The organism is Cyanobium sp. Cruz CV13-4-11, assembly GCF_024346055.1.
Taxonomy (GTDB): Bacteria; Cyanobacteriota; Cyanobacteriia; order PCC-6307; family Cyanobiaceae; genus Cyanobium.
In genome coordinates this window covers 328,476-382,567 of sequence record NZ_JAGQCH010000001.1, presented here as the reverse complement: position 1 = coordinate 382,567, position 54,092 = coordinate 328,476, and the positions used below count along the sequence as shown (strand labels likewise).

The window sequence follows — 54,092 nt, the reverse complement described above, 5'->3', positions numbered from 1 at the left end:
CAGCATGTCGAGGGGGCGCACGCTCTCCTGGAGCGAGCCGACGGCCGACACCGAAAGGATCCAGCGCACGCCGAGGGAGCGCAGGGCCCAGAGGTTGGCCCGGTAGGGAACCTCACTGGGGGTGAAGCTGTGATGGCGACCGTGCCGGGCCAGGAACACCACCTCAAGAGCGCCGATGCGTCCGATCCGCAGGCTGTCGGAAGGGGGCCCGTAGGGGGTTTCGATGGTCAGTTCCCGGACGTCCTCCAGCCCTTCCATCGCATAGAGGCCGCTGCCACCGAGCACGCCGAGACGGGCGCCGGCAAGGTCGAGGCTCGCCGGAGCGACGGCCTGGGGGGAGGAGGAAGTGGGCTCAAGGGTGGCCATGGAAGCAGGGTGCCCTGGACGGATACAGTCGAAGTTTGCCTCCTCGACCGTGACCAAGGCCCTGATGGACACCGACGCCGGGCCGATCATCATTGATCTGTTTGACACCGAGGCCCCCGGCACCGTCGCGAACTTCGTCAAGCTCTCCAAGGACGGCTTCTACGACGGCCTCGCCTTCCACCGGGTGATCGAAGGCTTCATGGCCCAGGGGGGCTGTCCCAACAGCCGCGAAGGCACCCGCGGTACGGCCGGCACCGGCGGCCCCGGCTACACGATCCCCTGCGAGATCAACGCCCAGAAGCACAAGGCCGGCAGCCTGTCGATGGCCCACGCAGGCCGCAACACCGGCGGCAGTCAGTTCTTTCTGTGCCATGGCCCCCAGCCGCACCTGGATGGCCAGCACACTGTTTTTGGCCACACCGACAACATCGATGTGGTGCTGGCGCTCAAGAACGGCAGCCGCATCAATAAGGTGACGATCGAGGACTAGAAGCCTGCTGTACTTGGAGCCTGAGGTCTGAGGTCGCCTGGGACCAAGGAGTGCTTCTCTGGAAGTGTTGCTCTTGGTTCTAGCCCTTCAGTCCGTTGCCACAGCTGCCCTGAACAGCTCGAGAGGGCGTAGATCTCCCGGCCCCCGTCACTGAGCGGAGCTTGCGATCCCTAAGGCCCCGGGCATCAAGGTCCGGGGCGCTCGCTTCCGGGATGGCCCTTGGTCTTTTGCCGTCCCGCTGCCGGTTGGTGGAGATGTACGCATCCAGGGCGCGTTCCTTGCACTCTTCCAGATTCAAGCTGCTGCCGTAGCCCGCATCACTGGCCTGGTTGCCGACGTCGATCGCCACGATCACGTGGTGGTCACCATCGACTGCCACCGGTCAGTTGTATCCCTGAACCCAGCCACCACCGCTGTTGAGGATGTGGCTCTCGGGGGCGGTGAGGTTCTCTGGGCGCTGGGCGTTGGGTTTCCGGCCACGTTGGTGGGGAGTGTGCGCTGCGGCATCGCCAGGGGATCCATCTCGGCTGCGGGCGTGGTGACAAAAAGGGGCCAATCCTGAAGCCATTGGTATCTCGATCGCCAGCTTCTGGGCGTCATCGATACGCTTACGGACACCTCGTGCACGATGCGCCGCTCGCTTTCCAGCTTTGGCATCCCCGCTGGCCTCCGCTTCTGCCGCGTCCTGTTCGGCCTTGCGCAGCACAGGGCCCGCTTCTCACCCTCAAACTGCCGCTAGGGCTTCAGCGTCCGCTCGTGTCTCACTGCGTTGCAGAAGCCCAGTTCTGCTCCTTGTGCTTGCTGGCGGTGGCTGGAGAATCAACAGCCAATTCAGGGATGAATTCCTGACTATTGAGCGCTTTGCCTGGTGCCGGAAGCCAGTTGCTGGCAGAGCAGTACCGGATGGAGTACAGCTACAGACCGCATTCGGCGCTCCCGGGCCGTACGCCCCTGGAGACCCTCCAGCAGTGGAGAGCGGCCTGACTACCCCGCCAGCTCTCTTAGGGGCTGGATCACGGATGGGAAGCACGTCAACCCTTCAGCTTCGTCATCCCAGGCTCCTTCCAGGTTCTCCACGATGTCCACAACTGCTCAGATCACCGCGGCCGCACCGATGACACCACACCCACCATCACAGGCACCTTCGGGGGGGCAACGGCTGGGGCATCCCTCGCTGCAGGGGAGACTCTGCGCGTCTACAACGGTGCCACCTTCCACGGTAACGCCACCGTCACCGTGGTCGCTGGCGGTCAGAGCACTTGGACCTACACCCCAACGCTTCCAGCGACAGCCGGCACCAGTTACTTCATCACCGCCCGCGTTGCGGATGCGGCCGGCAATTTCGGTACCGCGTCTGCTGCGTGCATCTTTGTTCTTGACACCACCGCACCGGCGGTAGCCGTCACCTCCTCTGCACGGAGCACGGACACGACGCCAGTGATCAGCGGCACAGCAGAAGCAGGTGCACAAATCACGCTGACGATCGGCGGTGCGACCTACCAGGCAACAGCAACGAACGGCATCTGGAGCGTTGATACAGACACGGCCATTCCAACCAGTGGCAGCCTGGCCATCGGCTCGGTCAATGCCGTGGTCGCCACGGCATGCGATACGGCTGGCAACAGCGCATCAGTAAACCAGACGCTGCTGATCTATTTCCCCATTGAACTCTCAGCCGTCGCCGCTGGCAGCGGCGGCTTCGTGATCAATGGTCAATCCGCTGGTGACTTCAGCGGCAGAAGCGTCTCGGCCGCCGGTGATGTCAACGGGGATGGCCTCGCCGATCTCCTCGTCGGCGCACCCCTTAGCGATCCCGCCGCGGGCCGCGAGGCCGGCCGCTCCTACGTGGTCTTCGGGTCCACCGCCTTCGCCTTCGCCCAGATTCCCCTCGACTGGCTCGGCACCATCGGCAACGACACCCGCATCGGCGGCCTCGGCAGCGACACCTTCCGCTTCACCACCACACCGGGCCCAACCAACCGCGATCTCATCACCGATTTCAGCAGCGCTGTCGACAAGCTCTCCTTCAGCAAGTCGGTGTTCACCGGCTTCGGGGCGCAGACCACGCTCACCGCCGATCAATTCGCGGCAGGCGCTGGCCTCACCGCCGCCACCAACATCAATCAGCGCTTCCTCTACGACACCACCAGCGGCATCCTCCGCTTCGACAGCGATGGCAGCGCTACCGGGGCCTCAGCGCTGGAGGTTGCCTTGCTGGGCAGCACCACCCATCCCACACTGGTCGCTGCGGATTGCCTGCTCAGCTGATCACGCCAGCCATGACCACCGCAGCCCCATCCAATCCCAACACCCAGCCCATCGCACAGTTATGGCGCCAGTTGCAGCAGGCTCCACTCCAGGCAGAGCACTGGCTCACCATCCATCACTGCTACGCAACTGCGGGGATGGCCCCGCAGCGCCTCTACGTTCTGCAGCAACTCCAGCGCCTCAACCCCACCCTGCAGGACGGCCTGCAGCAGCCCACCCGTGAGGCGAGCACATCGGCCGCAGCAGCCGAGCAGCACCTGCTCAACCCAGGCAGCAAAGAGGCCCAGCGCTGGGCACGCGAGCTCGACAACTGGCTGGCTACCAATCCAGGCGACTGGCTGAGCGCGCTGTACAAACTCCGGCTCGACGAAGCCAACATCGCCGGCGCCACCACACCTGACGGCACGCCTACGGAACGACTCAACAACACCCGCACGCTTGAACCCATACCCGGCGAGAGCCTCCACTGGCTCGGGCTCTGGCGCCTCAACGGTGGCGACCCCAGCGGCGCTGTGGCTGCACTCGCGCAACTGGTGGAGCTTCGCCCATGGCGCCATGGCTCCATGCTCTATCTCGGCGAAGCCCTCCTGCGTACTGGCAACCGCACCGCCGCCGAGGTGGCGTTCACGCGTGCCAGCCATTCCTCCAACCCGGCCTTCCTGCGCCTGCTAGCCCAGCGCGTCTATCAGCACAACTACTGGCAGGAAGCCGTTGCTGTGCTGCAGCGATCCCTGGAACTTGCTCCCGAGAGCATCGAAACTCTGCTCGCCTTGGCGCGTCTGCACTGGGAGGTCTACGACCTCACCGCTGCAGAGGGATTCTGCCGCCGTGTTCTGCAGAACGATCCCGGCAACAGCGAGGTGCGCTACCTGCTCAATGCCCTGCCCGGACGCCGCGGCGATGCCGCCTCCCATCTCGCGGCGGTGGAAGAGCACTACGCGGATCTGGCAGACCCCTCTTCACGCCTGGTGTCCTCCATCGCCATGGCCTCCCTCTATGTGGACACCCTCACCCCCGAGCAGACAGCCCAGCGCCATCGCGATCTCTGCATCCCCATCGAAGAGTCCGTCACGCCTCAACCCCTCGAGACCTTCGGCAACAACCTCAATCCCGACAGGGCGTTGCGTATCGGTCTGGTCTCCGGTGATTTCCATCGCCAGCACCCGGTCAATCTGTTCATGCTGCCGCTGCTGCAGCGGCTCGATCCCGCGCAGTTCCCCGTGACGGTGTTCCACACCGGCACCATGCACGACGAATACACCAACCGGGCCCGACAGGCCGCCAGCCGCTGGATCGAGGTGCATGGCCTCGATGATCAGGCGATCCATCAGCGCGTCCGCGACCAGAAGATTGACGTGCTGATCGACCTGGCCGGTCACACCAGCAGCCACCGCCTCGGCGTGTTTGCCCTGCGCTCCGCGCCCGTGCAGGCCACCTTCCTCGGCTATCCCCACTCCACTGGCCTCTCGCGCATGGACTGGTTGATCGGCGATCCGGTGGTGGCTCCCGCCGAGCACGCGCCTCTGTTTTCGGAAGGCATCGCCCAGCTGCCGGGCAGCGTCTTCTGCTGGAGCCCGGTGGATGACTACCCCTTACCGCCAGCTCGCCCCGCCGCCGCGCCGCTGGTGTTCGGCTCGTTCAACAACATCATGAAACTCACGCCGCGCACGATCGCCCTCTGGGCGGCGGTGCTGCGCGAGCTGCCCGGCGCCCGCCTGCTGCTCAAGGCGCCCTCACTCGCGGACGCCTCGGTGATCGCGCGCTTCCGGGGGCTGTTCGCCGCCGAGGGCATCGGGCCGGAGCGGCTGCTGCTGGAGGGTCCCGAGGGCCTCGAAGCGATGATGCAGCGCTACGGCGGCGTCGACATCGCTCTCGATCCCACCCCCTACAACGGCGGCACCACCACCCTGCAGGCCCTGTGGATGGGCGTGCCGGTGATCGCCCTGGCGGGCGGCAACTTCGTGAGCCGCATGGGCGCCAGCTTCCTCACCGCCCTGGGCCGCAGCGAGTGGATCGCCAGCGACGACGCCCACTACCGCGCCATCGCCCGCCAGCTCGCCGAACAGCTGCCGGCCCTGCGCAGCGGCCGCGCCGAACTGCGCCACCAGATGGCCGCCTCGGGCCTCTCCGATCTCGAGGGCTACGCCGCTCACTTCCAGGGGCTGTTGCGGCGGATGTGGCGGCACCACTGCAGCGGGGATCCCGGAAGATTGCTCGCTGCGGAGAACGAAACGTCACTTTCGGCCGAACCCTGAGCCGTTGCCTGCCCGTGCGGCCCTGCCCTGCTTGAGATGGCCATCGACACCCCCATCACCATCGTCTCGGCCAGCCGGCTGACCGCCGAGGCGTTTCCGGCTGAATCCCTGCTGGGCCGATCCCTGCGCCTGCCTGCCCATCAAGCCTGCGACACGCGGATCCACACCGCCAACCGCGAGCCCCTCGGCGCCATCTACAACGAGGCCCTGGAGCAGCTCCATCCCGAGAGCCTGGTGGTGTTCTGCCACGACGACGTCTGGCTGGGCGAGGCCTGCCTGCGCACGCCTCTGCTGGAAGCGCTGGAGCGCTTTGATCTGGTGGGGGTGGCCGGCAGCCGGCGGATCCTTCCCGGCCAGCCCACCTGGTGGCTCCAGCCCGATGGCCGCACCTGGGACCATCCCCATCTGCTGGGCGAGATCCGCCATGGCGATCCCGGCGCCAGCGAGCCGATCCGCTTCGGGGCCAGCCCGGCGCCGGCCATGCTTCTGGATGGGGTGTTCCTGGCCGCCCGTGCCGGCACCCTGCAGGCCGCCGGGGTGCGCTTTGATCCCGCCTTCCCCTTCCACTTCTACGATCTGGATCTCTGCCGCAGTGCCCTCGCCGCCGGCCTGCGCCTCGGGGTCTGGCCCCTGTCCCTGATCCACGCCAGCCCCGGCGCGGCCGGCAGCACCGACTGGCAGCTCGGCCTGGAGTGCTATCGGCGCAAGTGGGAGCCGTCCCTCACCGCCAGCCCATCGCCCTCCTCCCCATCCATGACCAGCGCCGCCCCGGCCTTCGAGATCACCACCTCCCGCCAGCTGCTCAGCTGGCTGGCCGAGCAGCAGCTCTCACTCGCCCTCACCACCTATCAGATCGGCAAACTCTTCTCCCTCGGCCTCAAGGCCAGCGGAGAGCTGGCGGTGTTCGAGCGCACCTTCAACCGCTGCATGGGCCTCAGCGCCAGCGGCGATGGCAACGGCTTCTACATGAGCAGCCTCCATCAGATCTGGCGCTTCGAGAACATGCTCGCCCCGGGCCAGCAGACCGATGGTTTCGATCGCCTCTACGTGCCCCAGCTGGGCTTCACCACCGGCGACTGCGACATCCACGACATGGCCGTGGATGCCGACGGCCAGCTGGTGTTCGCCAACACCCTCTTCTCCTGCCTGGCCACCACCAGCGCCACCCACAGCTTCCGGCCCCTCTGGCGGCCCCCCTTCATCTCCCGCCTCGCCGCGGAAGACCGCTGCCATCTCAACGGCCTGGCCCTGCGCGACGGCCAACTGGCCTATGTGACCGCCGTGAGCACCTCCGATGCCGCCGATGGCTGGCGCGAACGCCGCCGCGACGGCGGTGTGCTGATCGATGTGCTGGCCAATGAGATCGTGGCCAGCGGGCTGTCGATGCCCCATTCGCCCCGCTGGCATCAGGGCCGGCTGTGGCTCTGCAATTCAGGCACCGGTGAGTTCGGCCACATTGATCTGGCTAGCGGCGCCTTCGAGCCGCTCACCTTCTGCGCCGGCTATCTGCGCGGCGTCGCCTTCCACGGCGACTACGCCCTGCTCGGCACCTCCAAGCCCCGCCACAACAAAACCTTCTCCGGCCTTCCCCTCGATGACGCCCTTGCCCAGCGCAACGTGGAGGCCCGCTGCGGCATCCAGGTGGTGGATCTGCGCTCCGGCGACGCCGTGCACTGGATCCGCTTCGAGGGGCTGGTGGAGGAGATCTACGACGTGATCACCCTGCCAGGCGTGCGCAACCCCTCCCTGATCGGCTTTGTGAGCGATGAGATCCGCCGCTTGATTTCGATCGAGGAGGAGCCGTAAGCGCGATGGCATCCCAGACCCCCGCCCACGACCAGGCCAATCCCGATCTGCTGGCGATCCTGCCGGCTGTGGAGCGGCTGGTGGAGGTGGGCTGCAGCACCGGAGCCCTGGCGCGGGCGTACCGCGGCCGCCACCCTGCCGCCCACTGGCTCGGCATCGAAATCGAGCCCACCTACGCGGCAGCCGCCCGTCAGCACTGCCAGGAGGTGCTGGTGGGGGATGTGGAGCAGATGCTGGCCCAGGAGCCGCCGCCCCAGGCCCTTCATGCCGACTGCTGGATCTTCGGCGACAGCCTCGAGCACCTGCGCGATCCCTGGCAGGTGCTGCGCCGGGTGCACACCCTGTTGCCGCCGGGGGGAAGCGTCTGCGCCTGCATCCCCAACGCCCAGCACTGGAGCGTGCAGGCGCGGCTCTGCTTGGGGCAGTTCGTGTACGAGGAGAGCGGCGTGCTCGATCGCACCCACCTGCGCTGGTTCACGCCCACCACCATGCTCTCGCTTTTTGCAGACTGCGGTTTCCGCGTTCTCAACTGCCAGCCGCGGATCTTTCCCCATCCGGCGGAAGCTGCCGTGCTGGAGCAGATCCGCCAGTTCGCCACCGCCCTGGGCGCCGATCCGGAGCGGGCGATGCGGGATGCCCGCCCCCTGCAGCTGGTGATCCAGGCAACGAGGCGCTGAGGCAGTGGAGGCGGTGAGGCAGTGCAGCGCCACGGCCGCGAACGCAGGAACAGCCGGAATGACACCTGGCTCGATGGACCCTCGCCCCTGGTCGTGGTCGGATTTCAGGAGGGTAGTCGCTAGCCCCAGTCAATCTCCAAGAAGAAAGGACATCTAGCTCAACCAAGCCTGGATCCCCAACCAGAAGAAGGGAGATATTATCCACTAATTGTTGTCCATATCCCGATCTCTTGGCCGTCACGCTTGCCTTGGCCTCCGGTCCCAGCGACCCAGCTGGGCTATTCCAGGCCCTCGATCTGGCCCACCAGCGTCTGGAGCGGTGGTTCAGCAACAGCAGCGGCTTCCACGCCCTGCTGCTTGAGGTCTACGGGGCCGACGCCGCGCGCAGCGCCGCCCTGCGCCAGAGCCTCACCAGCAGCCCCCTGCGCCTGGAGCTGACCCTGCTCGATGGGCCCACCATGGCCGGCGCCCTCGGCGGCTACGCCCCAGCCGGCCCCAACGGGGCGGAAACGATCTTTCTCAACCGCTCCTGGCTCACCACCGCCAGCGCCCCCCAGATCGAGGCCGTGCTGCTCGAGGAACTCGGCCATGCCCTCGATCTCCGCTTCAACGGCAGCCAAGACTCCCCCGGCGATGAGGGCGAGCGCTTCTCCGCCCTGATCCGCGGCCTCACCCCGTCCGCTTCCACCGCCTCCGAAAACGACCAGCGCTGGATCCAGGTCGACAGCTCCGCCCTCTTGATCGAGGCCGCCGCCCCGGGATCGATCGATCTCTCCGACATCGCGGGCGGCACTGGCGGCTTCGTGATCACCGGCCAGGCCACCGAAAACAGCGGCAGCTCCGTGTCCCGCGCCGGCGATGTCAACGGCGATGGCCTCGAGGATCTGATCGTGAACGCCCTGTACGGCGATCCCCCCGCCGGCACCAATGCCGGCCGCTCCTACGTGGTCTTCGGGAAAACCGGTACCGCCCCCATCAACCTCTCCGCCGTTGCGGCCGGCAGTGGCGGCTTTGTGATCAACGGCCAATCTGCCTACGACCAGAGCGGCCGCAGCGTGGCCGCCGCTGGGGATGTGAACGGCGATGGCCTCGCCGATCTGCTGGTGGGTGCCTTCGCCAGCGATCCCCTCGCCGGCACCAGTGCCGGCCGCTCCTACGTGGTCTTCGGTAAAACCGGCACCGCCGCCATCAATCTTTCGGCTGTTGCGGCAGGAACCGGCGGCTTCGTGATCAACGGCCAGGCCGGCTACGACTTCAGCGGCTACAGCGTCGCCAATGCTGGCGATGTGAACGGCGATGGTCTTACCGATCTCATCATCGGCGCCTACAACAGTGACCCCACCACGTCAGGTCCAGAACCCAACAACAACGGCGGGCGCTCCTATGTGGTCTTCGGCAAGACTTCCACCACCGCCATCAACCTCTCGGCCATCTCAGCTGGTGTCGGCGGCTTCGTCATCAATGGCCAGGCCGCCTACGACAACAGTGGCTTCCGCGTCTCCAGCGCCGGCGATGTGAACGGTGATGGCCGCGCCGACCTGATCGTCGCCGCACCCGTTGGCGATCCCAACCTCACCACGGCCAACAATGCCGGCCGCAGCTACGTGGTGTTCGGCAAGACCAGCGGAACTGCCATCAACCTCTCCGCCGTCGCTTCCGGCAGCGGCGGCTTCGTGATCAACGGCACCACCGCCAACGAAGAAACCGGCCGCAGTGTGGCGGCGGCCGGGGATGTGAATGGCGATGGCCTCGCCGATCTGATCATCGGCGCTCCTGAAAGCGATCCCACCGCTGGCACGAACGCCGGCCGCTCCTATGTGGTCTTCGGCAAGACCAGCTCCGCACCCCTCGATCTGTCTGCCGTCGCCGCCGGCAGCGGCGGCTTCCTGATCAACGGTGCCGCTGCAAACGACCGCAGCGGCACCAGCGTCGCCGCTGCGGGCGATGTGAATGGCGATGGCCTTGGCGATCTGATCGTGGGTGCACCCCGCACAGGATTTGGTGGCAACGGCCGTGCCTTTGTGGTCTTCGGCAACACCTCCGGCAACGCCATCAACCTCTCCGCCATTGCCACCGGCAGCGGCGGCTTCGTGATCAACGCGGAATTCGGCAGCGACCTCAACGGCTTCAGTGTCGCTGCCGCCGGTGATCTCAACGGCGATGGCCTTGCCGATCTGATCGTCGGCGCCCGCGGCAGCATCGGCGGTCTGGGCCGCTCCTATGTGATCTTCGGGGCCACCTCCGGCGCCTTCCTCGGCAGCTTCTTTGATCAGCTCGGCACCGCCGCCAGCGACACCCTCGCCGGCACCAGCGCCGCCGAATCCTTCGCCGCCGGCGCCGGCAACGACACCCTGATCGGTGGCGGCGGTGCCGATGTGCTCCACGGCGGCGCCGGCAACGATCGCTTTGTGCTCAACGCCTCCAACCTCACCGCCCTCAGCAACCGCTTCGGCTTGGGCGGCAACACCGCCCAGCTGGCCCGCGTCGATGGCGGCACCGGCTTCGACACCATCGCCCTGGCCGGCAGCGGACTCGGCTTCAACCTTGGCCTCGTCGCCAATCAGTCCGCCTCCAACACCACCAACGCCTCTCGCCTCTCCTCCATCGAGGCCTTCGATCTCACCGGCTCCGGCAACAATTCCCTCTCCCTGGCCCTGCGCGATATCCAGGATCTCGCCGGCTTCAGCTGGCTCAACAACGCCACCGCCGCTGGCCTCGGCTTCGCCAGTGGCTCCTTCACCCTCCCTGCCACCGTGCGGCGCCATCAGCTGCTGATCAGCGGCAACGCCGGTGACGCCTTCACCGCCTCCAACGGCCTCTGGATCAACGCCGGCACCCTCAACGGCACCGGTGCCTTCGCCGGCTCCACCTTCAACGTCTTCAACAGCACAACCGGTCTCTCACAGCTGATTGTCAACAGCGCCATCACCGCCACCATCACCCCGCCGCCCACCATCACCCTGGCCGTTTCCCCAGATTCGGTGACAGAAGACGGCGCCGCCAATCTGCTGTTCACCTTCAGTCGCACCGGTGCCACCACCGGTGCCCTCACAGTGAGGTACAGCGTTGCTGGCACCGCCAGGCTGGCGGCAGCCGTCAGCGATCCGGCCGATTACACCGGCATCAGCACCTCAGGCACCACCAAGACCGTCACCTTCGTGGCTGGATCGGCCACCGCCACCGTCACCGTGGATCCCAGCGCCGATCGCAGGATCGAGGCCGATGAGACCGTCGCCCTCACCCTCGTCGCCAGCACCTCTTACACCATCGGCACCCCAGCACCGGTGATTGGCACCATCAGCAACGACGATGCCTTCATCGACCTCTCCGCCATCGCCGCCGGCTCCGGCGGCTTTGTGATCAATGGGCAATGCGCCGGCGACTACAGCGGCTTTAGCGTCGCCAGTGCAGGCGATGTGAACGGCGATGGCCTCGCCGACCTCCTTGTAGGTGCTCCTGGCAGTAACCCTGCATCTGGCGGTGATGCGGGCCGCAGTTATGTGATATTCGGCAAAACAAACACCACCGCCATCAATCTGTCTGCGATTGCGGCGGATAGCGGCGGCTTCGTGATCAATGGCCCGTCTGGTGACGACTACAGCGGCAGCAGCGTTGCCAATGCTGGAGATGTGAACGGTGATGGCCTTACGGATCTAATCGTGGGGGCACGCTTCGAAGATTCAGCAGCGGAAGCCATAGCTGGCCGCAGCTATGTGGTGTTTGGCAAAACCTCCTCAAACGCCGTTGAGCTCTCCGCCGTCGCTGCTGGCAGCGGCGGCTTCGTGATCAATGGCCAGTGTGCCAATGACTACAGCGGTTTCAGCGTCGCCAGTGCCGGCGACGTGAACGGCGATGGCCTCACTGATCTGATCGTTGGTGCTCCCGACAGCGATCCAGCGGCTGGCGGTCAAGCTGGTCGCAGCTATGTGGTGTTCGGCAAAACCAACACCACTGGCATCAACCTCTCCGCCATCGCTGCTGGCAGCGGTGGCTTCGTGATCAATGGCCAGGCTGCCAACCATCGCAGTGGCTACAGCGTCGCCAGTGCCGGCGATGTGAACGGTGATGGCCGCGCCGATCTGATCGTCGGCGCGCGCGATAGCAATCCCTCGGATAGCAACGATGCCGGCCGCAGCTATGTGGTTTTTGGCAAAGCCAGCAGTGGCGCCATTCAGCTCTCCGCCATCGCGGCCGGCAGCGGCGGCTTCGTGATCATTGGCCAGGCTGCCAACGATCGCAGTGGCTACAGCGTCGCCAGTGCCGGCGATGTGAATGGCGATGGCCTGGCTGACCTGATCGTGGGCGCTCCAACCAGCGATCCTTCGGCGGGCACCAATGCAGGACGTAGCTATGTGCTGTTCGGCAAAACCACAACAAGCTCCATCAACCTCTCCGCCATCGCCGCTGGCAGCGGCGGCTTCGTGATCAATGGCGAATGCGGGTTCGATTACAGCGGCAGCAGCGTTGCCACGGCCGGCGACATCAATGGCGATGGCCTTGCTGATCTGATCATCGGCGCCCATCTCAGCGAGGCCCAGTTCAGTGGCCCGAGCGACGGTGAATTTGCCGGTCGCTCCTACGTAGTGTTCGGCAAAACCAACACCACCACCATCGATCTCTCCGCCGTCGCCGCCGGCAGCGGCGGCTTCGTGATTAACGGCCAGTGCGTCGGCGACTTCAGCGGCAGGAGCGTCGCCGCTGCCGGCGATGTGAACGGCGATGGCCTCGCTGATCTGCTCGTCGGAGCTCGCTTCAGCGATCCCGCCGCAGGCAGCGCCGCCGGCCGTAGCTACGTGATTTTCGGCTCCACCACCGGCGCCTTCGCCCAGACCGCCGTGGACCAGCTCGGCAGCACCGGCAACGACACCTTCACGGGCACCGCCGCCGCTGAGACCTTTGTCGGCAATGGCGGCAACGACACCCTGATCGGTGGCGGCGGTGCCGATGTGCTCTACGGCGGCGCCGGCAACGATCGCTTTGTGCTCAATTCCTCCAACCTCACCCCCCTCGCCAGTCCCTTCGGCAGCGGCGGCAATACCACCCAGCTCGCCCGCGTCGATGGCGGCACCGGCTTTGACACCATCGCCTTCGATGGGGCTGGCCTCTCCTTCAACCTCGCCAGCGTCGCCAACCAATCGGCCGTCAACACCAACAACTCCTCACGCCTCAGCTCGATCGAGATCTTTGATCTCACCGGCAGCGGCAACAACAGCCTTTCGCTCGCCAAACGCGACGTCGACGACATCACCGGCTTCAACTGGCTCAACGCCAGCACCGCCGCCGGCTTCGGCCGCAGCGGCGGCACCTATGCCCTGCCGGCCACCGAGCGGCGCCGGCAACTGGTGATCAGCGGCGATGCCGGCGACAGTCTTACTGTCACCAATGGCACCTGGACCCTTGCCGGCACCATCAGCTTCGATGGAACCACTGCAGGGCTTTTGGGTACCTACAACGTCTGGAACCTCGGCTTCGATCAGCTGCTGGTGGGTAGCAATGTCAGCGTGAGCGGGCTTCCTTGACCCCAACGCCTGGCTGGCACTCTGCCAGCACTACGCCAGCGCTGGCCTTGTACACCAACACGGGTATGCCGCCCGGTAAGTGCGGCGCCTGAAACCTGAATGGGAGCCACGACTCCAAGCGGTCGCATCAGTGGGCCCTGGCGATGAGCCATTGCTGCTGCATCCCTTTGGAGCAGCTGGTCATGCCTGGGCGGAGCAGCTCAGCTCCTGGCTGGAGCTCTGCGCTGGCGACTGGCTCAGCTGGCTCTACTTGGCCCGCCTCCAGGATGCCGTCGCCCCCATCTGCTCTGCCGGGAGTCCCGCACTCCAGCAGGCCCCTGCGCCTTGGCCATGGAGGGAAAGTTTGGGGTGTGCACCGTTGGACCCGACAAGCGCCTGCTCAGGCCCAGACGATGAAGGCTCCGGGGGTCAGGTTGAGGAGCGGGCAGGTCAGGGTGGTTCCGGTGCTCGTGCTCGCGTCGGAATCAACGCCCTCGGCCCGTCCAGGCACGGTGGAGACGCCACTGCCCGGGGGAACAAGATCGGCCAGCGACCTCCGCTCCGGCTCTAGGTCGATGCTCGGATGGCCCTTGCGCCGGGCATCCGGCGCTAGCAGCAGCTTCACCCCGGAGGTGCCCTGCCAACGGGCCATCTCCATCAGCGGACCGGCCAGGTCGGCGGCGGTGAGCTGGCGGGACTGGTGGGCCGCCAGCAGCAAGGACAGCCCGGGGCCGTCGAGCAGGGCAAGCAGGCGGGGATCCTCCTCGCGCTCCAGCAGCAGCCCCTTGCGCCGGGCCCAGTCCCGCAGCACCTCCAGTCGGCTCGCCCCCAGCAGGGGATCGTGGGGGCCGTGCCAGCCCAGCACCGCCGTGAGGCCATGGGATTCCGCCTCCATCAGGTGGCCCAGCTTGGTGCGCTTCACCCGCAGGTAGGCGGCGTTGTGGATACCCGGATCCATCACCAGGGGCACCCGATCCACCACCTCGAGTCCGTAGCCACCCAGCCCGGCGATCTTGCGGGGGTTGTTGGTGATCAGGCGCAGCCGCCGCACGCCCAGGTCGCTGAGGATCTGGGCCCCGACGCCGTAGTTGCGCAGATCGGCGGCGAAGCCCAGCCGTTCGTTGGCTTCCACCGTGTCCAGACCGCCGTCCTGGAGGCTGTAGGCCTTGAGCTTGTTGACCAGGCCGATGCCGCGCCCTTCCTGGCGCAGGTAGACCACCACCCCCTCTCCGGCCGACTCGATCATGCGCAGGGCCGCCTCCAGCTGGGGGCGGCAGTCGCAGCGGAGGGAGCCGAAGGCGTCCCCCGTGAGGCACTCGGAGTGCACCCGCACCAGCGCCGGGCCGTTGCCGTGCTCCGGGTATCCCTTGACGATCGCCACATGCTCGCTGCCGTCGAGCTCGTTGCGGTAGCCAATGGCCCGGAACTGGCCGAAGCTGCTGGGCATGGTGGCCTCCGCCTGGCGGGCCACGAAGCGCTCGGTGTCGAGGCGGTAGCGGATCAGGTCGGCGATGCTGATCAGCCGCAGGCCGTGGTGGCGGGCGTAGTCGGCCAGCTGGGCCAGGCGGGCCATGGAGCCATCGGCGTTCTGGATCTCGCAGATCACGCCAGCGGGATAGAGCCCGGCCAGTCGGGCCAGGTCGACGGCCGCCTCGGTGTGGCCGGCCCGTTGCAGCACCCCGCCCTGGCGGGCCCGCAGGGGGAAGATGTGGCCGGGGCGGCGCAGGTCGGCGGGGCGCGAGTCCGGGTGGATCGCCACCTGGATCGTGCGGGCCCGGTCCTCCGCCGAGATGCCCGTGCTCACCCCCCGCTCCGGCCCCGCATCCACGCTCACCGTGAAGGCGGTCTGGTTGCTGTCGGTGTTGCGATCCACCATCAGGGGCAGATCCAGGGCATCGAGTCGCTCCCCTTCCATGGCCAGGCAGATCAGCCCCCTGGCATCGGTGGCCATGAAATTGATCTGTTGGGGTGTGGCGAACTGGGCCGCACAGATCAGATCACCTTCGTTCTCACGGTTCTCGTCATCGACCACCACGATCGATTCACCGTTGCGGATCGCCGCCAGGGCATCGGCGATGGCATCGAAGTGAAGGCCCGTGGACTGACGGGGGCCGGACAGGACGGTCAAGGGACGGAAAGGAAAAGGAAGACCTGCGCCCCCATGGGCGATGGACGAGGCGATGGACGTGGCCGAACCCTGAAGGGATCGAACCTTATTTATAGGCTGCCGGTACGATCCAGCGTTCTTCTGCGTTCCGCATGGCTGGACAGCGCGTTGCGGTGATCGGTGCCAGCGGCTACGGGGGACTGCAGACCCTCCGGCTGCTGCAGGGCCACCCCCATCTCACGGTGAGCTTTCTGGGCGGGGAGCGCAGCACGGGCAAGCGCTGGAGCGAACTGGTGCCCTTCCTGCCCCTGGAGGACGACCTGGTGGTGCGCTCGCCGGACCCGGACGCCATCGCCGCCGCCGCCGATCTGGCTGTGCTGAGCCTGCCGAATGGCCTGGCGGCCGGTCTGGTGCCGGATCTGCTGCAGCGGGGCGTGAAGGTGGTGGATCTCTCGGCTGATTACCGCTACCGCTCCCTGGACCAGTGGCAGGAGGTGTATGCCGCCGAAGCCCGCCAGGCGTCCCGCCAGGACGGCGACCTTTGCCAGGAGGCGGTCTACGGACTGGTGGAGGTGGCTGAAGCGCGCATCCGCAAGGCCCGCCTGGTGGCGGCCCCCGGCTGCTTCCCCACGGCCAGCCTGCTGGCCCTGCTGCCGTTCCTTGAGCAGGGTCTGATCGAGACGGGTGGCATCGTCATCGATGCCAAGACGGGCACCTCCGGCGGTGGCCGGGCCGCCAAGGAAAACCTGCTGCTGGCCGAGGCCGCCGAGGCGGTTGCTCCCTACGGGGTGGTTGGCCACCGGCACACCAGCGAGATCGAACAGTTGGCGGCCCAGGCGGCAGGCCAACCGATCCAGCTGCAGTTCACCCCCCACCTGATGCCGATGGTGCGCGGCCTGCTGGCCACGGTCTACGGGCGGCTGCGGGACCCCGGACTGACGGCCGAGGACTGCACGACCCTGCTCGAGGCGTCCTATCGCCACAGCCCCACTGTGCAGGTGCTGCCGGTGGGGACCTACCCCTCCACCAAGTGGGTGCGCAACACCAACCGCTGCCTGCTGTCGGTGCAGGTCGACCCCCGCACCGGCCAGCTGATCGTGATGAGCGCCATCGACAACTTGGTCAAGGGCCAGGCCGGCCAGGGGGTGCAGTGCCTCAACCTGCTCAGCGGCCTCGACGCGGGAACCGGGCTGCCGTTGCTGCCGTTCTATCCCTGATCCAGCCGCAGGGCGGCCAGGGTGACGGCCAGCGGCAGGATCCGGTGCTCCTGCTGCTGGATGCGGGCGTGGAGCCGCTGGTGGTCGTCCCCCGCCAGCACCGGCACGGCCGCCTGCACCAGGATCGTGCCCGCATCCACTTCGGCACTGACCAGGTGGGCCGTGCAGCCCGCCAGGGTGACCCCGGCGGCCAGGGCCTCCCCCACCCCGTCGGCGCCGCGGAAGCTGGGCAGCAGGGAGGGGTGGATGTTCACCAGTCGATCCGGGAAGGCGTCGATCAGCACGGGGGTGACGATCCGCATCCAGCCCGCCATCACCACCAGATCGACCCGGTGCCCCCGGAACAGGGCGATCAGGGCTTCGTCCAGGGCCTGCCGCGACGGCTGGAGGCGGTGGTCGATCACCTGGCAGGGGATGCCGAGCCGTTCGGCCCGGCGTTGGGCGCCGCAGCCCTCGCGGTTCACCGCCAGAACGACCACCTGGCCCTGCAGGTGCCCCTCCGCACAGGCCGCCACCAGGGCTTCGAAGTTGCTTCCTTCACCGGAGGCCATCACCGCCAGTCGCAGTGGGGCCCCCCTGGCCTGAAGCGGCTGTGGCAATGGCCACTGGAGAGTCCCGCCGGGATCGCTATGGTCAGCGGAATCGGGCATTGCGTCCATGTCCCATCTCTCCATCCTGCCCACCGTGCTGCGGGATGCCGATGTCCTGGCGGACACCCTCTCCTCTCTCAACCTCCCCTGGTGCCGTGGTGGTGAACTCGTCGGCTTCGGCGGCGAACGCCGGGCGGTGACACTGCAGTTGCAGCTGAAGGATGGAGAGGGCCTGGGATGGGTTCGGCAGTCGGATGGATCGCTGGCCGTGGTGGGCGATCTTCAGCGCCTGAGCCGCAACACCGGCCTGCAACGGCTGCTGGGCCGGATCACCCGGGCCTATGCCGCCAGAGCGGCCCTCCAGGACGCCAGCCTGGCCCTCCCCACGGCGTCGATTGAGCTCCGTGTCTGACGATCCACCCCTTCGTGATCCGGCCGCCGGGCCGACCGTTCAGCTCGATCTGCGTGAACCCCACCGCCACCTGGTCGGGGTGACGCTCCATGTCAGGCCGCGTTACCTGCAGCCGGAACTGCGCCTGCCCGCCTGGACGCCGGGCTCCTACCTGATCCGCGACTATGTCCGCCATCTGGAGGCCCTGGAGGTGCACCAGGGGGGGATCCCCGTGACCAGCGAGCGGGCGAGCGAGGCCTGCTGGCGTCTGGAGCTCACCAACCTGGCGCCACTGGTGATTCGCTACCGCCTCCAGGCCACGGAGCTGAGCGTGCGCACTTGCCACCTCAGTGCCGACCACGGCTTTCTGGCCCTGGCCGGCGTGGTCCTGCAGCTGAGCGGCGAGCGCTGGCAGCCCCATCGGCTCGAGCTGGCGTTGCCCGAGGGATGGCAGGCCTTCGTTCCCCTCCCCAGCGTTGGCGAGAACGCCTGGATCGCCGCCGACTTCGACCGGCTGATCGACAGTCCCGTCGAGGCCGGTCCCCACCCGTGTCACCGCTTCAGCGTTGCCGGAGTCCCGCACCGCTGGGTCACCTGGGGCGCCGACCTGCCCGCCCTCGATCCCCTCTGGCTCGCCGATGTGGAGCGGGTCGCCCTGGCCTGCTGCCGCCTGATGGACGAGCCGGCCCCCGCCAGCGACGACTATCTGTTCGTGCTGCATCAGCAGGGCGAGGCCTATGGAGGGCTCGAGCACGACCACGGCTGTGTGCTGCAGTTCGGACGCCGGGCCCTGGCCGCCTCAGGGGGTCGCCGCAAGCTGCTGCAACTGGTGGCCCATGAATATCTGCACCAGTGGAATGTGCGCCGCCTCAGGCCCGCCGAGCTCACCCCGATCGACTACGACCGGGCCACGATCGTGCCCGGTCTGTGGTTTGCCGAAGGCGTCACCTCCTACCTCGACCTGCTGCTGCCCCTGACGGCCGGCATCGGCACGGAAGCCGACCTGCTGGAGGACCTGGGGGCCGACCTCAGCCGCTACCTGCTCACCCCCGGGCGCCGGGTGCAGGGCTTGCGGCAGAGCGCCGAGGAAGCCTGGGTGAAGCTCTACCGGCAGGACGCCTCCTCCGCCGACAGCCAGATCAGCTACTACCTCCAGGGGGCCGTGGTGGCCCTGATGCTCGACCTGCATCTGCGGCGACAGGGGTCGTGCCTGACTGTGGTGCTGCGGGCGCTCTGGCGCAGCCATGGGACCTGGGGCCGGGGGTACCACAACGACGACCTGGTGGCGGCCTTCGCCGACCAGGCCGCCGACCTGGCCGAGCTCCTGCCCCATTGGCTGGAGAGCACCGAAGACCCGGACCTCAGCGGCTATCTCGCAGACGTGGGCCTGGCCCTGGTGCCGAAGCCGGCGACCGAGCCCTTCCTCGGTTGGCTGCTGGAGGACGCCGCGGACCGGCCGATGCAGCTGAAGCGGGTGCACAGGGACGGCCCGGCCGAACGGGCTTGCCTGCAGCCCGGCGATGAATTGCTGGCCCTCGATGGTCTGCGGCTGCGGCGGCCGGACGACCTCAGCCTGGCCATCGGCCCCACCAGGACCCCGGCAGAGCGGGAGTTGCTCTATTGCCGTGACGGCCGGGTGCGCAGCACCGTTCTGCTGCCCGAGCCCCCTGCAGTGGCCAGCTGGCAGCTGGTGATCGATCCCTTGCTGGTGAGTGACCAGACGGGGCTGAACCGACGGCGCTGGCTGTCGTTGCAGCCATGAGTGCCTCCCTGCGACCCCTGGTACTGGCGCTGGCCGGCGCCGGTGTGCTGAGCATCGGCGGACTCACCTGGCTGGGCCGCGACCTGTTCGGCGCCCCGGGCAATGCCGGGGGTCGCGCCTCCCTGCTCGATCTGCTGGAGGAGGTGCGCCAGTCCCCGGGCGCCGGCGGCCAGCGGCAGCCGTCCGCACCGGGGAAGGCCCTGCCGCCGCCCCATGCGGCCTGGCGCGCCCCCCTGGGGGGAGCCTGCCAGGCGGATCCCCTGCTGCGGGGCCGCCTGCTCGCCCTGGCCGAACGCCTCCGTTACGAGATCATCCGGCTGCGCATCGACCCGAGCAACTACGGCGAGCGCTTTCGTCAGGATGTCTTCGGCCAGCCGCTGGATCCCACCCCCCAGGTCGTCGTGCTGCACGAGACCGTTTACGGCATCAACTCGGCGATCAACACGTTCATGACGCCCCACCCCCGCGACGAGGACCAGGTGAGTTACCACACCCTCATCGGTCTGGACGGCCGGGTGGTGGAGGTGCTCGATCCTTCCAAGCGGGCCTTCGGGTCCGGCAATTCCGCCTTCAACGGCCGTTGGGTGGTGACCAATCCGGAGGTGGGAGGGTCGATCAACAACTTCTCCCTGCACCTGAGCCTCGAGACCCCCATCGACGGGGAGGACCAGGACCCCGCCCACAGCGGCTACACCCCCGCCCAGTACGACGCCCTGGCGATCGTTCTCGGCCGCTGGATGCGTCGTTTCAGCATTCCGGCCAACAACATCACCACCCACCAGCACGTGGATCTGGGCGGGGAACGCATGGATCCCCGCAGTTTCGACTGGCGCGAGCTGCAGGTGCGCCTGGCCGCGATCGGGGTTCTCTGCTGATGGCTTGGGTGTCGGGCGCTCCCGAGCGCCAGGTCAGATCAGCGGGCTGGTGATCGGCTTGCGGCTTCCGTAGATCAGGGCGTGCAGTTCGGGGTCCTGCATGTAGCGGAGGACCCGGGCGGGGTAATCGAGTTTGCCGTTGTGCAGGTAGGCCAGCGTGGCCATCGCCTTGGCGTCCGCGGGGGACGTGCTGGCCATCAGCAGGGACCGGTCGGACAGACCCAGGGCGTGCTTCAGCCTCACGAACTTGCCCACCAGCAGCCGCACGTTGCGGTCGGGATCGAGCAGCTCCATGCGCGCCTCCTCGATCTGCTCCTGGGTGGCATTCGCCGGCAGGAGGCCCTGCTTGACCAGTTCGCCGAGGCTGAGCTGGGCGGGGCCGTGGGTGCTGAACAGGCCGCTGCGGGCCGCCAGGGGATGGTCCTCGCCGGGCTTGGCGTGCTGCAGTTCGTCGAAGAGAACGGCGGTCACCAGCATCGGGTTGATGTGGTGCCGGTGGCTTTCGCTGAGGATCACCGGCCGGAGCTCCTCGAGCCGACCAAGGGTATGGGTGCGGAGGGGCAGGAGCTGGTCGATGCCCTCGGTGAAGAGCTGGGCCAGACGGGGTTGGGGGCCGTGGACACCGAAGCGGCGGTTGAGCTCCCTCAGTTCCTCTGGACTGAAGTCGATCGGGTCCGGCCGGAGGCCTTCGCTGGTGGAGGGGCTGATCAGGGGAAAGGCGTCCACACCGCGTTCCCCATCCGTGAGCAGCACAGCCGTGTGGCCCCGGGGCTGGGGCTGGTGGAGCAAGGGGGCCAGACACAGCCCGATCGTCCCCAGCAGTGAAGCCCCCTGCAGGACGAGCAGAAGCCGCCGGCGCAGGGGCGCTGAGCGAGGCGGATTAGTTCCTGCGGGGCGGGACAGCAAGCAAAAAAACTTGTCTTTAGAACAATTGTAACGAACCCATCCGGTTTGTCCCTGCATCAGGGGCGCTCTCGCCGCTGGACTCTGTGGCAGAAGACCCGCATCTGCGGATCCGCTTGCCGAACGTGGAGGCGGATGGATACGGTTCAGGGGCCCGTCACGGCGTCCCAGGAGCCATGTCCCCGCTGCCGCCGTTGAACGGCCACGATTCCGTCGCCCTCTGGGAGCGCTTCCGCCAGTTGCTCTGGCACGATCCCGACCTCTCCCTCTGGCTCGACGTCAGCCGCATGGCCCTCGAGGAGGGGGATCTGGAGGCCTTTGAGGCTCCCTTCGCCCGCGCTTTCGACGCCATGGAGGCCCTGGAGGCCGGTGCCATGGCCAACGCCGACGAGGGGCGCCAGGTGGGGCATTACTGGTTGCGGGCCCCGGAGCTGGCCCCCGATCCAGCGGTGGCAGCCGCCATCGCCGCCGAGGTGGATCGCCTCGACGCCTTCGGCAAGGATGTGCTGACGGGCACGGTCACGGCGCCTGGCGGTGGGCCCTTCACCGATGTCCTCTGGATCGGCATCGGCGGCTCCGGCCTGGGCCCCCTGCTGATGCTCAGGGCTCTGCAGCGCCATGGCAGGGGCCTGCCCTTCCATTTCTTCGACAACGTCGACCCCGACGGCATGGCCCGCACCCTGGCCGCCCTGGGCGAACGGCTCACCAGCACCCTGGTGATTGTGGTCAGCAAGTCGGGGGGCACCCCCGAACCCCACCTCGGCATGGTGCAGGCCAGGGCCCGGGTGGTGGCGGCCGGTGGCGACTGGAGCGCCCAGGCCGTAGCCATCACCATGGCCGGCAGCCACCTGGATCAGGAGGCCAAGGCCGCCGGCTGGCTGCGGCGCTTCGACATGTTCGATTGGGTGGGGGGACGCACCAGCATCACCAGTGCCGTCGGCCTGCTGCCCGCCGCCCTGATCGGCGCCGACCTGCGTGGCTTCCTGGAGGGGGCCGCCGCGATGGACCGGCTGACGCGCGTCACCGACCTGCGCGCCAATCCGGCGGCCCTGCTGGCGGCCTCCTGGCATGTGGCCGGTGGCGGCCGCGGTCGCCGCGACATGGTGGTGCTGCCCTACCGCGACCGGCTGGAGGTGTTCAGCCGTTACCTGCAGCAATTGGTGATGGAGTCCCTGGGCAAGCGGCTCGACCGGGACGGTGAGGTGGTGCACCAGGGCCTCGCCGTCTACGGCAACAAGGGTTCCACCGATCAGCACGCCTACGTGCAGCAACTGCGCGATGGACTCGACAACTTCTTCGTGACCTTCATCGAGGTGCTGGAGGACCCGGCGGAGATCCCAACGATCGATGGCGAATGCCCTGCCGATTTCCTTGAAGGCTTCCTGCAGGGCACCCGGGCGGCGCTGGCCGAGCAGGACCGCCAGAGCATCACCATCACCCTGGGTCGCTTCGATGAACGGGGTCTCGGGGCCCTGATCGGCCTGTTCGAGCGGGCGGTGGGGCTCTACGGAGAACTGGTCAACGTCAACGCCTACCACCAGCCGGGGGTGGAAGCCGGCAAGCTGGCGGCCGCCGGGATTCTGTCCGTGCAGGGCCGGGTCGAGGGGCTGCTCGCCGATGGCCGACCCCGCACCTTGGCCGCGATCCAGGCGGAACTGGAGCTGGAGGCGGTGGAGCCGGTGTTCTGGCTGCTGCGTCACCTCTGCGCCAACGATCGGGGCTATGGGGCGAAAGGCGACTGGGGGAAGCCCGACGGGCTGATCTTCCAGCACACCTGAGGGGCCGCCGGTCAGCCGCTGGAGGCCACCGAGGGGGCCAGAAGGCCTTCGGGGCTTACCTGGGAGCGGATCAAGGGGCCTGGGCCGCTTGGGACCTCACGCTTCTGCTCGCCTCAGCGGCGGAGCGGGACCGGCGGCCAAGGCGGCTGGGCACCCGCTGCAGCTGCGATACCAGGAGGGTGACGACCACAGCGACGTCTTCATCGCCAGCTTCATCGACGACCACCTGCGCCACCACGCGGCCGCCCTCAGGGCACCAGGTTGACGAGCTTGCCGGGCACCACGATCACCCGCCGGGGGGGCTGGCCCTCCAGCCAGCGCTGGGCCACCTCGCTCTCCAGGGCCAGGCGCTCCAGGGTGGCCGCATCGGCGTCGGCGGGAACCTCCAGGCTGCCGCGCATCTTGCCCTTCACCTGGATCACCAGTGGGATCGTGTCGCGCACCAGGGCGGCCGGATCCACGGCGGGCCAGCGCTGGCGATGGACACTCGCCGCCGCCGCCACGCTCGCCCCATCTCCATCCCCGTGGCCATGGAGCTTCTGCCAGAGCTCCTCGGCCAGGTGCGGCGCGAAGGGGGCCAGCAGGATCAGCAGGGTGGCGAGGGCTTCGGAGCTCACCGCCGGGCTGGCCCCCTCCAGGTGGGCGGCCAGGGCATTGCTGAGCTTCATCAGCTCCGAGACGGCGGTGTTGAGTTGGAGCTCCCCCTCCAGGTCTTCACTGATGGCGGCGATGGCCGTGTGCACGGCCCGCCGCAGCTGCCGCTCGCCGTCGCTGAAGCTGGCGGGATCGAGCTCCTGCGTCGACGGCAGCCCAGGCCCAGCCAGGCGCAGGCCCCGGCCGTGGGCCCCGTCCACCAGGCGCCAGAGGCGCTGCAGGAAGCGGTACTGGCCTTCCACATCGGCGTCATCCCACTCCAGATCCTTCTCCGGAGGCGCCTTGAACAGGATGAACATGCGGGCCGTGTCGGCGCCGTAGCGGTCGATCACCACCGCCGGATCGACGCCGTTGTGCTTTGACTTGGACATCTTTTCGTAGAACACCTCCAGCACCTCGCCGCTGATCGGATCGCGGGGGTCGCTGGGGTCGGCCACCTGGGCCGGCGCCACGTACTGCCCGGTGTGGGCGTTGCGGTAGGTGATGCCCTGCACCATGCCCTGGGTGAGCAGGCGGGCGAAGGGCTCGGAGAAGCCCAGCAGGCCCCGGTCCCGCAGCACCTTTGTGAAGAAGCGGGAATAGAGCAGGTGCAGGATGGCGTGCTCGATGCCGCCCACGTACTGGTCGACGGGCAACCAGCGGTCGACGGCGTCGCGCCCGAAGGGTCGCGTCCGGTTGTGGGGATCGCTGTAGCGCAGGTAGTACCAGGAGGAACACATGAAGGTGTCCATCGTGTCGGTCTCCCGCCGGGCGGGCGCGCCGCAGGTGGGGCAGGGCACGTTCACCCACGACTCCAACTTGGCCAGGGGGGTCCCCCCCTTGCCGCTCAGGGGAATGTCCCGGGGCAGTTCCACCGGCAGCTGCTCCTCGGGGACCGGCACCACACCGCAGCTCTCGCAGTGGATCACGGGAATGGGGCAGCCCCAGTAGCGCTGGCGCGAGATCAGCCAATCGCGCAGGCGGTACTGGACCCGTCCCTGGCCCCAGCCCTGCTCCTCGGCCGAGGCGACGATGGCCGACTTGGCTTCGGCGGTGGTCAGCCCGTCGAAGGAACCGGACTCGATCAGCACACCGGCTTCGGTCCAGGCCTGGCCCTCGTAGGCGTGGGGGTCGGAGCCTTCAGGAATCACCACCCGCAGCACCGGCAGCTCGTACTGGCGGGCAAAGGTGAAGTCGCGCTGGTCGTGGGCCGGAACGCCCATCACGGCACCGGTGCCGTAGTCGGCCAGGACGTAGTCGGCGATCCAGACGGGAATCCTTTCGCCGCTGGCGGGGTTGCGCACCCAGGCGCCGATCGGCACGCCCCGCTTGGGCCGGTCCTCGGCTGTCCGCTCCTGCTCGCTCTGGCGGCTGACCAGATCGCAGAACGCGGTCACGGCAAGGCGGCAGTCATCCGTGGTCAGCGTGGCCACCAGGGGATGGTCCGGCGCCAGCACCACGTAGGAGGCTCCGTAGATCGTGTCGGGCCTGGTGGTGAAGACGGTGATGGCGGCACCGCTCTCCGTGGTGAAGGTCAGCTCGGCCCCAAGCGAACGGCCGATCCAGTTGGCCTGCATGGTGCGCACCCGCTCCGGCCAGCCCTCCAGGGAGGGGAGATCATCGAGCAGGGCATCGGCGTAGGCAGTGATCTTCAGGAACCACTGGCGCAGCCGGCGCTTCTCCACCTGGGCGCCGGAGCGCCAGGAGCGCCCTTCGGCATCCACCTGCTCGTTGGCCAGCACCGTCTGGTCGATCGGGTCCCAGTTGACCGTCGCCTCCTTGCGATAGGCCAGGCCGGCATCAAGGAACTGGAGGAACAGCCACTGGGTCCAGCGGTAGTAGTCGGCGTGGCAGGTGGCCACTTCCCTGTCCCAGTCGATCGACAGACCGAGGCGCTTGAGCTGCTCGCGCATCTGGGCGATGTTCCGGTCGGTCCAGTCCCCCGGGTCGACACCCCGCTCGATGGCGGCGTTCTCCGCCGGCAGACCGAAGGCGTCCCAGCCCATGGGGTGGAGCACCTGCCGACCCCGCAACCGGGCCGCCCGGGCGATCACGTCGGTGATCACGTAATTGCGCACGTGGCCCATGTGCAGGCTCCCCGACGGGTAGGGGAACATCGACAGGGCGTAATAGGCCTCGCCGCTGTCGCCGCTCAGCTCAGGAGTGGCGTGCAGCCCGAGCTGCTCCCACTGCAGCTGCCAGCGCTGCTCGATCGTCTCGGGACGGTAGCGGGAGGGTTCTGTCACGGGCCCTATGGGGTGGATGTGATCGTGTCACAGCCCATGGGCGGCTCAGCTGAGGGCGCGCAACGACGCGATGGCCGCCAGGCTGATCAGCAGCAACGGGGTGCCGGGTTCGGTGCTCATGGCCAGAAAATGGCTGTCCTGCCAGCGGATCACACCAGCACATTCCTGACCGCACAACAGGACGACATTCACCGGGGTGCGGATGCGGATCAGCTCCTGAACGTGGCGCACGCTGGGCAGCGTCGTGTCGAGCCTGGGGCCCCGTCGCTCAAAGAAACTCTGCATAGGATCGACATCAACATCCAGGACTTACGGAACAGTGCGACACGTGCTCCAATTCAGCAAATACCAGGGTCTAGGGAATGACTTCTTGCTGCTTGACGGCAGAAGCTTAGGGGACCCTGAGGACGCGTTCGGACTGACCCCCGAGCGGGTGCGGCGGCTCTGCGACCGTCGCTTCGGGGTCGGCGCTGATGGGGTGATCCTGGCGCTGCCGCCGCAGGAGGGAGGTGAACTGCGGATGCGAATCTTCAATGCCGATGGCACCGAGCCGGAGATGTGCGGCAACGGCATCCGCTGTCTGGCCCGTTTCCTGGCCGACAGTGACGGCGACGTCGCCCCCCGGCGCTGGCAGGTCGAGACCCTGGCCGGTCGCATCGTGCCGGCCCTGGCCGAAGACGGCCGCATCCGTGTCGACATGGGCGCCCCGTTCCTGACTCCGGAGACCATTCCCACGGCCCTTGATGTCGGGGAGGAGGGGCTGCCGGTGGGCCTGCTGGAGGTGCTGGGCCAGCCCCTGGCCGTGGCGGCCGCCGGCATGGGCAATCCCCACGCCGTGGTGCCGGTGGATGACGTGGCGGCGATCGATCTGGAGAGCCTGGGTGCCGCCCTGGAGGTGCACGAGGCCTTTCCGGCCCGCACCAACGTCCATTTCGTTGAGGTGATCGCCCCCGACCACCTGGTGATGCGGGTGTGGGAGCGGGGTGCCGGGCCCACCCTGGCCTGTGGCACCGGCGCCTGCGCCACCCTGGTGGCCTGCCATTTGCTGGGTCTGGCCGATCGCCAGGCCCGGCTCGATCTGCCCGGCGGCCCCTTGGAGATCCACTGGGACGAGGCCAGCGGCCACGTGTTCATGACCGGCCCGGCCGAGGCGGTGTTCGACGGGGTGGTGGCCCCCTCCCTGCTCGAGGATGTCGCTGAAGCCCCTGTTGCCTTGGAGGTGACTCCACCGGCCCCTGTCGAAACCGAGCCTTCCGCGGCCCAGTCCGGCCTGGATTGCGCGACGTTGTGCGTCAACGGCTGCCTCCGCCCTGAGGCCTGTGCCAGTGCCGACGCCCGCGCCCGGGTCACGGCCCTGCTGGAGGGTCGCTCCCTCGATGATCTGGTGGCTCTGGCTGGCGAGTCCCTGGAATCCCGCACCCGGGGCCGCCTCTGCCGCGATGAATCCGCCCACCCCTGAGGTCTACCTCGATGCCTGCGCCACCAGCCCCCCGGCGCCGGAGGTGCTCGAGGCCATGGCCCAGGCCCATCGGCAGGCCTGGGCCAACCCCTCCAGCCTGCATGGCTTCGGCCTGGCGGCGGCGGACCGCCTGGAGCGGGACCGTCAGGCCATCGCGCAACAGCTGGGCTGCGGCCGACAGGAGCTGGTGCTCCTGTCGGGGGGGAGCGAAGCGATTCACACCGCCCTGATCGGCTGCGCCAACACCCTGGAGCCCGGGCGGGTGTTGCTCTCGGCGGTGGAGCATCCCGCCAGCTACGCGGCCGCCGCCGCCATGGGAAGGAGAGGTTGGCGGAGCCAGCTACTGCCGGTGGATCGCCGTGGTGTGGTGGACCTGGAGGCCCTCCAGGAGTTGTTGGTGCCGCCGACCCGACTGGTGTCGATCCTCTGGGGACAGAGCGAAGTGGGAACCCTGCAACCGATCGCCAGCATCGGCCGGCTCTGCCGCCAGGCCGGCGTGCTGCTGCATGTGGACGCGGTGCAGGTGGTGGGCCACCACCCCGTTGACTTCAGCCAGCTGCCTGTTGATCTGCTCAGCTGCGCGGCCCACAAGCTGCAGGGTCCCCGCGGCGTCGGCGCCCTGCTGGTGCGGCAAGGGCTCCAGCTGGAGCCCTTGATCGGCGGCGCGCAGGAGGGGGGCCGCCGCGGCGGCACCGAGCCCGTGGCCCTGGTGGCGGGGTTCGCGGCGGCCCTGGCGTTGGCCAGGGGGCGGCTGGCGGCCCACGGCGGCGCGGATCCCATCGGCCCCCTGAGAGATCAACTGCTGGAGACGCTGGTGCCGCTCGAAGGGCTGCGCCTCAGCGGGCCGGCTCCGCACGATCCCTGCGGGCGCCTGCCCCATCACATCAGCCTGCTGGTGGCGGATCCGGACGGCCGATCGCTGTCCGGACGCCGGCTGGTGCGGGAGTTGGCCCGTCGGGGCTATGCCGTCAGCAGCGGATCGGCCTGCACCAGTGGCGGAGCCTCGGGCGCCAGTGCCGTCCTGCTGGCCATGGGCTACAGCCCCGAGGAGGCCGCCAGCGGCCTGCGCCTCAGCCTGGGACCCTGGCTCAGCCCGGCCGATCTGGCCGGCCTGCCCGCGGCGCTGGAGGAGGCCTGCCGCAGCGTCTCCTCAGCACCTGGGTAAGGTCCGCACAGCCCTGACCTACGCCGATGCTGCCCGCCGATCTGCGCACCGCCGAAGCCGAGGCCTTCGAGGCCCTGCAGGCGGCCCTGGCGGCCGGATCCAATGGTCGCTGGACCGTGGAGTTCCGCTTTGAAGGGTTGCGGCTGCTGCCGGTGGTGCTGCGCCTGCTGGAGAGACTGGTGGGCGAGCGGCCCGACCTGCGCCTGCTGTTCCCGGATGCCGGAGCCACGGCCCTGGCCCGCCGTGATGCTCCGGCCCTGTCCGATCACCTCGGCAGCTTCTCCGACCAGCGCCGGCTGCAGCAGGAGGTCCCCTCCACGGGTGTGCTGCTGCTGGCGGGGGCCAGCCAGGCCGAGTACGAGCTGGTGGAAGCGGTCTGTGGCGGCCACGCCGGCGCCGTTGTGCTGCTCAATTCGTCCCTGGAGGATGCGGCCATCGGGATTGGCAGCGTGGCGCGTCAGCGCCGCAAGGGCTTCCTGGCCGGCTGGCGGTCCGCCTATGCCCTGCTTCCCCAGGCGGACCGGGCCCTGCGCTGCGCCTACCCGGGCGACTGGGAGCTCTACCGGCTCGACCCCGACGGCTACCGGCTGGCAGCCAGCTTCGAGCAGAAACCCGATGCCGAGCAGCAGGACCTGGCCCTCAGCGGCCGCCAGGAGGCGGGTCTGGGGAGCAACCTGCGGGCCCTTGGCCAGATGCTCGAAGATCTGCAGAACTGAGCGGCCGGCCCGGCTGGTGCATCCCGGAAAGGCTGCGTACACTTCGCGCTGGCTTTCAGGTGCCCATGCCCAGCGATTCGCCCCGATCCCGTTCCTGGAGCCTCGTCGACCTCGGCGCTGCCGCTGCGGCACTGTTGGCGATCGGGGGTGTGATCTGGAGTCCCCGTCTCAGCGGTGCGGTGGCCCAGGCCACCGGCGCCCTCGAGCCCGTCACCGTGATGGTGGATGTGCGTGGTGCCCCTGCGGCGGCACCGCTGGAGCTGCTGCAACAGGCCCGCACCGAGGGCAAGGTGGCGATCGTGATCCGCAACCAGCCCCACGGCAGCGTGGTGGTCAAGCAGATCCTTCCCTTCGACCGGATCATCTCCACCCTCACCCCCGGCGGGAAAGTGGTGAGCGCCCCCGATCCCAACCAGAAGACCTTCAGCACCTTTGACGGCCGTTTCGTTCTCGAAGGCCAGGGGCGTCGCACCTCCGGTGGGGTTGTGTTCGGCAACCAGACGATCAAGATCGGTACCCCGGTGGAACTGGAGGGGACCAACTTCCGCTTCAACGGCACTGTCACGGACCTGAAACTGGGAGCCTCCTGAGATGACCACGCCCGTCCGCCACTCCACTGGCTTCCATCGCCGCCCTCTCTCCCTGCGCGTGGTGGCGATGCTCTTGGTGGCCGGGAGCACCGGCCCCCTGGGCATGGCGGCCTGGGCCCAGGAGGCACCGGCGCTGCCCTCAGCCCGGAGCCTGCGCTCCCTGCCGATGGCCGCCCTGCCGGTGGCGCCGCCACCGGTGGGCATGCCCCGGCTGGCCGGGGAGGTCAGCTGCCCGCTGCTGCAACGTCAGGTCGCCCAGGCCCTGGGGGATGAACAGTCCCGCTGGAGCATCAGCGTCGCCGATGGCAGCGGACGTCTTCTGGCCGATGTCAACGGGCGGCAGCCCAGGGTGCCGGCCTCCAACCAGAAGCTGATCAGCACCGCCTTCGCCCTCGATCGGCTCGGTCCCGACTACCGGCTCACCACCCAGCTGTGGCGCCTGCAGGACGGCACCCTGCGCATGGTCGGCCAGGGCGATCCCGACCTGGCCCTGCCCCAGCTGCAACGCTTTGCCCAGCTGGCCATGGCGGCCGGCACCCCGGTGCGGCTGGAGCTGGCGGAGGAAGCCCCCCAGAACTGGTGGCCCAGCGGCTGGCACATGGGCGATCGGGCCTATGCGTACGGCGCGCCGATCACCCGGCTCGCCATCACCAGCAACGCCATCGACGATGCGGTGAGCAATCCGGCCTCCCGGTTGCAGACCCTGCTGCGCCGCTCCATGGCCCAGAACGGCGGACCCCAGGTGCAGCTGGCCCTGGTCTCGGCCCGCCAACCCCTCCCCAGCGATGCCGTGCTGATGCATGAGGAGCCCTCCACCTCCATGCACGGCCTGCTCAGCCTGGCCAACACGGAAAGCCACAATTTCACTGCCGAAGTGTTGCTGCGTCAGGCCGCTGGCACCTGGGACCTGGCCGAAGCCAGTCGTCGCACCTTTCTCTGGCTGAACGACCAGGGCCTGCCGATGGAGGGGGTGAGGATCGCCGACGGCAGTGGACTTGACCGCGCCAACCGGCTCACCAGCCGTTTCCTGGTGGCCCTGCTGCTGCGCATGGATCATCATCCCTACTCCAGGGATTACCTCAGTTCCATGGCCATCGCCGGGCGGCGGGGCACCCTGCGCAACCTGTACAAGGGCACCAGCCTGGACGGACAGCTCTTCGCCAAGACCGGCACCCTGACCGGCGTGCGTTCCATCAGCGGCGTGCTCCAGACGACGGATGGCCCCCGCTACGTGAGTGCGGTGTCCGCCGGAGCGGGAGCACCGAACACGACCATCGGCCGCGTGCTGCGACAGGTTCAGACGGTGGGGGCCTGCCAACCGGCGTTCTGAGCCCCCTGTTCCCCAGGTCCAGGCCTGGGCTCAGCTGGCCAGGCCCCGGCTGGCGGCACGCTTGAGGCGGCCGGCGGCACGGCGGGCCCGATCAACTGCCGCGTTCTCCAGGGGAATCGGAGCTTCGAGCGGGCGGCTAGCGGCGGCTGTCTCCTGGCCCTGCAGCCGTACCAGTTCACGCCGACCCCCCAGGACCACCTGGCTGAGTTCCTTGAGGCGCACCTCCAGTTCCCCCAGCACCTGCTCGGCGTAACGGTTGGCGCCCTCCTGGATGGTGCCCGACTCCTGGCGAGTGCGGGCGATCAGGGCATCGCACTGCTGCTGGGTCTGCTGGCGGAACTGCAGGGCGTCGGCGTGGAGGCGCTCGGCTTCGGCCTGGCTTTCCCGCTGAACACGCAGACCTTCCTGGCGGATGCCTTCAAGATCCTGCAGGGCCTGGGCCCGGCCGCGTTCGTGCTGCTCCAGCAGTTGCCGGTTGCGTTCTGCCGCCTCCTGCTCCAGCTGCTGGCGGCGCTGCTGGGCTTCCTGCTCCAGTTGCTGGCGGCGGCCGGCGAACTGCTGCTCGAACTGGGCCATCCGGGCCTGGTGCTCCTGCTCGGTCTGGGCCACCTGCTGGCGCGCCTGAAGCACCATCTGCTCACACTGCTGGCGGGCCAGTTCCCGTTGTTCCGTGACCTGGCGTTCAGCTTCCTGGCGGATGGCGGCGGCATTGATCAGCTGCTCCCGCTCGCGCCGTGCCTGGGTGACGATCTCCTCGGCCTGCAGCCTGGCCTTCTCAATGAAGCCCTCCCGCTGGCGGATCAGGTCCTCGGCCTGGGAAATCTGACCCGGCAGGGCCTCCCTCAGCGAATCCATCATCTCGATGGCGTCCTGCTCGTTGACCAGCCGTCCACCGCTGAAGGGGATCCTGCTGCCTTCGAGGACGATGTCCTCCAGCTGGTCCAGCTGGTCGAGAACGGAGAAACGGACTTCAGCCATATGGGGATTCGGGCGCTGCCTGTCGATTAAAGAGCCTCTCCAGGTCGATCGCCACTCCCGGCGGGACCATGTGGCCGACATCCCCGCCGAAGCGAGCCACCTCCTTCACCACCGAGCTGCTCAGAAAGCTGTGGTGCGCTGAGGTGGCCATGAACAGGGTCTCGACCCGGGGGGCCAGGGTCCGGTTGGTGTGTGCGATCTGCAACTCGAATTCGAAGTCGCTCATGGCCCGCAGTCCCCGCAGGATCACCTGGGCGCCGCAGGTCTGGGCGTAGCTCACGGTGAGCCCATCGAAATGGCCCACTTCGATGCCGGCGATCCCTTCGGTGGCGGTGCGGATCTGCTCCAGCCGGCGCTCAAGGGGAAAACTGGGCTGCTTGGACGGGTTCATCAGCACCGCCACCACGACACCGTCGAAGAGGTGCGCTGCCCGCTCGATCAAGTCGAGGTGGCCGAGGGTGAGCGGGTCGAAACTGCCGGGATAGAGGGCTCGCATGCGCCCAGCCTATGGAGAGGGGCCCGGCCGGGTTCCTAGAGTCGCCGGATCCCTGCCGCCCACCCCATGACCGACGTTGCCCTGGACGCGGCCGCCAAGAAGACCCTGCTGCGCAAGATTCCCCACGGCGTGTTCATCTGCGGCGTCGCTGAAGGCGATGAGGTCAACGGCTTCACCGCCAGCTGGGTCACCCAGGGCTCTTTCGAGCCTCCCCTGGTGGTGATGGCGGTGCGTGCCGATTCCACCAGCAACGGCATGATCCAGCGCAGCGGGCGTTTCTGCCTCAACGTGCTGGCCGCCGACCAGAAGGACCTGGCGGCCGTGTTCTTCAAGCCCCAGAAGGGTGTGGGCGGACGGTTTGACGCCGCGCCGTTCCACCTCGGCCCCCTGGGCCTGCCGGTGCTCGACGACGCCCTCGGCGCCGTGGAGTGCACCCTGGTGGGGCAGGTGGCCCATGGCGACCACACGGTGTTCGTGGGGGAAGTGAAGACGGCCACCCTGCATCGCGACGCCCCCGCCCTGGAACTGTCCGCCACGGGCTGGCAGTACGGCGGTTGAGGCCCCGCCATGGCTGAGCCGGGCGGCACTCCGGGCGGTGACGTCATCGGGCCGCTGCTGCTCCAGCGCGAGCGACTGTCGGCCCGGTTGCGGGAGCTGCCGGCGGAGCCGGGCTGTTACCTGATGCGGGATGCGAGCGACCGCATCCTTTACATCGGCAAGTCAAAGAGCCTGCGGGCGCGGGTACGCAGCTACTTCCGCAACTCCCACGACATCAGCCCCCGCATCGCCCTGATGGTGCGCCAGGTCTGTGAGATCGAGTTCATCGTCACCGACAGCGAAGCGGAGGCGCTGGCGCTGGAATCGAACCTGATCAAGAACCACCAGCCCCATTTCAATGTCCTGCTGAAGGACGACAAGAAGTACCCCTACCTCTGCATCACCTGGAGCGAGGCCTACCCGCGCATCTTCATCACCCGACGGCGCCGGCTGCGCAGCCCCCTGGATCGCTTCTATGGGCCCTATGTGGACGTGGGCCTACTGCGCCGCACCCTGGCCGTGGTCAAACGGGTGTTTCCGCTGCGGCAGCGTCCCCAGCCCCTCTACCGCGACCGAACCTGCCTCAACTTCGACATCGGCCGATGCCCGGGGGTCTGCCAGGAAAAGATCGGCTCCGACGATTACCACCACATCCTGCGCAAGGTGGCGATGGTGTTCCAGGGCCGCAATGACGAGCTGCTGGATCTGCTGCGGCAGCAGATGGAGCGCTACGCCGAGCGGCTGGATTTCGAGGCCGCCGCCCGGGTGCGCGACCAGCTGCAGGGCCTCGACCTGCTCACGGCCGACCAGAAGATGAGCCTGGGGGACAGCTCCGTCAACCGGGATGTGATCGCCCTGGCGGCGGACGATCGCGTGGCGGCGGTCCAGATCTTCCAGATGCGCGCCGGCAAGCTGGTGGGCAGGCTGGGGTACACCGCCGATGCGGCGATCGCCACCCCGGCCGAAGTGCTGCAACGGGTGGTCGAGGAGCATTACAGCCAGGTGGAGCCGGTGGAGATTCCGCCGGAGCTGGTGCTGCAGCACCCGCTGCCGGCCCAGCAACTGATCGGCGACTGGCTGGCGGAGCGCCGGGGCCGCAAGGTGCGGCTGGTCGTGCCCCAACGGCGCCAGAAGGCTGATCTGATCGAACTGGTGGAGCGCAACGCGGGCTTCGAGCTGGCCCGGGCCCAGCGGGGGGCGGAGCAGCAGTTGCTGGCCACCGAAGACCTGGCCCAGCTGCTGGAGCTGCCGGTGCCCCCCCGGCGGATCGAGGGCTACGACATCAGCCACATCCAGGGCAGCGATGCGGTGGCCTCCCAGGTGGTGTTCATCGACGGCCTGCCGGCCAAGCAGCACTACCGCAAATACCGGATCCAGAGCAGCAGCATCCGGGCCGGCCATTCCGACGACTTCATGGCCATGGCGGAAATCATGCGGCGGCGTTTCCGGCGCTGGTCCCAGGCAAAGGTGGAGGGGGCCGATCTGGCCGCCCTGCGACGGGCGGGCGCCTCGGCCCTGCACACCGATGGCCTCAGCGACTGGCCGGACGTTGTCATGATCGACGGCGGCAAAGGCCAGCTGTCGGCGGTGATGGAGGCCTTGCGGGAGCTGGATCTGCACGAGGATCTGACGGTGTGTTCCCTGGCCAAGCAGCGCGAGGAGGTGTTCCTGCCCGGGGCCAGCCAGCCCCTCGACACCGAGGCCGACCAACTGGGTGTGGTGCTGCTGCGGCGTCTGCGGGACGAGGCCCACCGCTTCGCCGTGAGCTTCCACCGCCAGCAGCGCGGCGAGCGGATGAAGCGCTCCCGCCTCAGCGACATCGCCGGGCTCGGCCCCAAACGGGTCAAGGATCTGCTGGCCCATTTCCGCTCCATCGACGCGATCCAGCTGGCCAGCCCCGAGCAGATCGCCGCCGTCCCCGGGATCGGGCCGGCCATGGCGCGGCAGGTGTGGGAGCACTTCCATCCCCCCATGGACGGGCCCGAATCCGGCGATGAAGGGGATGCCCCCCCCCTGGAGCTGGCGGGATGAGGATTGTTGGGTGGGTTGTCGCCGGGCTGTTCACCAGGCGGCTGTGGGCTGGACTTGTGGCCCTGTGGCTGCTGCTGCCTTCTGCCGGGGGGGCGGCCCTGGCCGCCCCTGGCCTCTGCGTCGGGCCGGTCTGCGGCGACGAGATCAGCCGCATTGCCAAGTATCCCTGGCAGCTCCGGCTCCGGGTGAGTGACCAGGAGAACCACCGGGAGCGAATCCTGGTGGACTGTCGCAACGGGGGCATCAGTCCGCAGCTGGGACCGGTGGATCGGGCCTATGCCGCCGCCGTGGCCCGCCGCTACTGCCGACTAACTTGGCGATCCGACGCACCCTCTGGTGCCCCCAGGTCCTGACATGACGCTGCCGCTGACCCTGGCCGTGAGCTGGCCCCCAGAGGCCTACCTCTGGTTCAAGACCCTGCACATCGTCGGGGTGGTGGTGTGGTTCGCCGGTCTGTTCTATCTGGTGCGGCTGTTCATCTACCACCGGGAGGCGGCCGAACTGGATCCCCCGATGCGGCAGGCCTTCGAGGCCCAGTACGCCTTGATGGAGCGGCGCCTGGCCAACATCATCACCACCCCGGGGATGGTGGTGGCCGTGGCCATGGCGGTAGGTCTGCTGCTGGTGGAGCCGGCCTGGCTCAAGCAGGCCTGGATGCACGCCAAGTTGGCCGCCGTGGCGGGTCTGCTCATCTACCACTGGTTCTGCTACCGGCTGATGGGCCAGCTGCAACGGGGTGAGTGCCTCTGGAGCGGCCGCCAGCTGCGGGCCCTCAACGAACTGCCCACCCTGCTGCTGGTGCTGGTGGTGATGCTGGTGGTGTTCAAGAACCAGTTCCCCACCGGGGCGGCCACCTGGTTCCTGGTGGCCCTGGTGGTGTTCATGGCCGGCTCGATCCAGTTCTATGCCCGCTGGCGGCGCCTGCGCCGTGAACGGCTGGCCACGCAGGAGAGCGGTGGTGCTGCGGCCTGAAGCTCTCGCCCATCCCCTCACCCCGGTGCTGCGCCAGGTGCGGGCCGACAGTTGCCCGGACCGTCTCAACTTCCACTGCCACACCGTCTGCAGCGATGGCAGCCTCCACCCCGAGCACCTGGCGGCCGAGGCCATCGCCATCGGCCTGGATCACCTGGCCGTCACCGATCACCACGCCCTGACGGCCCATGGGCCGATCGCTTCCGCCTTCGAGGCACGCAGACGGCGGGGCGAGCCGGCCCCCGTCCTCTGGCGCGGGGTGGAGATCAGCTGCCTGCTGGAGGGATGCCTGGTCCATGTCCTGGGGCTGGGCTTCGCCGCGGAGCATGCCTCCCTGCATCCCTACCTTCAGGGCAACGCTGTGGTGGGGCCGGCGCTGCGGGCCGAGGCGGTGGTGGCGGCGATCCAGACCGCCGGGGGTCTGGCCCTGCTGGCCCACCCCGCCCGCTATCGGCTGCCCCACCAGCGCCTGATCGCGGCGGCGGCGGACCTGGGCTTCGACGGTGCTGAAGTCTGGTACGACTACGGGATGCGGCCCCGCTGGCAACCCACCGAACTGGTATGCGAGGCGATCGCGGCGGACCTGGAACGGCGGGGCCTTCTGATGAGTTGTGGTACGGATACCCATGGGCTGGTGCTCCACGGCCGCTAGGGTTTGCTGACACGTTTCTCCTTGCGTCGATGGGCCTGCTCGATCGTCTGTTCGGTTCCCGTGCCGCCTCGGTGACCAAGCCTGAGGCCGCCGCCAAGGCCAAACCCAAGGCCGAGACCTTCTTCCTCGATCCTGAGGCCTCGACCAGCCTGGGTGATGTTCAGTTCATGAAGCGATCGAACACGATCCGCCGCACCTTCCCCGGCAACGCCGACAGCCCCGGCGACAAGGAGATGGTGGCCGAAGTGGCGTCGATGGAGGCACGGGTCGAGAAAATGACCCCAGGTCTGGCCGGGATCCAGCCCACGGAGAAGGCCGTGAACCTCACCGGTGGCATCCCCAAGCCCGTCAAGAAGACCTTCGCCCAGACGATGAGCGCCGCTGAGCTCGGTCAGCGCATGAAGGGGTCTGCCGTCACGCCCACCAACCTCCCCGGTGGTGCGGCGGCGGCGAAGCAACAGAAGGAGGTGGAGGCTCAGAGCCAGTCCCAAACCACCCAGCAGCCCGCCAAGCCTGGCAACACCGATCCGTTCCGCTCCATGGCGCGGGACCTCGACCTCTGATCCCCTGAACAACCCCAGGGCCTGGTTCAGCGTCGCTCCACCAGGCCCTCGCTCTCCAGCACCAGCGCCCTCAGCCCCTCCAGCCGCTGGGGATCGGCCCCTTCCCACAGCCCCCGGTGATGGGCCTCGAGCAGCCGCTCGGCCATGTCCCGCAGGGCCCAGGGATTGGAGCGGCCCAGAAACTCCCGCACGGTCCCGTCCTCCAGCCAGGCCGCGCTGATGGCGCCATAGCCCCAGTCGGGGACACGGCCCGTGCTGGCGTCGTAGGCAAACAGGTAGTCGAGGCTGGCGGCCATCTCGAAACCACCCTTGTAACCGTGCTCCTGCATGGCCTCGATCCAACGGGGATTGAGCAGCCGGGAGCGCAGCACCTTGTCGAATTCCCGCTCGAGGCGGTGCAGCCGCGGGCGCTGGCTGCGGGAGTGGTCGCCGAACCAGAGGGCCGGGGCCTGGCCCTGGAGCCGTTCGGCGGCGGCGCTGAGGCCCCCGTGGAACTGGTAGTAGTCGTCGGAATCCAGCAGATCGTGTTCCCGGTTGTCCTGGTTGTGCAGCACCACCTGCACCTGGGCCAGGCGCCGCTCAAGCCCGCTCCGGTCGGCCGTGGCGGCGATGGCCCCGCCGCTGGCCCCATCGGAGGGGTCGCCGTCGTAGCGCCAGGCGCTCCAGTTGAGGAAGGCCTCACCCAGGTCACCGCGCTCCTCCCAGTGGCCGCTGTCGATCAGCCCCTGCAGCCCGGCCCCGTAGGCCCCGGGCGCCGAGCCGTAGATGCGTCCCCCATGGCCCTCGAGCCTGGCGGAGGCCGCCAGGGGGTTGTCTCCGGGATCTTCCGGCAGGGCCGCCACCAGGCGGGTGGCGCGGTTGAACCAGCCCACCAGCTGGGGGAAGGCATCGCGGAACAGGCCGGAGATGCGCAGGGTGACATCCACCCGAGGACGGCCGAGCAGGCGCAGGGGAATCACCTCCACATCCACCAACCGCCGCGTCGGGCCATCCCAGACGGGCCTCACCCCCATCAGAGCCAGGGCCTGGCCGATGTCCTCGCCGCCGTTGCGCATCGTGGCGGTCCCCCACACCGACAGGGCCAGGGTGCGCAGGTCATCGCCCTCCTCCTGCAGGTGGAGCTGCAGCAGCAGCTCGGCGCTGCGCCGTCCCAGATCCCAGGCGGCCTCCGTCGGCAGGCCGCGCAGATCGACGCTGTAGAAGTTGCGGCCGGTGGGCAGCAGATCCGGGCGCCCGCGGGTGGGCGCTCCCGAAGGCCCGGCGGCGATGCGACCGCCGGCCAGCCCCGTGAGCAGGGCCTGGCGCTCCGCCTCTCCGCAGGCCAGCAGGGGCGGCAGCAGGGCCTGGCGCAGGTGCTGCAGGGCCCGTTCGGTGGCGGCCCCAATCGTCCCCGACGGCGCCGGCGACACCACGGCGGCTTCGGCCAGCTGCTCCGCCACCAGGCCCAGGGCGCGGGCCTCCAGCAGGGCCACCCCGTCACCGATGTGGCGCAGCACGGGACCGCCTTCCCCGGCTGCGCTGAGCCGGCCGCGGTCGGCGGCGGAGAGGGGGGCCTCCTCAGGGTCACCCCAGGGGTCGAGATCCAGCCCCAGGTCGAGGGCCAGAGCCTGGGTGAGCCCGGGCACCCCCGCCTGGGGCGCCCGGGCCAGGCAAAGCAGCAGTTCGGCCAGCTTCGCTGGCGCCGGCAGGGTGCCGAAGGTGTGCAGGCCGAGGCGGATCTGGGCCTCCTTGAGTTCGCAGAGGTAACCGTCGGCGGCTTCCAGCCGGGCTTCCAGATCCGCCTGGGCCATGGCGGGCAACTGGAGCTGCACCAGCAGGGTGTCCAGGCGTTCCCGCAGCAACGCAGCCCGGGCGCTGCCCAGCTGCCGCGCCTCCCAGTACTCATCGAGCAGGGCCTCCAGGCCCTGCAGGTCGCCGTGCAGGCCAGCCCGGCCCAGGGGCGGGGTGAGGTGGTCGAGGATCACCGCCTGGGCCCGGCGTTTGGCCTGGCTGCCCTCCCCCGGGTCGTTGACGATGAAGGGGTAGAGGTGGGGCAGGGGCCCCAGGGCCCATTCGGGGAAGCAGTCCTGCGACAGCCCCAGCCCCTTGCCCGGCAGCCATTCGAGATTGCCGTGCTTGCCCACATGCACCACCACCTGGGCGCCGAAGCTCTGGCGCAGCCAGAGGTACTGGGCCAGGTAGGCGTGGGTGGGGGGCAGATCGGGGCTGTGGTAGCTGAGGCTGGGATCGCGGTCGTAGCCGCGCTCGGGCTGGATCAGCAGCAACACCCGGCCGAAACGCAGCCCCCGTACCGGGAAGGCCGGGCCCCCAGGCACCTGTTCCAGGCCCGCGTCGGATCGGGGCGGGCCCCAGACCGCCTCCAACCGCTGGCGGCCCTCCAGCGGGAGGCCGGCGTACCAAGCCAGGTAGGCGTCCAGGGGCTGGTGACTCAGGGGAGGCCGATGGCCGCTCTCCGGATCGTTGCTGCGGCCCTCCAGGAGGCGGTGGATGAGGGCATCGCCATCGACCGGCAAATCCGCAGCCGCCCCCAGGTCGTAGCCGGCCTGTGCCAGCCAGCCGAGCATCAGGGCGGCGCTGGCGGGGGTGTCGAGGCCCACGCCATTGGCCAGGCGGCTGTTGCGGTTGGGGTAGTTGGCCAGCACCAGGGCGACCCGCCGCTCGGGGGCGGGCGTCAGCCGCAGGCTGGTCCAGGCGCAGGTGAGCTGGGCGATCCAGTCGAGCCGCTCCTGGTCCGGTTCGTAGCGGTGCAGGGCCGTGGCCAGGGTGTCGCTGCTGGAGCTGCGCTCCTTGAAGGCCCCCACCCGGGTGGTGAGGCGTCCATCCAGCTCCGGCAGGGCCACCTGCAGGCTCAGGTCAAGCGGGGCCAGGCCGATGCTGCTCTGCTCCCAGGCCCCGCGACTGCGGCCGCTGCACAGCACCTGCAGCACCGGCACCCCCAGCCGCTCCCACAGGGGGGCCCCCAGGCCCGCCTCCTCAAACGACACCGAAGCAAAGCCCGTGCCGCAGAGCACAACCTGCACCCGTTCACGCCCCAGCAGATCCGCCACGCCCCGCTGCACGGCCCCGTCCCGCAGGCTGCTGACCCACAGGCCCCTAGGGGAGAGCCCGCGCTGGCGCAGGGTGGCCAGGAGCGCCTCCATGAGGGCCAGGTCCCCTGCCTGCCACAGGGCGCGGTAGAGGATCACCCCCACCCGCAAGCCGGGTTCGTCACGCCAGTCGTGGGGCAGGGGATCGGCCGCTGGGATGGGGCATGGCGGTGCGGGTCGTTCACCGGCCAGCAGGGCGGCCAGCGTCTGGAGCAGCAGGCGCAGGTTGGCCGCGCCCCCCTCCCGCAGACAGGCGGCAGAGGCCGTGGCCAGGGGCCCATCGAGGCTGCCGAGGCAGGCCAGGGCCTGCTCCTCCTCGGCGGTGCCGGCCAGCACCAGCAGCTGGCGGCCCTCGCCGTTGCCCACCCAGTGGCGCAGGCACTCCAGGCCATAGCTCCAATGACCGCGTCCGCCCAGCAACCGCACCACCACCAGTCGGGTGCTGGCCAGGGTGGTGGCCACGTAGTGGTCAATCACGGCCGGATGCTGCAGGGCCGAGAGGTTGAGAGCCCTCAGCTCGGCCGGCAGCAGTTCCGGTTCGGCCTCAAGCAATTGGGACACCGCCAGCAGATCCGTGTCGGCGCTGCTGAGCAGCACCACAGGCGCCGGTGGCTGTTCCACGAAGAGGGCCCCGTCGTCCTCCGTCCTGTCCCCGGGTATGGACGCGAGTCGATGCATGTGCCCATCCTGCCGAACGCGGTGAGAAGATCGCATCGTCGCCACCGCCTTCCATGCACCAGTTCCTGCCCTATGCCTGGTTCGGCGGACAGTGCGTCCCCTTTGCTGAAGCCACCCTGTCGGTGGCCACCCACGCGCTGCACTACGGCACGGGCGCCTTCGGTGGCATGCGGGCCCTGCCCAATCCGGCCGATAGCAACGAGATCCTGCTGTTCCGCGCCGATCGCCACGCCCGCCGCCTCAGCCAGAGCGCCCGGCTGCTGCTGACCGAGCTGGCGGAGCAAACGATCCACAGCGCCATCACGGCCTTTCTGCAGGCCAACCGACCCACCTGCCCGATCTACCTGCGGCCTTTCGTCTACACGAGCGACCTCGGCATCGCCCCGCGGCTGCACAACATCCAGACCGATTTCCTCATCTACGGCATCGAGATGGGCGACTATCTCTCCCCCGAGGGGGTCAGCTGCCGGATCAGCAGCTGGTGCCGCCAGGAAGATCGCTCCCTGCCCCTGAGGGGCAAGATCAGTGGTGCCTACATCACCAGTTCGCTGGCCAAGACGGAAGCCGTCAAGAGCGGCTTCGACGAGGCCCTGCTGCTCAACAGCCGCGGCAAGGTGAGCGAGGCCAGCGGCATGAATCTGTTCATTGTCCGGGACGGTGTGCTGATCACCCCCGGCGTCGATCAGGACATCCTCGAGGGCATCACACGGGCCAGCATCATGGAACTGGCGCGAGCGATGGACATCCCCGTGCTGGAGCGGGCCGTCGACAAGACCGAACTGATGATTGCCGATGAGGTGTTCCTCAGCGGTACCGCCGCCAGGGTCACCCCGGTGCGGCGGATCGAATCCACCGACCTCTCCAGCTATCGTCCCGTGATGGACCGTCTGCGCGACCGCCTCACGGCGATCACGGAAGGGCGCGATCCTTCCTATGACCACTGGGTCACCCGTATCCGCCTCGACGCCTGATGGTTGTCTCCGCCGCCATCCACTGCCCCACCGATCGCATCAGCTTCCTCGATTGGTTGCACGGTCCGGAACGTCCCGTGCTCGTCTTCGACGGCGCCACCGGCACCTCCCTGCAGGACATGGACCTGACGGCGGAGGATTTCGGTGGCGCGGCCCTTGAAGGCTGCAACGAAAACCTCGTCTTCACCCGGCCCGATGCGGTCCAGGCGGTCCACCGGCTGTTTCTCGAGGCTGGTTGCGACGTGATCGAAACGGACACCTTCGGGGCCGCTTCGATCGTGCTGGCCGAGTACGGACTGGAGGACCAGGCCTTCGCCATCAACCGCCGGGCGGGGGAACTGGCCCGTGAGATGGCCGCGGCCTTCAGCACCCCCACCAAGCCCCGATTCGTGGCGGGGTCCATGGGTCCCACCACGAAGCTGCCCACCCTGGGCCACATCGACTTCGACACGATGAAGGCCTCGTTCCGGGAGCAGGCCGCCGGTCTGATTGCCGGGGACGTCGACCTGTTCATCGTCGAGACCTGCCAGGACGTGCTGCAGATCAAGGCGGCCCTGCAGGGGATCGAGGAGGCCTTCTGTGCCGCTGGGGAGCGGCGGCCTTTGATGGTCTCCGTCACGATGGAAACCACCGGCACCATGCTGGTCGGCTCCGACATCGCCGCCGTGGTGGCGATCCTGGAGCCCTTCCCGATCGATGTACTCGGCCTCAACTGCGCCACGGGGCCCGAGCAGATGAAGGAGCACATCCGCTACCTGAGTCAGCACAGTCCCTTCGTGGTGAGCTGCATTCCCAACGCGGGACTGCCGGAGAACATCGGCGGAGTGGCCCACTACCGGCTCACCTCCACCGAGATGCGGATGCAGATGATGCACTTCGTTGAGGATCTCGGTGTCCAGGTGATCGGTGGCTGCTGTGGCACCACCCCGGCCCACATCGGCGCGCTGGCGGATCTCGCCGCCGGCCTGAAGCCCGCCCCCCGCGAGGTGCGGCTGCCGCGGCAACGGCTGGAGCGACCGCCGCTCCACTACGAGCCGGCGGTGGCCTCGATCTATGGCGTCACCCCCTACTTCCAGGACAACTCCTTCCTGATCATCGGCGAGCGGCTCAACGCCAGCGGCTCGAAGAAGGTGCGGGAGCTGCTCAATGCCGAGGACTGGGACGGCCTGGTGGCGGTGGCCCGGGGCCAGGTGAAGGAGAACGCCCACGTGCTCGATGTGAACGTCGACTACGTGGGGCGCGACGGGGTCAAGGACATGCACGATCTGGTGAGCCGCCTGGTCACCAACGTCAACCTGCCGCTGATGCTCGACTCCACCGAGTGGCAGAAGATGGAGGCGGGCCTCAAGGTGGCCGGCGGCAAGTGCATCCTCAACTCCACCAACTACGAGGACGGCGACGAACGCTTCTTCAAGGTGCTCGAACTGGCTCGGGATTATGGCGCCGGCGTGGTGGTGGGCACGATCGACGAGGAGGGCATGGCCCGCACCGCCGAGCGCAAGTTCGCCATCGCCCAGCGGGCCTACCGGGATGCGCTCGAGTTCGGCCTTCCAGCCCACGAAATCTTCTACGACCCCCTCGCCTTACCCATCTCCACCGGCATCGAGGAGGACCGGGCCAACGCGGCCGCCACGCTCGCGGCGATCCGCCGGATCCGCAGCGAACTTCCTGGTGTTCACGTGGTGCTGGGGGTCAGCAACGTCAGTTTCGGGTTGTCTCCGGCCGCCCGCATCGTGCTCAATTCCGTCTTCCTGCAGGATTGCTGCGACGCTGGTATGGATGCCGCCATCGTCAGTCCGGCGAAGATTTTGCCGATGGCGAAGATCAGCGAGGAGCACCAGCAGATTTGCCGTGATCTGATCCACGACCGCCGGCGTTTCGAGGACGGCATCTGTGTGCATGATCCCCTCACTCTGTTGACCACCGAGTTCGAGGGGGTGAGTGCCAAGGAGGCCAGGGCTTCGGGCCCTTCGCTGGCCGATCTTCCGCTCGAGGAGCGGCTTAAGCAGCACATCATCGACGGCGAGCGCATCGGTCTGGAGGCGGCCCTCCAGCAGGCCCTGGTGGAGCATCCACCACTGAAGATCATCAACACCTTCCTGCTGGATGGCATGAAGGTGGTGGGTGAACTGTTCGGCTCCGGCCAGATGCAGTTGCCCTTCGTGCTGCAGAGCGCCGAAACGATGAAGTCGGCGGTGGCCTTTCTCGAGCCGCACATGGAGCGCAAGGAGGGAGAATCGAGCAGCAAGGGCAAGTTCCTGATCGCCACCGTCAAAGGCGACGTGCATGACATCGGCAAGAACCTTGTGGACATCATCCTCACCAACAATGGCTATGAGGTGATTAACCTGGGCATCAAGCAGAGCGTCGATGCGATTGTTGAAGCGCAGCGTCTGCACGGGGCCGACTGCATCGCCATGAGTGGCCTGCTGGTGAAATCCACCGCCTTCATGAAGGACAACCTGGATACCTTCAATGCGGTCGGAATCTCCGTGCCCGTGATCCTCGGTGGTGCGGCCCTCACCCCCCGCTTCGTCCACGGTGACTGCCGCCAGGCCTACCGGGGCCAGGTGATCTACGGCCGTGACGCCTTCGCCGACCTGCGTTTCATGGACGCGCTGATGGACGCCAAGACCGGCGGCCGCTGGGACGACCACGACGGTTTCCTTGATGGCGCGCCCGAGGGTCTGGGTCTGGGGGACCCCGCCGCCCCGGCGGCAGCCGCCGAGGAGCCCCCACAGGAGGCCTCCACGGTGAGCCCCATCGCCGCTCAGGCCGAAGCCCCACCGGCCGCCAGCGAGGAGCGTTCCGAGGCCGTGCCGGCCGAAACGGCGATCGCCCCGCCGTTCTGGGGCACCCAGGTGCTCACCGAGGCGGCCATCGACCTTGACGAGGTCTTCGCCTATCTCGATCGCAACGCCCTGTTCGCCGGCCAGTGGCAGCTGCGCAAGACCCAGCAGCAGAGCCGCCAGGAGTACGACGCGATGCTGGCCGAGACGGCGGAGCCGGTGCTGCAGGAGTGGCTCGGTCGCTGCCGCAACGAAGGCCTGCTCACCCCCCGGGTGGCCTACGGCTACTTCCCCTGCGGCCGCGACGGCAATGGCCTGGTGGTGTTCGACCCCGAGGGGATGGCGGCCGGGGCGCCACCAGCGGCCGGCGGACAGGAGCTGGGCCGCTTTGTTCTGCCCCGCCAGCGGGGAGGCAACCGTTATTGCATCGCCGATTTCTACCGCGATGGCGTCACCGGCGCTGACGGCTCCCTGCGGCCCGCGGATGTGCTGCCGATGCAGGCCGTCACCATGGGGGAAGGCGCCACCAGCTTCGCCCAGGAGCTCTTCCGGGCCGATCGCTACACCGATTACCTCTACTTCCACGGCCTGGCGGTCCAGATGGCCGAGGCCCTGGCCGAATGGACCCATGCCCGCATCCGGCGGGAGATGGGATTCGCCGCCGACGAGCCCTCAGCCCTGCGGGACGTGCTGGCCCAGCGCTACCGAGGCAGCCGCTACTCCTTCGGGTACCCCGCCTGTCCGAACGTGGCCGACTCCCGCCAGCAGCTCGCCTGGCTGGACGCTGACCGCATCGGCCTGACCATGGACGAGAGCGACCAGCTGGAGCCGGAGCAGAGCACCACCGCCCTGGTGGCCCTGCACAGCCAGGCCCGGTACTTCAGCGCCTGAGGCTCCCAGGGCCATGGCAGGCTTTGGGCTCCCTTTGCCTCCCTCGCCATGGCCATCGCAGGACCCGGCGGCGTCGATGATGCCATTGCGGCCGGTGTCGACCTTGACGGCACGCCGATTCCGGCCGCCATGCTTGCCCTCTATGGCGAGGTGATGGAGCTGGAGGGCCGCCGGGCCCGCAGTGGGGTCCAGAAGTCGATGCGCAACCGGATCGTGCGCACCGGTGCCAAGCACCTGGATCGACTCACCCTCGACCAGCGTCTGCGGGAAGCGGGCTGGGACGGGCTCAAGGACAAGGAAATCGCCTTCTTCTACGGCTGAGCCCCGGGGGCGCCTTCGGGCGCCTTCAGCTGCACAGCTCCTCGAGACTGTCGATCACCTCCTGCTGGAACGCGTCGAGGGCATCGGAATCGCTCAGATCGATGCCCTCACCGGCCGCGTTCTGGGTCAGTTCCTGGAAGTGGAAGGCGCCTTCGCCATGGGCCAAAAACTCCATGGCGGAGGGCTCACCGCTTTCCTTGTAGGCGTCGCAGAGGGCCAGGAAGGCCGCATCCTCGGTGAAATCCCAGCTCATGAAGGGGGTCGTGCTGAAAGACCTTTAACGCCTCCCCCCCGGAATTCGTCAACCTCCTGGCCGCTTTTTGTGCCAGTCCTCCGTCAGACTCCGCCCACACCGTCACCTCCCGGGCCTTGGCCGCTTCCTCCCTGCAGCCCCCAGCCGAACCGCGCAACGTCCTGGGTGAACCCTTGCAGGAGTGCGGATGTACACCCCTCACCGGCTGGTTCCGGGACGGCTACTGCCACGACGATCCCGCGGATTTCGGCCGCCACACGGTCTGCTGTGTGGTGAACGAGGCCTTCCTGAATTACAGCCGCGCCCAGGGCAACGACCTCTCGACGCCGGTGCCGGCCCATTCCTTTCCCGGCCTCCGGGCCGGGGATCACTGGTGCGTCTGTGCCGCCCGCTGGCTGGAGGCCTACGAGGACGGCATGGCTCCGCCGGTGCGGCTGGAGAGTTCCGCCCTGGCTACCCTGCAGGTGATCCCCCTCGAGGTGCTGCGCGGCCACGCGGCCTAGCCCGCCTCACCAGGGCACCGGCTGGCCGTCCCAGGCCAGGAAGGCGCCACTGTTCGCGGCCGTCTGCCCCTCCAGCACATCGAGCAGGTGGGAGGCGGAGCGTTCCGGCGTGAACAGGGCCGAGGGGGCCTGGGAGCCGCTGAAGGGGGCCGAGAGCGGGGTGGCGACCGTGCCTGGATGGAGCAGGGTCACGCAGGCCTGGGGCAGGCGGCGCTGCCACTCGATCGCCAGGGTGCGCAACAGCTGGTTCTGGGCCGCCTTGGCCGCCCGGTACGAATACCAGCCCCCCAGGCGGTTGTCGCCGATGCTTCCCACCCGGGCCGAGAGGCTGGCGAAATACACCGGACGATCCCTCGGCAGGGCCGGCTCGATCGCCTGGGCCAGCAGCAGGGGCCCGAAGGCGTTGACGGTGAAGCTGCGCTCCAGGGCCTGGCGACGCACCTGACCGAGGCGCTTTTCCGGCTGCAGCGCCCCGTCGTGCAGCAGCCCGGCCGTGTTGATGACGACCCTCAGGGGGAGCAGTTCCCGGGCGGCCATGGCCGAGAACCGCTCCAGGCTGCCGTCGTCACTCAGGTCAAGTGGCAGGTCCGCACCGCGGCGCCCGGCGGTGCGGACCCGCAACGACGGCGCCCGGCGGGCCAGTTCGGCCGCCAGGGCAAGGCCCAGCCCCCCGGGCCCCACGATGAGGGCCTGGCCTTCCCAGGCCTGCCAGGGGGAGTTGGGGGCGGTTTCCATGGCGGGTCTGGGGATGGCGCATGATGGCAAGGCCATCTTGGGAACCGCCCCTCGCGTAGTTCCATGCGTCTGCGCATCACGGTGCTGGGTCGGGGGGCCTGGGGCGGCACGTTGCTGCGACTCTGGGAACGCCAGGGCCACCGCCTCCACAGCTGGTCGCGGCGGGATGGGGGAGATCCGGCAGCGCTTCTCGACGATTGCGACCTCGTGGTGGTGGCCGTCTCCATGGTGGGTGTGACCCCCCTGGCGCTGCAGCTGCAGGCACACTGGCCAGCTGGCCTCCCCCTGTTGAGCTGCAGCAAGGGCATCGATCTGGACAGCCTCTGCACCGCCAGCCAGCTGTGGCGGCACCATCTGCCCGAGGTGCCACTGGGGGTGTTGAGCGGGCCGAATCTGGCCGCTGAACTGGAGCGGGGGTTGCCGGCCGCCAGCGTGCTGAGCAGCAGGGATCCCGACCTGGCCCGTCACCTGCAGGAGCAGCTGCGGGCCCCCCACTTCCGCCTCTACACGAACGCCGATCCCATTGGCACCGAGGCCGCCGGAGCGCTCAAGAACGTCATCGCCCTCGCGGCCGGCATCAGTGATGGGCTGGGACTGGGGGCCAATGCCAAGGCCTCCCTGCTCTGCCGTGGCTTGTCGGAGATCGCCGTGGTGCTGCAGGCCCTCGGCGGCCAGCCCAGCACCCTCTACGGGCTGGCTGGCCTGGGGGACCTGCTGGCCACGGCCAACAGCAGCCTGAGCCGCAACTACCGCTTCGGCAGCCTGCTCGCTGACGGCTGTGACGAGGGCACCGCCCTGGCCAGGATCGGCGCCACCGTGGAGGGAACCCGCACGGCCCGGGCCACCCTGGCCCTGGCTGAGCGCGAGGGGTGGCAACTACCGATCTGCGGCCAGGTGGTGCGGCTGCTGGCGGGCCAGGTGGAGGCTCGCCAGGCGGTGCAGGAGCTGATGCAGCGGGATCTGAGGGCGGAAGCGGCCCCCTGAACGCTGGGTGCAATGCCGCGACCGTCCTGCGCCGGAGGGCTCAAGGGCCGCGTTTTCCGGCATGATCCGGCTACTCCCTTGTGGAACCTTTCCGTGCGCCGGCACTTCACGGCCGCCATCGCCGTTTTCCTTGCCAGTGGCCGGCGTCTGCTTCGGGGTTGTCGGCGCCACCCCATCCTGCTGACCGCTCCCCTTGCGGTCGTGGCGGTGGGTGCAGGCTTTGCCGCCCAGGACCTGCTCCCAGGCCCCCGGTCCGCTGGGCAGCCGGATCTGCTCGAAGCCCTGATTGCCCAGCCCCGGGAGGTCTCGCAATCGTCCGCCACCGCGGCGGAATCCCCAGACAAGGACCTCCTGACTGCGACGTCACTGCGGGCCCAACGCACCAGCCTGAACCATCCCGACCCCTCCCTGGTGGAACCGGACGCAGGGCCGGAGGTGCCGCTGGAGATCCGCGTCGCCCTGCTGGGGGCCTCCGCCTCCCCCCAGCTCAGGGCTAGTGGCTACTGGCGACTCGTCGATCGCGATGGACGCACCGTGCAGGATGGCGGCCCCGACACCTCCCCCGACCTGGGTGCGGCCATGGCGGGCCGGGCCGAGGTGTGGATGGAGACCGGTTCGGGCCAAAGCCTGCTGGTGGATGGCCGGCCCTATGAGGGCCGGTTGAGGGTGCTGCGTGGATCCGGTGGCCTGCAACTGGTTAACCACCTCTCCCTGGAGCGGTACATCAGCTCGGTGGTGGGGGCCGAGATGCCCAGCAGCTGGCAGATGGAGGCCCTCAAGGCCCAGGCGGTGGCGGCCCGCTCCTATGCCATGGCCCACATGGCCCGCCCGGCCAGCGCCCACTGGCATCTGGGCGACACCACCCGCTGGCAGGCCTACCGGGGCCTGAGCAGTGTCAACCCCCGCACCCGCCAGGCCACCAGCAGCACCTCCGGGGTGATCCTGAGCTACCAGGGAGGCATCGTCGAGAGCCTCTACGCGGCCACCACACGCATCACCCAGGAGGCCCATGGCCATCTGGGCGCCAGCATGAGCCAGCACGGCGCCCAGGATCTGGCCGAGCAGGGCCTGCGTTACAACGAGATCCTGGGGCGCTACTACCAGGGCGCCTCCCTGGCCCGTCTGCAGGCCGGTGCGAGCTGAACGCCATTGGCAGCGAGCCAGGGAGGTGTCGGAGCGGGCCCGCCTGGGGGGAGCCCTGGTGCCCCTGGAGACGTGTCTTCTGGACATTCCCGGCACTGAGCCCTTCATCGTTCGCCAGCTCCTCGCCTCCACGCCCCGTCACCTGCGCCAGGGGGGGCCGCGCCCCAACCCCTTTCTCCCCTGGGACAGACCCCTGGAGGTGGACCTGCTGGGGCCCGCCCACGTGCTCCTGCTCAACAAGTACCCGGTGCAGGAGGCTCACCTGCTGGTGATCACCCGCGACTGGCGGCCCCAGGGCGGCTGGATCGAGTCCCCGGACTGGCAGGCAGTCCAGCTGGTGAGCCAGGACACCGGCGGGTTGTGGTTCTTCAACAGCGGTGCCCGCTCCGGGGCCAGCCAGCCCCATCGGCACCTGCAGTTGCTGCCGCGCCGGCAGGGCGAGCCCAGCTGCCCCCTGGCCCCGCTGTTTCTGGCCCAGCTGGCGGGGATCGAAGCGTCCTGGAGCTGGGACTACCGCCTCAGTCGGCGCACCGATCCCTACGGCGGATCCGACCTGGCGGAGCTCTACCTCGCCCATGCCGGCGCGCTCGGCCTCGGGGATCCCCGCCGCGACAGCCAGCCCCTGCACCCCTACAACCTGCTGTTCGATGACCAGTGGTTCCTGAGCGTGCGGCGGGTGCGGGAGCACGGCGCCGGCTTCAGCGTCAACGCCCTTGGCTTCGCGGGGTTTCTGCTCAGCACCGAGGGCTCCGACAGGGGATGGCTGGAGGCGCATGGTCCCTGGACCCTGCTGGAGCATGTGGCGGCCCCTCGTCCCTGAGCCAGCACGTCAGGACCTGATCGGACGGCAGCGGAAAACTTACGTGGTTTCACGGTTGCGGCATTCGACACACCTGCCCCTCTCTGGAAAGGAGACCAGCCCAGGCTCAACCGCCCAGACCATGACCCCATCCCCCAGCCACCAGACCCAGTCCTGCCGCGCCAGCCGCAATCGCCGTGTCGAGCAGTACCGGGCCGTGGTCCGTCCCCTCGCCCTGCACTACTCCCGCTGCAGCCGGGAATCCATCGACGATCTGCTCCAGGTGGGCCTGATGGGGTTGATCCGGGCCGCCGAGCTTTACCGCGAAGACCGTCACACACCGTTCGAGGCCTTCGCCAGGCCCCACATCCGGGGGGCGATCCTGCACTACCTGCGCGATGCCGCCCCCCTGGTGCGTCTGCCGAGGCGGCAGGCGGAACTGCAGGAGCGGTTCAACCGGCTGCAGCAGCATCCCTTGCTCCAGGCCGATCCCCGGCAGGGAATCACGGTCCTGAGCCGGACCCTTGGCGTCACCCCCACGGAATGGCACCGACTGGAGGTCCAGCGCCTGCTGGCGAGGCCCGCCAACCTTGACGATCCGTCCCTTGCCGAGTCTGTGTCAGCCCACGCCAGCGTTGAGCCCTGCGGTCTGGAGTCAGCCGGTCCCTCGGTGGCAAGCCTGCTGGCCCTGCTGGAGCCCCGCCAGCAGCTGGTGGTGCGCCAGGTGGTGCTGGCGGGCTGGAGCTACCGGCGCCTGGGGCGCCAGATGGAGGTCAGTCCGATGACGGTGAAAAGGCTGCTGCACAAGGGTCTGGAGCAGCTGCGCCAGCACCTGGAGGCCGGTGGCTTCAGCCCTGGTGGTCGGCCTGATCGCGCTGCATCTGCCGTTCCAGGGTGCTGATGGCGGCGTTCAACGCGGCCAGCTGGCGTTCAATGCCATCCCGCCAGAAACTCATCATGCGCAGCTTGCGTTCCTGATACCGCCGCAGGGCACCGCTTCCGGACTCCGAGCCGGAGCAGGTCCCGAAGGGAGGAATCATGACAAAATTCTGCAGAGTGGGACCGTTCTAGCGAGCCCGCCGTTCCATCCGGGGCTCCCCAGGCGCAAGCACCCCCCAGTGACTGGGCTGGTCGCTTCCCGCCTTACCCTCCCCTGGTACCCACACCATCAAGCCTGTCGCAATTTGAGATCGGTTTCTCCCATTGGTCCCATCGGTGTCTGGCTGACGCTGGGTCTGGGCATGGCAGTCCTGCAGCACGCCCAGCCCGCCCATGCCTATGTGGCCCTGATGGCCGGCCAGAAGGCCCGACCTCTGAACGGCACCTTCAACAACGTGCCTGTGCTGCACTCCAACCAGCCCGAGGAAGTGGAGGGGCCGGGGATCCTGATCAGTACGACCCCTGGGTACGCCTACGCCAGTGAGACGGGCCAGGCCCTTCGCTTTGCCGAGTACACCTTCAACGGTGAGTTCGGCATGCATCTCCACCACAAATACTTCCCGCCCAATCGCCGCTCCATCTCCCTTTCCAACCGTCGGGCCGAGCTCACCCTGGCGGCCATCCTGATCAATCCGGGCGTGCGGCCGGTGCACATCCGTTTCTCCAAGGGAGCGGTGCGCAACAGCTTCGAGGCTCCCTACCTGGCCAACAACCTGATGGGGGTGAAACCCCTGGGGCCAAGGCCCTGGAACACCGGCCCCGGGGATGCCACCGCAGTCCAGATGCTGCGCGGCAGGCTCGACAGCCGACTGGCCGACGAGATCACAATTCCGGCCCGCAGTCGCCTTGTCCTGTTCCAGACCGATCTGCCGGCATTGGGTATCGCCAACGCCTTGCTGCGGGGACGCAGTGATGGACCCTTCCAGATCGCTGTGGTGGCCGCCAAGACCCCCGACTCCGATCGCGACGTGCTCGCTGTCCTGGATGAGGGTCGGCTGGCACCGGGCCGGGTCTACCTGGGCCGCATCAATGACATCCACAACCGGCGCATCTTCTCCCGGGTCGGTGGTGTGGCCCTCGGCGATGCGTATCAGGCCAGCATCACCCACGACCTGGACATGAAGGGTCCGTTGCATGTGCCGTTCACCAGCACCGACCGGCACAATTTCGGCACCCGCGATGTGCAGGTCAATGCCCTGGCCAGCCGCATGGTCGATTCCTCCCTTGACAACGTCGGCACCTACGGGGTGCGGTTCGATGTCGACCTGAACCTCAAGGGGAGTGGTCCGTACGAGCTGGTGATGAGCCACCCCACCCTGATCGGCGGACAGCCCTTCACGGCCTTCCGCGGCTCGATCCAGATCCAGACATCCGCCGGTCTGCGGGAGGTGCATGTGGGTCTTCGCTCGGGCCAGAGCCTGTCCCTGGGCCAGATCGACCTGGTGCCCGGGATCGTGAACCCCGTGCGGGTGAGCCTGGTCTACCCGGCCGATGCCACCCCGGGCCACCTCCTGAGTGTGGTGAGTGCCAGCCAGCTGGCCCTTGTTCAGGAGCGCGAGCGGCAGCTGGATCTGGCCCGGGCCGGTGCCACCACCCGGCCGACCCCTCCCCCCGTCGCCCCTCCGGCCCTGACCATCGTCCCCCAACCCGGGCCGATCACACCGCTGCCGATGGGGGGCACCGGCCCGCTGCTGCCGCCCCCCCAGATCCTGCGGCCGGCGCCGGCACCTGGTTGGTTGAACCCGCCGCCACCACCGCCAGCCTCCTCCAACCGCAGCGTTCTGGCTCCCTCCCCCCTGATCTCCCCGATGCGCAGCCGATCGGGGTCTGCCGGTACGGGAGGGACGCTGGTCGACCGCTATCGCGATGCGGTGGAGGCCCAGCAACAGTTCCTGCGGGACCAACGGGGACCCTGATCCGAAGCCCCATGCCAGCGAACCCAGCGCCGATGGAAGGCTGCCGTGGCTGAACATTCGAACGAGGCCAGACAGCGGATCAGCCTTGACCTCAACCGCGAACTGGTGACCCACCTGGATGGGCTGCGGCGGGAGTGGGGACTCCGCAGCCGGGGCGATGTGCTCGAGCGGCTGCTCGACGATCTGTTCGGCACCGACGAGGAGGAGGACGGTGATGGGCTCTCGCCGCCGGCGGGAGCGGTTGTGCGACACCGGGAGGACGTCCACGACTTCGACGAGCAAGGCGCCCTGGTGCTGGTGGGTCGCGGGGCCATGGACACCCTCCAGGCGGAGTTTGAATGGGAGGCCCCGACGGAGGATCCACCCCGGCCGGCGCCAGGTGGCGGGGGCATCGATCTGCCCGGCTTTGTGCGTCGCCGCTCCGAGGTCATCAAGCGCAGCCTGCGGCCGCCGTCAACGGCGCGTTCCGCGTCGTTGCCCCTGAGCACCCTGCCCCCCCTTGGCGGCGAGTTGGTGCACCAGGCCCTGGAGGAGGCCGGCAACCATTGGCGTGCCCTCTATGGGTCGCCGGCTAATGAGGCGGTGCTGGAGGCAGCGATGGTGTGGCTGGCCCAGGACATCTGGCCCCAGTCGGATCAGAGCGATGGCCGCACCTTCACCTGGTCAGCCGCCTGCCAGGTGATGCAGCCCTTTGCCCCTGGCTGGAGTGACGGGCCACCGACCTTCGAGCGGG

45 protein-coding genes and 1 pseudogene (1 of these 46 only partly in view) are annotated in these 54,092 nt (G+C 68.5%); 33 read left to right on the top strand and 13 right to left on the bottom strand.

Features of this window, described 5'->3' with window-relative positions:
• Nucleotides 1-366, bottom strand: a pseudogene (locus KBZ12_RS01975) (S-methyl-5'-thioadenosine phosphorylase); the annotation flags it as partial.
• Nucleotides 367-415: 49 nt separating this feature from the next.
• On the opposite strand from KBZ12_RS01975, the gene KBZ12_RS01970 reads away from it, so the two are divergent.
• Nucleotides 416-856, top strand: coding sequence for a peptidylprolyl isomerase (locus tag KBZ12_RS01970; RefSeq protein ID WP_254955998.1), 441 nt, complete (start codon nucleotides 416-418; stop codon nucleotides 854-856).
• 79 nt (nucleotides 857-935) lie between these two features.
• On the opposite strand, the gene KBZ12_RS01965 is transcribed toward KBZ12_RS01970, so the two are convergent.
• Nucleotides 936-1,235, bottom strand: coding sequence for a hypothetical protein (locus KBZ12_RS01965; protein ID WP_254955997.1), 300 nt, complete (start codon nucleotides 1,233-1,235; stop codon nucleotides 936-938).
• 857 nt (nucleotides 1,236-2,092) lie between these two features.
• On the opposite strand from KBZ12_RS01965, the gene KBZ12_RS18475 reads away from it, so the two are divergent.
• The 5 genes from KBZ12_RS18475 to KBZ12_RS01940 all read left to right on the top strand — a co-directional run bounded on the left by KBZ12_RS18475 (nucleotide 2,093) and on the right by KBZ12_RS01940 (nucleotide 13,381).
• Nucleotides 2,093-3,124: a hypothetical protein gene (locus KBZ12_RS18475; protein WP_254955996.1), complete on the top strand. Its 1,032-nt coding sequence runs from the start codon at nucleotides 2,093-2,095 to the stop codon at nucleotides 3,122-3,124.
• Between the two features lie 11 nt (nucleotides 3,125-3,135).
• On the top strand, nucleotides 3,136-5,379 hold the full coding sequence (locus KBZ12_RS01955) for a tetratricopeptide repeat protein (RefSeq protein WP_254955995.1): 2,244 nt from the start codon (nucleotides 3,136-3,138) through the stop codon (nucleotides 5,377-5,379).
• A gap of 36 nt (nucleotides 5,380-5,415) precedes the next feature.
• Nucleotides 5,416-7,185: a TIGR03032 family protein gene (locus KBZ12_RS01950; RefSeq protein ID WP_254955994.1), complete on the top strand. Its 1,770-nt coding sequence runs from the start codon at nucleotides 5,416-5,418 to the stop codon at nucleotides 7,183-7,185.
• Nucleotides 7,186-7,190: 5 nt separating this feature from the next.
• On the top strand, nucleotides 7,191-7,862 hold the full coding sequence (locus KBZ12_RS01945; protein WP_254955993.1) for a trans-aconitate 2-methyltransferase: 672 nt from the start codon (nucleotides 7,191-7,193) through the stop codon (nucleotides 7,860-7,862).
• 248 nt (nucleotides 7,863-8,110) lie between these two features.
• Entirely contained in the window at nucleotides 8,111-13,381 is a 5,271-nt protein-coding gene (locus KBZ12_RS01940; protein WP_254955992.1) for an FG-GAP-like repeat-containing protein, read from the top strand.
• 379 nt (nucleotides 13,382-13,760) lie between these two features.
• On the opposite strand, the gene ribBA is transcribed toward KBZ12_RS01940, so the two are convergent.
• A complete protein-coding gene (ribBA, locus tag KBZ12_RS01935; protein ID WP_254955991.1) occupies nucleotides 13,761-15,488 on the bottom strand; it encodes a bifunctional 3,4-dihydroxy-2-butanone-4-phosphate synthase/GTP cyclohydrolase II in 1,728 nt (575 codons plus the stop codon).
• 131 nt (nucleotides 15,489-15,619) lie between these two features.
• On the opposite strand from ribBA, the gene argC reads away from it, so the two are divergent.
• Complete coding sequence (gene argC / locus KBZ12_RS01930) at nucleotides 15,620-16,684, top strand: N-acetyl-gamma-glutamyl-phosphate reductase (protein ID WP_254955990.1); 1,065 nt, start codon at nucleotides 15,620-15,622, stop codon at nucleotides 16,682-16,684.
• Here the strand turns inward: argC and purN are convergent.
• Nucleotides 16,675-17,334, bottom strand: coding sequence for a phosphoribosylglycinamide formyltransferase (gene purN / locus KBZ12_RS01925; RefSeq protein WP_396100441.1), 660 nt, complete (start codon nucleotides 17,332-17,334; stop codon nucleotides 16,675-16,677). The genes argC and purN overlap by 10 nt on opposite strands.
• A gap of 7 nt (nucleotides 17,335-17,341) precedes the next feature.
• Between purN and KBZ12_RS01920 the strand changes: the two genes are divergently transcribed.
• Genes KBZ12_RS01920 through KBZ12_RS01910 form a run of 3 tightly spaced genes read left to right on the top strand, consistent with a single transcriptional unit; the run spans nucleotide 17,342 to nucleotide 20,302 of the window.
• Complete coding sequence (locus KBZ12_RS01920) at nucleotides 17,342-17,686, top strand: DUF1257 domain-containing protein (protein WP_254955987.1); 345 nt, start codon at nucleotides 17,342-17,344, stop codon at nucleotides 17,684-17,686.
• Entirely contained in the window at nucleotides 17,679-19,427 is a 1,749-nt protein-coding gene (locus KBZ12_RS01915; protein WP_254955986.1) for a M61 family metallopeptidase, read from the top strand. The genes KBZ12_RS01920 and KBZ12_RS01915 overlap by 8 nt, the downstream gene beginning before the upstream one ends.
• Nucleotides 19,424-20,302, top strand: a complete 879-nt coding sequence (locus tag KBZ12_RS01910; protein WP_254955985.1) for an N-acetylmuramoyl-L-alanine amidase — start codon at nucleotides 19,424-19,426, stop codon at nucleotides 20,300-20,302. Before KBZ12_RS01915 ends, KBZ12_RS01910 begins: the two co-directional genes overlap by 4 nt.
• Before the next feature lie 33 nt (nucleotides 20,303-20,335).
• On the opposite strand, the gene KBZ12_RS01905 is transcribed toward KBZ12_RS01910, so the two are convergent.
• Nucleotides 20,336-21,028, bottom strand: coding sequence for a helicase DnaB (locus KBZ12_RS01905; protein ID WP_254956030.1), 693 nt, complete (start codon nucleotides 21,026-21,028; stop codon nucleotides 20,336-20,338).
• 353 nt (nucleotides 21,029-21,381) lie between these two features.
• On the opposite strand from KBZ12_RS01905, the gene KBZ12_RS01900 reads away from it, so the two are divergent.
• Nucleotides 21,382-22,983 (top strand): glucose-6-phosphate isomerase, encoded by a 1,602-nt coding sequence (locus tag KBZ12_RS01900; protein ID WP_254955984.1) that lies wholly within the window; start codon nucleotides 21,382-21,384, stop codon nucleotides 22,981-22,983.
• Between the two features lie 88 nt (nucleotides 22,984-23,071).
• Nucleotides 23,072-23,248, top strand: a complete 177-nt coding sequence (locus tag KBZ12_RS01895) for a hypothetical protein (RefSeq protein ID WP_254955983.1) — start codon at nucleotides 23,072-23,074, stop codon at nucleotides 23,246-23,248.
• Here the strand turns inward: KBZ12_RS01895 and leuS are convergent.
• Both leuS and KBZ12_RS01885 read right to left on the bottom strand, forming a co-directional pair.
• On the bottom strand, nucleotides 23,232-25,862 hold the full coding sequence (gene leuS / locus KBZ12_RS01890) for a leucine--tRNA ligase (protein WP_254955982.1): 2,631 nt from the start codon (nucleotides 25,860-25,862) through the stop codon (nucleotides 23,232-23,234). The two genes, KBZ12_RS01895 and leuS, sit on opposite strands and share 17 nt — an antisense overlap.
• A 45-nt stretch (nucleotides 25,863-25,907) precedes the next feature.
• Entirely contained in the window at nucleotides 25,908-26,147 is a 240-nt protein-coding gene (locus KBZ12_RS01885; RefSeq protein WP_254955981.1) for an Hfq-related RNA-binding protein, read from the bottom strand.
• Nucleotides 26,148-26,190: 43 nt separating this feature from the next.
• On the opposite strand from KBZ12_RS01885, the gene dapF reads away from it, so the two are divergent.
• The 5 genes from dapF to KBZ12_RS01860 all read left to right on the top strand — a co-directional run bounded on the left by dapF (nucleotide 26,191) and on the right by KBZ12_RS01860 (nucleotide 31,122).
• Nucleotides 26,191-27,321: a diaminopimelate epimerase gene (dapF, locus tag KBZ12_RS01880; protein ID WP_254956029.1), complete on the top strand. Its 1,131-nt coding sequence runs from the start codon at nucleotides 26,191-26,193 to the stop codon at nucleotides 27,319-27,321.
• A complete protein-coding gene (locus KBZ12_RS01875) occupies nucleotides 27,302-28,486 on the top strand; it encodes a cysteine desulfurase family protein (protein ID WP_254955980.1) in 1,185 nt (394 codons plus the stop codon). The genes dapF and KBZ12_RS01875 overlap by 20 nt, the downstream gene beginning before the upstream one ends.
• A gap of 26 nt (nucleotides 28,487-28,512) precedes the next feature.
• A complete protein-coding gene (locus KBZ12_RS01870) occupies nucleotides 28,513-29,202 on the top strand; it encodes a DUF1995 family protein (protein WP_254955979.1) in 690 nt (229 codons plus the stop codon).
• A gap of 65 nt (nucleotides 29,203-29,267) precedes the next feature.
• The gene (locus tag KBZ12_RS01865; RefSeq protein WP_254955978.1) at nucleotides 29,268-29,792 is read left to right on the top strand and encodes a DUF4330 domain-containing protein; all 525 of its coding nucleotides are present in this window, start codon (nucleotides 29,268-29,270) and stop codon (nucleotides 29,790-29,792) included.
• Between the two features lies 1 nt (nucleotide 29,793).
• Nucleotides 29,794-31,122, top strand: coding sequence for a D-alanyl-D-alanine carboxypeptidase/D-alanyl-D-alanine-endopeptidase (locus KBZ12_RS01860; RefSeq protein ID WP_254955977.1), 1,329 nt, complete (start codon nucleotides 29,794-29,796; stop codon nucleotides 31,120-31,122).
• Nucleotides 31,123-31,152: 30 nt separating this feature from the next.
• On the opposite strand, the gene KBZ12_RS01855 is transcribed toward KBZ12_RS01860, so the two are convergent.
• Together KBZ12_RS01855 and coaD are read right to left on the bottom strand one after the other, a co-directional pair.
• On the bottom strand, nucleotides 31,153-32,100 hold the full coding sequence (locus KBZ12_RS01855) for a hypothetical protein (RefSeq protein WP_254955976.1): 948 nt from the start codon (nucleotides 32,098-32,100) through the stop codon (nucleotides 31,153-31,155).
• On the bottom strand, nucleotides 32,093-32,596 hold the full coding sequence (gene coaD / locus KBZ12_RS01850; RefSeq protein ID WP_254955975.1) for a pantetheine-phosphate adenylyltransferase: 504 nt from the start codon (nucleotides 32,594-32,596) through the stop codon (nucleotides 32,093-32,095). Before coaD ends, KBZ12_RS01855 begins: the two co-directional genes overlap by 8 nt.
• Before the next feature lie 66 nt (nucleotides 32,597-32,662).
• Here coaD and KBZ12_RS01845 point away from each other — a divergent pair, with 66 nt between their 5' ends.
• From KBZ12_RS01845 to KBZ12_RS01820, 6 genes are read left to right on the top strand one after another with little or no spacing between them, the layout of a single operon-like run.
• A complete protein-coding gene (locus KBZ12_RS01845) occupies nucleotides 32,663-33,154 on the top strand; it encodes a flavin reductase family protein (RefSeq protein WP_254955974.1) in 492 nt (163 codons plus the stop codon).
• Nucleotides 33,155-33,163: 9 nt separating this feature from the next.
• Entirely contained in the window at nucleotides 33,164-35,164 is a 2,001-nt protein-coding gene (gene uvrC / locus KBZ12_RS01840; RefSeq protein WP_254955973.1) for an excinuclease ABC subunit UvrC, read from the top strand.
• 56 nt (nucleotides 35,165-35,220) lie between these two features.
• Nucleotides 35,221-35,517 (top strand): hypothetical protein, encoded by a 297-nt coding sequence (locus tag KBZ12_RS01835; protein ID WP_254955972.1) that lies wholly within the window; start codon nucleotides 35,221-35,223, stop codon nucleotides 35,515-35,517.
• A gap of 1 nt (nucleotide 35,518) precedes the next feature.
• Nucleotides 35,519-36,136: a protoporphyrinogen oxidase HemJ gene (hemJ, locus tag KBZ12_RS01830; protein ID WP_254955971.1), complete on the top strand. Its 618-nt coding sequence runs from the start codon at nucleotides 35,519-35,521 to the stop codon at nucleotides 36,134-36,136.
• Nucleotides 36,123-36,788, top strand: coding sequence for a PHP domain-containing protein (locus KBZ12_RS01825; protein WP_254955970.1), 666 nt, complete (start codon nucleotides 36,123-36,125; stop codon nucleotides 36,786-36,788). The genes hemJ and KBZ12_RS01825 overlap by 14 nt, the downstream gene beginning before the upstream one ends.
• Nucleotides 36,789-36,817: 29 nt before the next feature.
• Nucleotides 36,818-37,351, top strand: coding sequence for a hypothetical protein (locus KBZ12_RS01820; protein ID WP_254955969.1), 534 nt, complete (start codon nucleotides 36,818-36,820; stop codon nucleotides 37,349-37,351).
• A gap of 26 nt (nucleotides 37,352-37,377) precedes the next feature.
• On the opposite strand, the gene cobN is transcribed toward KBZ12_RS01820, so the two are convergent.
• Entirely contained in the window at nucleotides 37,378-41,115 is a 3,738-nt protein-coding gene (gene cobN, locus KBZ12_RS01815) for a cobaltochelatase subunit CobN (protein ID WP_254955968.1), read from the bottom strand.
• A 53-nt stretch (nucleotides 41,116-41,168) separates the two neighbouring features.
• Between cobN and KBZ12_RS01810 the strand changes: the two genes are divergently transcribed.
• Genes KBZ12_RS01810 through KBZ12_RS01800 form a run of 3 tightly spaced genes read left to right on the top strand, consistent with a single transcriptional unit; the run spans nucleotide 41,169 to nucleotide 46,087 of the window.
• Nucleotides 41,169-42,086, top strand: a complete 918-nt coding sequence (locus KBZ12_RS01810) for a branched-chain amino acid transaminase (protein ID WP_254955967.1) — start codon at nucleotides 41,169-41,171, stop codon at nucleotides 42,084-42,086.
• On the top strand, nucleotides 42,086-45,766 hold the full coding sequence (metH, locus tag KBZ12_RS01805; RefSeq protein WP_254955966.1) for a methionine synthase: 3,681 nt from the start codon (nucleotides 42,086-42,088) through the stop codon (nucleotides 45,764-45,766). Before KBZ12_RS01810 ends, metH begins: the two co-directional genes overlap by 1 nt.
• 48 nt (nucleotides 45,767-45,814) lie before the next feature.
• Complete coding sequence (locus tag KBZ12_RS01800; protein WP_254955965.1) at nucleotides 45,815-46,087, top strand: DUF4090 family protein; 273 nt, start codon at nucleotides 45,815-45,817, stop codon at nucleotides 46,085-46,087.
• Between the two features lie 25 nt (nucleotides 46,088-46,112).
• Here KBZ12_RS01800 and KBZ12_RS01795 read toward each other — a convergent pair whose 3' ends face one another.
• Nucleotides 46,113-46,340 carry a hypothetical protein gene (locus tag KBZ12_RS01795; protein WP_254950716.1) on the bottom strand — a complete coding sequence of 76 codons (228 nt, stop codon included), beginning with the start codon at nucleotides 46,338-46,340 and terminating at the stop codon, nucleotides 46,113-46,115.
• A 116-nt stretch (nucleotides 46,341-46,456) separates the two neighbouring features.
• On the opposite strand from KBZ12_RS01795, the gene KBZ12_RS01790 reads away from it, so the two are divergent.
• On the top strand, nucleotides 46,457-46,843 hold the full coding sequence (locus KBZ12_RS01790) for a DUF2237 family protein (protein WP_254955964.1): 387 nt from the start codon (nucleotides 46,457-46,459) through the stop codon (nucleotides 46,841-46,843).
• Nucleotides 46,844-46,849: 6 nt separating this feature from the next.
• Here the strand turns inward: KBZ12_RS01790 and KBZ12_RS01785 are convergent, their stop codons facing one another.
• Nucleotides 46,850-47,578 carry an SDR family oxidoreductase gene (locus KBZ12_RS01785; RefSeq protein WP_254955963.1) on the bottom strand — a complete coding sequence of 243 codons (729 nt, stop codon included), beginning with the start codon at nucleotides 47,576-47,578 and terminating at the stop codon, nucleotides 46,850-46,852.
• A gap of 63 nt (nucleotides 47,579-47,641) precedes the next feature.
• Here KBZ12_RS01785 and KBZ12_RS01780 point away from each other — a divergent pair, with 63 nt between their 5' ends.
• The 4 genes from KBZ12_RS01780 to KBZ12_RS01765 all read left to right on the top strand — a co-directional run bounded on the left by KBZ12_RS01780 (nucleotide 47,642) and on the right by KBZ12_RS01765 (nucleotide 51,405).
• Nucleotides 47,642-48,562, top strand: coding sequence for an NAD(P)H-dependent glycerol-3-phosphate dehydrogenase (locus tag KBZ12_RS01780; protein ID WP_254955961.1), 921 nt, complete (start codon nucleotides 47,642-47,644; stop codon nucleotides 48,560-48,562).
• 78 nt (nucleotides 48,563-48,640) lie between these two features.
• Nucleotides 48,641-49,705 (top strand): SpoIID/LytB domain-containing protein, encoded by a 1,065-nt coding sequence (locus KBZ12_RS01775; protein WP_254955960.1) that lies wholly within the window; start codon nucleotides 48,641-48,643, stop codon nucleotides 49,703-49,705.
• Nucleotides 49,695-50,525, top strand: coding sequence for a DUF4922 domain-containing protein (locus KBZ12_RS01770; RefSeq protein WP_254955959.1), 831 nt, complete (start codon nucleotides 49,695-49,697; stop codon nucleotides 50,523-50,525). The genes KBZ12_RS01775 and KBZ12_RS01770 overlap by 11 nt, the downstream gene beginning before the upstream one ends.
• 121 nt (nucleotides 50,526-50,646) lie before the next feature.
• Entirely contained in the window at nucleotides 50,647-51,405 is a 759-nt protein-coding gene (locus tag KBZ12_RS01765) for a sigma-70 family RNA polymerase sigma factor (RefSeq protein ID WP_254955958.1), read from the top strand.
• Here KBZ12_RS01765 and KBZ12_RS01760 read toward each other — a convergent pair.
• On the bottom strand, nucleotides 51,353-51,544 hold the full coding sequence (locus tag KBZ12_RS01760; protein WP_254955957.1) for a sigma factor SigF: 192 nt from the start codon (nucleotides 51,542-51,544) through the stop codon (nucleotides 51,353-51,355). The genes KBZ12_RS01765 and KBZ12_RS01760 overlap by 53 nt on opposite strands.
• A 201-nt stretch (nucleotides 51,545-51,745) precedes the next feature.
• Here KBZ12_RS01760 and KBZ12_RS01755 point away from each other — a divergent pair, with 201 nt between their 5' ends.
• Nucleotides 51,746-53,359: a DUF3370 family protein gene (locus KBZ12_RS01755; protein WP_254955956.1), complete on the top strand. Its 1,614-nt coding sequence runs from the start codon at nucleotides 51,746-51,748 to the stop codon at nucleotides 53,357-53,359.
• A 45-nt stretch (nucleotides 53,360-53,404) separates the two neighbouring features.
• Nucleotides 53,405-54,092, top strand: partial view of a J domain-containing protein gene (locus tag KBZ12_RS01750; protein WP_254955954.1) — the 5' portion only. It continues 350 nt past the right edge of the window; 688 of the gene's 1,038 nt are visible here — the first part of the coding sequence; its start codon is at nucleotides 53,405-53,407; its stop codon lies beyond the right edge, outside the window.

Bases quoted from the DNA above. Each gene is read 5' to 3' on its own strand.
- KBZ12_RS01910 (WP_254955985.1), top strand. From the start codon at position 19,424: ATGAGTGCCTCCCTGCGACCCCTGGTACTGGCGCTGGCCGGCGCCGGT.
- KBZ12_RS01870 (WP_254955979.1), top strand. From the start codon at position 28,513: ATGCTGCCCGCCGATCTGCGCACCGCCGAAGCCGAGGCCTTCGAGGCC.
- KBZ12_RS01860 (WP_254955977.1), top strand. From the start codon at position 29,794: ATGACCACGCCCGTCCGCCACTCCACTGGCTTCCATCGCCGCCCTCTC.
- purN (WP_396100441.1), bottom strand. From the start codon at position 17,334: ATGCCCGATTCCGCTGACCATAGCGATCCCGGCGGGACTCTCCAGTGG.
- KBZ12_RS01765 (WP_254955958.1), top strand. From the start codon at position 50,647: ATGACCCCATCCCCCAGCCACCAGACCCAGTCCTGCCGCGCCAGCCGC.
- KBZ12_RS01755 (WP_254955956.1), top strand. From the start codon at position 51,746: ATGGCAGTCCTGCAGCACGCCCAGCCCGCCCATGCCTATGTGGCCCTG.
- KBZ12_RS01760 (WP_254955957.1), bottom strand. From the start codon at position 51,544: ATGATTCCTCCCTTCGGGACCTGCTCCGGCTCGGAGTCCGGAAGCGGT.
- KBZ12_RS01800 (WP_254955965.1), top strand. From the start codon at position 45,815: ATGGCCATCGCAGGACCCGGCGGCGTCGATGATGCCATTGCGGCCGGT.
- KBZ12_RS01795 (WP_254950716.1), bottom strand. From the start codon at position 46,340: ATGAGCTGGGATTTCACCGAGGATGCGGCCTTCCTGGCCCTCTGCGAC.
- KBZ12_RS01900 (WP_254955984.1), top strand. From the start codon at position 21,382: ATGTCCCCGCTGCCGCCGTTGAACGGCCACGATTCCGTCGCCCTCTGG.
- KBZ12_RS01780 (WP_254955961.1), top strand. From the start codon at position 47,642: ATGCGTCTGCGCATCACGGTGCTGGGTCGGGGGGCCTGGGGCGGCACG.
- KBZ12_RS01885 (WP_254955981.1), bottom strand. From the start codon at position 26,147: ATGCAGAGTTTCTTTGAGCGACGGGGCCCCAGGCTCGACACGACGCTG.
- KBZ12_RS01950 (WP_254955994.1), top strand. From the start codon at position 5,416: ATGGCCATCGACACCCCCATCACCATCGTCTCGGCCAGCCGGCTGACC.
- KBZ12_RS01855 (WP_254955976.1), bottom strand. From the start codon at position 32,100: ATGGCTGAAGTCCGTTTCTCCGTTCTCGACCAGCTGGACCAGCTGGAG.
- KBZ12_RS01875 (WP_254955980.1), top strand. From the start codon at position 27,302: ATGAATCCGCCCACCCCTGAGGTCTACCTCGATGCCTGCGCCACCAGC.
- KBZ12_RS01810 (WP_254955967.1), top strand. From the start codon at position 41,169: ATGCACCAGTTCCTGCCCTATGCCTGGTTCGGCGGACAGTGCGTCCCC.
- KBZ12_RS01920 (WP_254955987.1), top strand. From the start codon at position 17,342: ATGTCCCATCTCTCCATCCTGCCCACCGTGCTGCGGGATGCCGATGTC.
- KBZ12_RS01865 (WP_254955978.1), top strand. From the start codon at position 29,268: ATGCCCAGCGATTCGCCCCGATCCCGTTCCTGGAGCCTCGTCGACCTC.
- KBZ12_RS01785 (WP_254955963.1), bottom strand. From the start codon at position 47,578: ATGGAAACCGCCCCCAACTCCCCCTGGCAGGCCTGGGAAGGCCAGGCC.
- metH (WP_254955966.1), top strand. From the start codon at position 42,086: ATGGTTGTCTCCGCCGCCATCCACTGCCCCACCGATCGCATCAGCTTC.
- KBZ12_RS01845 (WP_254955974.1), top strand. From the start codon at position 32,663: ATGACCGACGTTGCCCTGGACGCGGCCGCCAAGAAGACCCTGCTGCGC.
- cobN (WP_254955968.1), bottom strand. From the start codon at position 41,115: ATGCATCGACTCGCGTCCATACCCGGGGACAGGACGGAGGACGACGGG.
- KBZ12_RS01820 (WP_254955969.1), top strand. From the start codon at position 36,818: ATGGGCCTGCTCGATCGTCTGTTCGGTTCCCGTGCCGCCTCGGTGACC.
- uvrC (WP_254955973.1), top strand. From the start codon at position 33,164: ATGGCTGAGCCGGGCGGCACTCCGGGCGGTGACGTCATCGGGCCGCTG.
- argC (WP_254955990.1), top strand. From the start codon at position 15,620: ATGGCTGGACAGCGCGTTGCGGTGATCGGTGCCAGCGGCTACGGGGGA.
- KBZ12_RS01955 (WP_254955995.1), top strand. From the start codon at position 3,136: ATGACCACCGCAGCCCCATCCAATCCCAACACCCAGCCCATCGCACAG.
- coaD (WP_254955975.1), bottom strand. From the start codon at position 32,596: ATGCGAGCCCTCTATCCCGGCAGTTTCGACCCGCTCACCCTCGGCCAC.
- KBZ12_RS01945 (WP_254955993.1), top strand. From the start codon at position 7,191: ATGGCATCCCAGACCCCCGCCCACGACCAGGCCAATCCCGATCTGCTG.
- hemJ (WP_254955971.1), top strand. From the start codon at position 35,519: ATGACGCTGCCGCTGACCCTGGCCGTGAGCTGGCCCCCAGAGGCCTAC.